The sequence below is a fragment of the Geomicrobium sp. JCM 19039 genome (assembly GCF_000698145.1).
Taxonomy (GTDB): domain Bacteria; phylum Bacillota; class Bacilli; order Bacillales; family Marinococcaceae; genus Geomicrobium_A.
On sequence record NZ_BAXB01000004.1, the window covers coordinates 1 to 57,671 of the forward strand.

Sequence of the window (57,671 nt, forward strand, 5' to 3'; positions counted from 1 at the left end):
TTCAAATTGCTTTTGATGAAGATTCTCTGTCGCTCATTGAAGCCGGACAAGAGCCACCGGCTCCAACCATCCCTGATGATGACAAAGGTGGAGATGACCCAGGTATTGATGAACCAGATACAGATGACCCAGGCACAGAAGAACCAGGTACCGACGAGCCGGGTACAGATGAGTTGGATAACGGTCTTTACAGCATTGATTTCACAGTACTGAAAGACGGTACGGATGAAACGTCGGTAATGGATGATTATACGGAAAAGCCAGCCCACGTGTACGTGAACGATGGCACATTTACCTTCGACCTGACATTAACGAATAATTCCTGGTATCAGGAGATTTTGATTAACGGAGAAGAGCCGGAGATTGTTGACGAAGATGAGGCCGAAGACACTCGTGTCGTGCGGTTCTCAAATGATTCATTGCAGCCAGTTGACGCATGGGTGCACATTATCGTAACCGGTATTCCAGGTTTTACTTATGATAATGAGTATGATGTTCAAATTGCTTTTGATGAAGATTCTCTGACGTTCATTGAAGCCGATCAAGAGCCACCGGCTCCAACCATCTGATGATGAGGACGGGAATAATGATGATCCGAACAATGACGGAGGGAACAACGGCAACGACAATAATGGCAACAACGGAAACAACGGAAACAATAATGGTGGAAACAACAATAACAACAACGGAAACAATGACCTTCCTGGCGATGAACTTGTTAACGGGCAGTATGATATTAATTTTGTCGTTCTTAAAGATGGCACCGACCAAGTCTCTGTAATGGATGACTATACAAAAAAACCTGCAACTCTTTACGTGCAGGACGGTTCATATACGGTCGACCTGACATTAACCAATAGTACTTGGTACCAAGACCTTACCATTGAGGGTAGCGGTCCGACTGTTATTTCTGAAGACAGTGAAGCTGACGAGCGTGTGGTACGCTTTGCCGTCGACTCCTTGGAAGAACGTATAGACGCCTGGGTTCATATTATCGTAACCGGCATTCCGGGCTTTAATTACGATAATGAGTATGATGTGCAGATTTTGTTTGATCCGGATTCTGTCAATCTTGTAAATACCGACGGAGAGATCCCTCAACCGAATCCTTCGAACGGCGGTTCTAACAACGGTGGAAACCAAAACAACAATCAAGGCAATAATACCCAGAACAACCATGGCAACGGCAACGGTGTACAAACGATTCTGACGACGATGGCTTGACATTTACCCGCGGATCCGGCCAGAACAACAGCGAATACGGCGGAGGGCAGCAGGAAGTTAACGCCAAGACTTCAGATTCATCATCCTTGGTCCTCTATACGCTGCTGGCTGCCAGCTCAGCACTTATCCTAGCTTGGCAATTTATGCGAAGGCGTGCTCTGCGACTTTAATGGTTGACGAATGCAAGCAGAACAAGCCCCGGCAGCTTGTCGGGGCTTGTTCCCCAGTTTATGATTAATTCTTTCATTGAGCAAAGGAAGTGAAAGCATGAAAACAGTTCTGTTGATCGGATGCCTGATTCCCCCTCTTATTCTTGCGGCCTGTCAGCCGATCAGCGAAAATGTGGTTTCAAACCTCTCTACTAATGCAGGCGACGAGGATGAAATTGGCGAAGAAGTAAGCCTTACTGCTGAAGAGATACCAGAAGTCGCAACCGAAGAAGAAATTGAACCTGAACGCATTGTTTCTACGACCGTTGCAGCCACAGAAATTGCTGATGCCTTGAACCTTGATCTTCTCGGTATACCAACAAGCTATAAAGAGTTGCCGGAACGTTATGAAGGGGTCACTGAAATTGGCAATCCAATGGGCCCGGATATGGAACAAATCCGCCAGCTGAATCCAGAAGAAGTCTGGTCGGTCACTACGCTTTTCGATGATTTGGAGGAACCGTTTGAACAAGCACAGCTGGATGCACGCTTTCTTGATTTTCAAAGCGTAGATGCAATGATTGAAGAAATTAAAACATTAGGCCGGGATTTTGACCGTGAAACAGAGGCTGCGACCTTGGTCGAAACGTTTGACGAGGCCGTGCGAGAAAATGCGGACCGCACTTCCGGTCTCGCGCCTCCTTCTGTGCTGATTTTAATGGGCGTTCCCGGAAGTTATTTAGTCGCGACAGAAGAGTCGTACATCGGCGATCTCGTTCGTCTGGCCGGTGGTGAAAATGTTATTGAGAGCGAAGAAGGCGTGGAGTACCTGGCTTCCAATACCGAACACCTTCACCAAGCCAATCCTGACGTCATCCTACGGGCTGCACACGGTATGCCGGAGGAAGTCGTAGAAATGTTTGATGAAGAATTCCAGACGAACGATATTTGGCAGCATTTTACCGCTGTACAGGGTGACCGTGTTTATGATCTTGAAGAGCTGCTCTTCGGCACGACTGGAAGCATTGCTGTCCCAGAAGCGCTGGAAGAATTGGAACCGATGCTCTATCCTGAATTGGAGACGGTTCAGTGAAGGGTTCACGCAATCTTACTGTATACGCAGTTACCATCGTCCTTCTATTTCTCTGTATTTACTGGTCTATAATGAGCGGCAGCATTCAAGTTCCCTTTTTCGAACTAGTTCAAGGTATTATCCAACAGAACCATGAAGAGGCTGCGGTCGTTTATGACCTTCGGTTTCCACGAGTTCTCATTGCCGGCTTTGCCGGAGCAGCATTAGCCGTATCTGGCGCGTTGCTGCAGGCCGTCATGCGCAACCCGCTGGCGGATGCGAGCATCATCGGAATTTCTTCCGGTGCCAACTTAATCGCTATGGTAGCGGTCACCATTATGCCTACATGGTTCTATTTTATGCCATTGTTCGCGTTTCTTGGAGGGCTTCTTGCTTGTTTCCTTGTCTACTCATTGAGCTGGCGGGGTGGGCTTAGCCCTCTCCGACTTATTCTGGTCGGTATTGCTCTTCATGCTACGTTTACTGGACTTTCCGAAGCATTTAACTATCGTGGGAGTTATTCTGTTACAAGTATTTCTTCTGCGACGACATCAACCTTGTCTATGAAAACGTGGGGAGATGCCAACATCATGATGATTTATGGCGGGGTGGCTCTAATCATTGCAGTTGCACTCTTCTCCTGGTGTAACCTGCTTGCCTTGGATGACCGCACGACGCAGACGATTGGCCTGCCTGTCAAAAGAACGAGGATTATCGTCTCCATCGTTGCTGTTATTCTCGCGTCCACAGCTACCGCCATTGCCGGGTTGATTGCATTTCTAGGATTACTCATCCCCCACATCGGCAGGCAGTTGCTCGGAACCGATTACAAAACGCTGCTGCCATTCAGTGCCCTAGCCGGTGCGCTGCTGCTCATCAGCGCGGATACATTCGGTCGAACGCTGATCGCGCCGAACGAAATCCCCGCTTCCATTGTTATGATGGTCATCGGCGGACCGTTTCTCATTTTTCTATTAAGAAAGAGTGAACGCATCCATGGACATTCGTAATTTATCTTTTGCTCATCAAAAGGGCGGTCCCCTCTTTTTGGAGGAGATTTCAACAAACATTCCTCAGGGAAAAATAACTACGATTATTGGCCCGAATGGAAGCGGGAAGTCGACTTTGTTGGAATTAATGGCAGGAAACCGGAAGCCGAATGCCGGCACGCTTCAACTCGATGAGAAAGAACTTAACAGTTACTCAGCTAAGGCACTCGGAAAAAAACTTGCGGTCGTCTATCAACAGCAAGTCGCCCCTGCCGATTTAACTGTTGAAAAGCTCGTCCGCTACGGACGTCAGCCCCACCGTAAATGGCTAGAAGGGTGGTCAAAAGAAGATGAAGGCGCTGTGGAGAAGCATTGGATGCTACAGAAATGGCTGCGAAGCGCGACAAGCCGCTCGCAACCTTGTCTGGCGGCGAGCGACAGCGGGCATGGATTGCAATGGCTCTTGCCCAGAAGACCGCACTGCTTTTTCTCGATGAGCCGACAACGTTTCTTGATCTGTACCATCAATATGAAGTGCTCGACCTCCTCGCCCGATTGAACCGGTCACAGGGGCTGACCATCGTCATGGTGCTACATGATCTAAATCAGGCGCTACGCTACAGTCATCACCTTATCGTCATGAACGATGGGGCAATCAAGGCAGAAGGCAGCCGTCTTCAATTTTGACACCCAACCTTGTCCATTCTGTATACGGTCTTCATATGACTGTGCATGAAGATCCAAATGCCGGTTTGTTCATGCTACCTGTCGGAATTTCCAGAGGAGGAGGACTATGAAGAAAACCATTAGCCGAAGCCTTACCGCGCTTTGCACAGGTGTCCTGCTGTACGCTCTCGTTGCTCTTGGCTTCATTGGGTATGATTATCTTAATAACCGTCATGTCTTGGCAGAAGCTCAGAAATTGTACACTGTTGAACGGGAAATACCGGGAGAAGAAGTGTATACAGAGACTTTGTCAGGCGAAGAGGCTTTCGTCGGGCTTCACGAGATCAACGAAGACATTGCTGGTTGGCTGACGATTGATGGCACAGCGATCGATTATCCGATTATGCAGGCGGAAGATAACGATTTCTATTTAGATCGAAACTATAAAAAAGAACAGACACGGGCGGGAAGCTTATTCTTTGATTATCGGAACGAGTTGGACGGCACAGACCGAAATGTCATCGTCTACGGGCATCGCATGAAAGACGGATCTATGTTTGCCCCTCTTACCGATTTTCTGGATGACTCTTTTTTCGAAAGCGACTCCGATATTTTATTTGATACCGTTGATGGAAAATATACCGTTGAAGTTTTCTCTGTGTACAATACGATGACCGATTTTTACTATATTGAAACCGAGTTTAAAGACGATCATGATTTTACTGAGTTTGTCGGGGAATTAAAAAGTCGCTCTCACTTCAAGAGCGATGTAGACGTGACCGCCGCCGACCAGATTATTACACTTTCTACCTGTGATTACGTGCTTGACCCGAGTGAAGGACGACTCGTCGTACATGGTAAAATTGTGGAACGAAGATAAGCCAAGAAGTATGTAAAAATAAACGACCGGTCACAGCATAGGTTATTCCATTGCTAAGACCGGTCGTTTCATTAGGATTGGACAACATCTTTCTTATGGTTGATTTTTGAATTGGCAATGTTGATAATGAGCGATTCAGGCTGATTTAAATCGGAGTTTCCTCGCGTTTTACCGCTCTAGTTGAAATGCTCTGTGTTTTAGTACAATAATTCTGTCTTGCAGCGACGCGATGAAGAGAAAGCCTGGGGCCTTCCACCTCTGCACCTTCCCGTACTTCTGCTGATGCTAGCGTTTCATTGCCAAATACGTTTCGTCCTCGCGCACAGAATTCCACTTCTTTTCAATAATCCGCAAGGCATCTGCTTTTCTGTTCATCAATCTTTCGCTCGCTGAGCTCGATGTCTTTATCGTACTTTTTGCGGTCGGGATCGTTGGCGTAGCGGCGGGCGCGGTGAAATGTGCGCGCAAGTTTTGCAAAATTAGCACCGCTATCGTTAAACTAGCGCGCAAGATGGTCTCCGCACCCGACCCCGCGCTATGCCCTCGGCTGAAGAACGAAAATGCTGTCGGCGCGGGTCGCGCTGAATCGGGACCGGTTTCGTTTAAGCCTTCATCGGGGTTGACACGTCGTTGGGTACTATGATTTGGTTACGCCGAGAAGCTGTTACCTAGTTGGGTCCACATGTGCCCTAGTATGCTTCATTTCCCTGCTCTACGGAAAATGAGCGCCAACTGGAGTACAGATTTCTTACACTCGGTAACAGATTGAGTCCTTGCTCGCACTAAAAACCGCCACATTCCGTCTGCGCAGCTCGCGCTGATTTGCGTTCCTCCCCCGCGTCACAATTAACTCAAGTTTGACTCAATTAACTCAAATGTGAATTGCCAAGCCGAAGAACGGACGGATAGCATTGTTGTTCTTGGCTTGGCATCTTTTTGCACGTTCTTAATGTATGTAGGTGTCGATGTGAAGCGCTGCAGGCTGTGGTTATCAAAGGAAGAGGTTGATCGTGATCGACTGCGAGGGAAGATGGTGATCATTATTGATGCGTTGCTTGCGACGACGACGCTAATTACGATGATGGAGCGCGGGGCTAAACGTGTGTACCCGGTTGATTCAATAGAGGAGGCCGAGCGAGTCCGAACGTCGCTAGCTCCTTCGATTCAGGCAATCCGTGGTGGAGAACAAGGTGGAATTCCTGTGAACGGATTTGAGCTCGGTCATCTTCCAACAGAATATCCCGAAGATGTGGTCGCGGATGCACACATTATTTTTTTATCAACGAATGGTACGAAAGCGATTCGTAGGACGGACGCGGCATCCAAGCGGTTGCTTTGCAGTTTCCGGAATGTGCATAAGGTGGCGGAGTATGTGCAGGCGGTGGACCCGGAAGAGGTGGTGATCGTCTGTTCTGGCGCGAGCGGTCATTTCTCGATGGAGGATTATTTGTGCGCTGCCAGGTTTCTCGAGCTGTTAGACCTTGAACGTGTGAAGCTAGATGATGCGAGTATTCTTGCGACGCACACTCTCTATACCGATCAGGAGATTGCCGCACTCGTTTCGAAGAGTCGCATCGGTCGTTCGATGGTGAGAGAAAATCTTCAGGAATTGCTCGATTTCGTGCTCGGCTTTCGGACGCAGTCGCTACTCGTTGATGTAAACAATGAGGGGATACTGTCTGTTTTAGAAGAGGGAGGAATTGTACATGAGTGCGCAGAATGAGACGATTGCGGTTCGCCCGGGAGAAGGGTTGAACGTGTCGGCGTTATCCAACTTTCTTACAGGTGCATTCGACAAACTTCCGGCGGATGAACCGCTCGTAGTGACACAGTTTCCGGCAGGGGCTTCAAACCTTACGTACTTGCTCGCGTGCGGTTCGTTTGAAGCAGTGCTCAGGCGACCGCCGTTCGGCCCATTGCCAGCAAAAGGGCACGATATGAAACGTGAATACCAGTTTTTGAAAGCGCTATCACCGGTCTTTTCTTATGCGCCTAAACCGTTTGTTCTAGGGGAAGAAACAGAGGTGATGGATGCGACCTTTTATGTGATGGAACGAAAGCGCGGTGTTGTCGTTGACCAGAGAACATCAGGTGTGCAGCCAACGGCGGAACAAGCGCGGAACATATCGGAAATGTTTGTACGGCTGTTAGCGGAGTTGCATCGGGTTGATCCAACTTCAGCTGGTTTGGATGTTTTCGGTCATCCGGAAGGCTTTATGGAACGTCAAGTGAAGAGGTGGATCCAACGGTTTGAGCGAGTGAAACCGAGGATGAACCGGGATATGAGAGGCTGAAGGAATGGATGTTCGCAAACATCACAACGAGCGGTGAAGCGACGGTCATTCACAATGATTTCAAGCTGAACAATTTGCTCTTTTCTACGGATTTGAGTGGCATCGAGGCTGTCGTTGATTGGGAAATGGCGACCGTGGGTGACCCGCTATTTGACCTTGGGGTAGCGCTTAGTTACTGGACAGAGGCGGGGGACTCGCCTCGGTTGCAAAATGGGTTTAAGTCGGTCACGACGAATGAAGGGTTTTTCACTCGAAATGAATTGATTGAGCGATACGAGCAGTTAACAGGCAGAAATTGCGATGATATTTTATTTTATCAAGTGTTTGCGTACTTCAAGCTAGCAGTTATCGTTCAGCAGATCTATTATCGTTGGAAAGTGGGCCAAACCGAGGATGAGCGTTTTAAGATGTACGGTCCGATGGCAGGTGAACTGATCAAGCAAGCGGTCCACATGATGGAAGGGGAGAAGAGGCGTGAATTTTGAGTATAGTGACAACGTCCAAAGGCTACAAAGCGATGTGCGGACATTCATTGAACACTACGTGTTGCCTAATGAAAAGGTGTATGCCAAGCAGCTAAACGAGGCTTCGTCCCGTTGGTCGGTACCGCCGGTCATTGAAGAATTGAAGAAAGAAGCACAATCAACACGGCTTTGGAATTTGTTCCTTCCTGAATCTGAATACGGTGCGGGTCTTACAAATGTTGAATATGCGCCTTTATGCGAAGAGATGGGGAGAACGAGTATCGGGCCAGAAGTGTTTAATTGTTCGGCACCGGACACAGGCAATATGGAGACGCTTGTCCGTTATGGAAATCAAACGCAAAAGGAGCAGTGGCTTCAACCGCTCTTAGCCGGTGAGATTCGTTCAGCATTTGCGATGACTGAACCCGACGTGGCGTCCTCGGATGCGACGAACATTGAGACGCGTATGGAGCGTGTTGGTGATGAGTATGTGATTAACGGGCGGAAGTGGTGGACGTCTGGCATTATGGATCCGCGCTGTGATGTCCTTATCGTGATGGGGAAAACCGATCCGTTCGGTCCGACGTACACGTCACAGTCGATGATTTTAGTCCCTAGGAATACACCGGGCATTACCGTTCAGCGACATCTGCCGGTGTTTGGTTACGACGATGCTCCCCACGGACACGGGGAAGTGACGTTTGACAATGTGCGCGTGCCTAAAGAGAACGTGCTATGGGATGTGGGCAAAGGATTTGCGATTGCCCAAGGTCGTCTCGGACCCGGTCGAATTCATCATTGCATGCGTCTCATCGGTTTGGCGGAACGGTCGTTGGAATACATGTGCGATCGTGTGTATGAGAGGTCTCCGTTTGGAAAGTCACTCGCAGAGCAAGGTGTCGTACAAGAGTGGATTGCTGATTCACGCATAGAGATTGAGCAGGCTCGATTGCTCACACTAAAAGCGGCGCACATGATGGATACGGTTGGAAACAAACAAGGGAAAAAAGAGATTAGCATGATTAAGGTCGTTGCACCGAACATGGCACTGCATGTCATTGATCGGGCGATTCAAACGCACGGAGGTGCAGGTGTGAGCGATGACTTCCCGCTGGCAAAAGCGTGGGCAGGAGCAAGAACGCTTCGTTTAGCTGATGGTCCTGATGAAGTGCATCGACGCGCCATTGCCCGCCAAGAATTAAAACCATATCGCGTTAAGGAGGAGGCAGAAAAATGAGTGTGATGAACTTGTTTGACCTTAAAGGAAAAGTGGCAATCATTACTGGCGGTGGTCGTGGACTCGGTGAAGGAATGGCAGAAGCATTATCTGAAGCTGGTGCGACGGTTGTACTTTGTTCTCGCAAGGTAGAAGCTTGCGAAGAAGTGAAAAAACGAATCGAAGAAAAGGGCGGGAAAGCAAAGGCGCACGCTTTAGACGTCACCGACGCGGAACAAGTGGAGCGTGTCGTCGCGGCTGTTCAGGAAGACTACGGGCACATCGATATTCTCGTCAATAACAGCGGCACATCTTGGGGTGGCTATCCCCCTGAAGAAATGGCGATCGACAAGTTCCAAAAGGTTGTAAACGTCAATTTAGTCGGTGCGTTCATCATGACACAAGCAGTTGGAAAACGAATGATCGCCGCTGGGACGAAAGGGCGAATTGTAAACATTGCCTCAATTGCAGGTTTTCGTGGCTCGAAGCCTGAAGTGATGCAGGCGATTGGGTATAACAGCAGCAAAGGCGGATTAATTACGATGACGAAAGACTTCGCTGTTAACTGGGGCAAATACGGCATTACCGTCAACGGCATCGCCCCTGGGTTTATTCCGACGAAGATGACGAAAGACGTGATCGCGCCAATTGAAGACAAAATGATTGCAAACGTACCGGTCGGCCGTCTCGGCCAAATCCAAGATATGCAAGGGACTGTCTTATATTTGGCATCCGACGCCGCCTCATTCATGACGGGCCAGATGTTGATACTTGACGGTGGTGTCCTCTCACAATAAAGGTTTATCACGCAAAAAAGGCGGCGTTGTTCATGACAATCGCCGCCTAAGCTCCACTGAACAAACCTCTTTCCTCCCCTCTGATTTCTCATATGTGCAGGAATTCCATGTGTAAGGGGAGTAAAATACATAGACGGGGAGGCGATTAATGATGAAGACAAACCATTACATAGTCGTTATTTTGGCGATGCTTTTGACAGGGTGCGGGATGGGCGGTGCGGAGAGTGGGCCAGCGGAGCCTGATGTGGAGATTACCGCTTCGGTTGAAGATCAGACGTATACGCTTGAAGACACGCTCACGATCCACACCCGAGTAGAGAACGTTTCAGATGAGCCAATTGAATATACGAGCGGCAGTTGTGATCATCATCCGACGTTAGAGATGGGGGACTTGGGGTATTTCTTTGAAGTTGATTACGGGGAAGAAGGCATGCCGGTCTGTACGATGGAGCTCCGCTATCTCGAATTGGCGAGTGGGGAAGTACTGGAACATACATACACATTTAACGGGCGACAATTTTTAGATGATCCGCGGATTTATCAAGACGATGAGCTATCGTTTACTGTCGCATTTAACGACGAATCGATTCGTGAACTGATTGACTTGGATATCAACCCGACCGATTTGGGCCGGGTATCACTCACACGTACCTTTCAAATGATTGAAGAGCATAAAACCTTTCAAGCGTACCTTGACGAACACGACCTACCTGCTCCCGTTGAAGAAAACTTGACGGTCGCAAACCAACACTATGACCATACCCACGTTGTTTATGAGCTTCAGTTGGATGAACAGACTTCATTTATCATCCGTGTAAATGCTGATGAACATGAGATTCACCACATCTCATATGAACATTCTGATGGGGAAACCGTTTCATTTGGCGACGTGTACACGACAACCTTGACGAAAGAAATGGAGAACACGTATATGTCGAAAGGAGATGAACGCCTGACTGCGCACGTAGAGCTTTACGAAGACGCACAAGACGAATGGGAAGAATTCATTGATGAATATGATGCAAAAGCGGACCATGGAATGGTGAGCGTAACCGCTGTGAATTACGTTAAGATGTCCCAAGACGAGCGCGTGCAACACATGCAGTCGATGGAGCACTCAGGCTTAGTCGTACCTTATACAGAGGGGGATGAATGAGGTGGAGCGTTGCTTTGCTCATGTTGTGACCGATATGAACGGTAAAATTGTCCAAGCGAACGACGTGTTCTATGAATGGTTCGACGTTGCTGAGCCTTCTGTGCGAGACGAACTCCTGTTGCACTTATATGCTACCCGGTCGCGTGAACAACCTGTACAGTTCGATGGCACACGCTATCGCACTTTGACGTTTCTTGAAGACGAGGACGGTCTGTTTTCTCACCTCATATTTCAAGATGATTTGTTCTTTGATTTGTACAATGTGGTGGAGCGGTCGTATGATGGCATTTCTATGACGGATGTCCACGGGGTGACGAAGCTGGTGAATGGTGCGGTGGAACGATATACCGGCATTCCGCGTGAGTATTTTCTCGGGAAAAGTGCGGATCGCTTGGTGACGCGAGGGTTCTTGCAGGAGTCGGTCACGGCAAAAGTGTTGGCTGAGCGCAAGCCGGTTACGGTTTTTCAAGGTGGGACGAATGATCAACAAATTGTGATGACAGGCTCTCCGCTGTTTAATGACACAGGTGAGATTCAGCAGGTGGTCATTAATTTTCGTGACATTAGTGAGTTGGTGTATTTGTACCAGCAACATTTGCAAGAGAAGCAAGTGAATGATTATAGTGGTGAACGTGCGGAGCATCAAGATGTGGAAATGCAGCAAATTTCTTCGATGGTGAAACGTGTCGCGAATGTGGATGCGACGGTGTTGTTTATGGGAGAGACTGGCGTTGGAAAAGATGTGTTTGCAACGGAACTTTATGAAAGAAGCCGCCGTTCTGCACATGGTGATTTTATTAAGGTGAATTGTGGAGCGATTCCGATGGACCTTTTGGAGTCTGAACTGTTTGGCTATGAAGATGGTGCATTTTCAGGGGCGAAGCGTAAAGGTAAGCCAGGCATGTTTGAGTTGGCGGACAAGGGTGTGTTATTTCTAGATGAAGTAGGGGAGTTGCCGAGCGCGTTACAAGTGAAGTTGTTGCGTGTGTTGCAGGATGGAGAAATTCGTAGAATTGGTGGCACGAAAACGAAGTTTGTGGATGTGCGCATTGTCTCGGCAAGAACCAGAATTTACGAGAGATGGTGAAAGACGGTACGTTTCGAGAAGATTTATATTACCGGTTAAATGTGTTGCCGATTAAGATTCCACCGCTTAGGGAGCGAAAGAATGATATTGATTGGTTCGCTCAACATTTTATGGAGCAATACAGCCGGAAATATCGGGTAGAAAAGACGTATTCAGAAGACTTCAAAATATGGATGCGAGCGTACCATTGGCCGGGCAATATTCGTGAATTGGCGAATCTGATTCAGCGCCTTGTCATTACGGTGCCAGACATGATGATCGATGTTCGTCATTTGCCAGCGGACTACGCTAAGCCTGTTCAAGATGGCGGGGATAACTTATTAAAGAAAGCGGCGGAAAATGCTGAGCGGGAGTTGCTAGAAAGGGCGTTCGCGGAGCATAAGACGACGTATGAGGTCGCCCGCGCTTTAAATTCAAGTCAGGCTACGGTCGCGCGCAAAATGAAAAACTACGGCATTAACGTATAACAAGACGTACCTATACGAAGATGGGTGCGTTTTTGTTTTGCACGCTTCATCATTCCCTGCAACTCATACTTGGATTCGCATAACTCATACTTGAATTGGTACCTTGGCGGGATGTCCGAACCGCGGGAGTTTCAGGTTGGCATAAGTGTTGCAATATAAAAAGTAAGCGCTTACAAAAATGATTGGAGGTTTTTGTATGGGAAATGAGTTTGTGTACGAAGACATCACGATTCCTGAGATGTCGATGCCTGAGCTTTTGCATGAAAGCGTGGCGAAGCATAATGGAAAACCGGCGATGACCTTTGCCGGAGTCGAGACGACGTATTCAGAGCTGCTGGACCGGGTCCAGCGTGTCGCAAAAGGGTTAAAAATTCGAGGTGTATCCCGCGGTGACCACGTCGCACTCATGTTGCCGAACTGCCCACAATATCCAATCAGTTATTATGCGACATTGTATCTCGGTGCTGTCGTTGTGCAAGTAAACCCGATGTATCAGCCCGATGAGTTGCAACACGTGCTTTCAGACGCGGATGTGAAATTGCTCATCGTTCTCGACGATTTGCAGCCAGTGTATGAAGCGATTAAAAGTGAGACTGGAGTAAAAGAAGTGATCTCTGTGTCACTGACAACAGCTTCTTTCTTTGATGAGTTGGCCCAAGAAGAACTGATAGAAGACGGCCCCGTCATTATTAACCCGAAACAGGATGCCGCGGTTATTCAATATACTGGTGGGACGACAGGGCGTTCAAAGGGTGCTGTCCTCACCCACTTCAACATCGTTGCCAATACGTTGCAATCTTCTGCCACCCAAACCGATCAACAAAATGTAGGGAACGAAAAGGTGTTGACTGTGATCCCGCTCTTCCACGTCTACGGCATGACGAGTGCAATGAGTCTGACGTTCTATCGCGGCGCCAACATGCTCTTACTTCCGCGTTTCGATGTAGAGCAAGTCGTGGCCATGATTGAGACCGAGAAACCGACGAGTTTTCCAGGCGTGCCGACGATGTATATGGCATTGCTTCAGTATTTTCAAAGGAAACCGTTTGATCTCTCTTCCTTATCGGTGTTTACGAGTGGCTCGGCGCCGCTGCCGGTTGAGGTGATCAAGAAAGTGAATGGATTAACGACATCGCCGGTGCTAGAAGGGTTTGGTTTATCAGAGGCGTCGCCAGTTACGCATCGAAATCCGCTGGACGGGATGCAAAAGACGGGGAGTATCGGGGTGCCGATTCCGAATACGAAATCGAAAATCGTTGACATCGCTACGGGTGACGTTGACTTGCCGGTGGGTGAGGTCGGAGAGCTTGTTGTTGCGGGTCCACAAATTATGAAAGGATACTATAAACTGCCTGACGAGACGAGGAATGCGATTCGTGATGGCTGGTTGTATACCGGGGACTTAGCGAAGGTGGACGAGGACGGCTATTTCTTCATTGTCGGTCGTAAGAAAGAGATGATTATTGCGAGTGGTTTTAATGTGTATCCGATTGAGGTGGAGGGTGTGATCTACAAGATTCCGGGTGTGCAGGAAGCGGCTGTGATTGGTGTGCCTGATGCATACCGGGGCGAGACGGTGAAGGCTTTTGTTGTTAAGGATAAGGATGCGTTGCTTCGTGAGGAAGATATTGAATCGTACTGCAAAGAGAAGCTTGCGTCGTATAAAGTTCCAAGGGCGATTGAATTTCTAGAGGAGCTCCCGAAAACGGCCGTCGGCAAAATTTTGAAGCGGGAATTGGTCCGCACAGAAAAGACGAAATAGTGAGGTGAGCGAATGGATGTTTTAGCTCAGCAACTGTTTAATGGACTAACGGTTGGAAGCGTATACAGTTTAGTCGCGCTTGGATTGACGCTTGTTTACGGCATTCTGCACATTCCAAACTTCGCTCACGGGGCATTGTATATGGTTGGCGGATACGTAACGCTCATGGCCATGGCGTTGTTAGGCATGCCGTATTTCGTCGCGATGGCGGTCTCGATCGTCGTCGTCGGAGCGATTGCAATGTTGATGGAGCGAATCGTCTTTCACCCACTCAGGCATTCCCCTCCGATTCATGACAAGATTGCAGCCATCGGGATTTTATTATTTTTGGAGGCGCTCGTACAGTTCATATGGGGCGCTGAGTATCGGGCGATGTCGACGCCGTTTGCCGATACGGTTTCATTTTTAGGCATTACCGTGACGTGGCAGCGGGTGATGATTATCGTTGCGGCTGTCATTGCGATGCTATTGCTACAACTCTTCTTAAAGAAAACGATGGTCGGTTCAGCTATTGTTGCGATGTCGCAAAATCGTGAGGGCGCCTTTCTTGTTGGCATCAATGCAAATCGGGTAGCGATGCTTACGTTCTTCATTTCCGGAGCACTAGCCGCAATCGCTGCGTCGATTGCTTCACCGATAAACCTCGTGTACCCGGGGATGGGGCATCTCGTCATTTTGAAAGCTTTTGTCATTATTATCATTGGCGGGATGGGAAGTGTGCCTGGGGCCATTGTTGGTGGTTATATTTTAGGCTTCTCAGAAAGTCTCGGGGCGACGTTCATATCGAGCGCATACAGTGATCTGATTGCCTTCTTGCTGCTCGTCATTATTTTGACGATCAGACCTCAAGGGTTGTTTGTGAAAAAGGGGGCGCATTAAATGAAGACCGCACTGAAGAAACAGCGATTGCCTCTTTTCTTTCTAGGTGTTGCGTTGCTTTTCCCTTTATTTACAGATAATCAGTATTTCATTTATGTGGTAGGACTTTCGTTCATTTATGCAATTGCCGTGTTTGGGCTGAACTTAATTGGAGGTTATACTGGGCAACTGTCGCTTGCCCATGCTGGATTTTTCGCGATTGGGGCCTATTCACTCGGGTTGCTTACTGTTGATGGAGGCGTTCCGTATTGGCTCGCTTTTCTACTCGCTCTAATCATTACGACGGTTGCAGGTACCTTGTCGGGCTCATCGCTCTGCGCACGAAAGAGCATTTTTTCGCGATTTATACGCTCTGTGTTGGTTATATTATTTACCTCGTTATTTATGAATGGGACGCGCTCACTGGTGGGGTGCGTGGCTTAATCGGCATAGAAGGGTTTGCTCCAATTGGCATGCTCACCTTTAACAGCAGTACATCGTCGTACTATCTCGTGCTCGTCTTTCTTGTTTTGACCGTCGTATGTATGAAGTTCTTAACCGAATCGATTGTCGGTAGGACGTATGTGGCGATTCGTAATTCTGAGGAATTGGCGCAAACGATTGGCATTAATACGATGAAGCAAAAGTTAATTTCCTTCGTGTTATCTACATTTCTAGCGGGACTTGCCGGGGCGCTATATGCTTCATTCACACGTTTTATCGGCCCCGACATTTCGTACACGATGATGATGTTTGACATGCTTACATTTGCGCTCGTAGGCGGGCTCGGTACATTATTCGGTCCGGTCGTTGGTACGCTCTTAATCGTAATTTTGACGCAATCACTTCAATTTATGGAAGATTATCGGATGCTCATTTTCGGTCCGTTACTCGTTATGATTGTGATCTTCTATCCGCGTGGTCTTGTCGGTGGCTATCTCGTATGGAAGGCGAAGCGCGCGTATAAAAAGCAGCAACACGAGTTCGAGGATAAAGGTTCCACATATGAGGGGGGAGATTAATGCTCATTGAAACGAATGGACTGACAAAACAGTTTGGAGGGCTCACAGCTGTTAATGATGTGAACGTACGTATTGAAAAAGGGAAAATCACAGCTATTATCGGACCGAATGGCGCAGGGAAGTCAACGTTATTTAACGTCATTAGCGGTTATCATGCAGCGACCGGAGGCACGATCCGATTCAACGGGGAGGACATTACGAAAAAGCGCCCGTACTCAATTGCCAAGCTCGGCGTCGCAAGAACGTTTCAAACGACCCATCTGTTTGAGACGGCATCGGTACTGGACAATGTCATTGTCGGACACCGCCTGCGCACGCGTTCAACGGTATTTGATGCCATATTTCAGACACGAAGGCTCAGGCGTGAAGAAGAGAAGTGTCGCCAAATCGCTGAAGAAGTGTTGGACTTTGTTGAGCTGTCGGGGCAAGCCGACCGCCTCGTCCAAGATATTTCTCAAGAAGCCAAAAAGCGGGTTGCTGTTGCGCTTGCTCTTGTGACGGATCCTGAAATTGTGTTTCTGGATGAGCCAGCGGCTGGCATCAATCCTGATGAGACAGATGGTCTCGCAATGTTAATCCGAAAAATGGTCGATCGTGGGCTGACTGTCTGTCTAATTGAACATAAAATGCAGATGATTATGGGGCTTGCCGATCATATCGTTGTGCTAAACTACGGCAAAAAAAATTGCGGAAGGGACGCCGGTAGAAATTCAGAATAATGAAACGGTCATTGAGGCGTACTTGGGAGGAGGTGCGTCTAATGCTGAAGCTACGTGATGTGTCGGTGCGTTACGGCATGTATGAAGCACTTGCTGACGTTTCGCTTTCCGTAGCTGAAGGAGAGCTCGTTGTGTTGCTTGGCGCAAATGGGGCGGGAAAGAGTACGATTTTCAGAACCATTAGTGGTTTGAATAAGCCGACGCAAGGAGAGGTGACGCTTCACAAAAAATCGATTGGTGGTCGTTCGGCAAGTCGCCTCGTGAAGATGGGTATTGGGCACTGTCCAGAAGGCAGAAAGCTCTTTCCACAAATGAGTGTGTTTGAAAATCTAAAAATGGGTGCATACGCCGTTCGCAGGAACAAAAAAGCAACGAGTGATGTGCTCGCACAAGTGTATGAGCTCTTTCCAATCCTAAAAGATAAGCAAAAAGAGAACGCAGGATCACTTAGCGGTGGGCAGCAGCAAATGCTTGCGATTGGACGGTCACTCATGTCCCGGCCAAAAGTAGTGTTATTTGATGAACCGTCGATCGGACTTGCGCCATTAATTACAAAACAAGTGTTTGACGTGATTGAAGAGATCAACAAACAAGGAACGACGGTGTTGCTTGCTGAGCAGAATGCGAATGCTGCACTTCGGATCGCCGACCGTGGTTATGTCATTGAGAATGGTCGAATTGTGATTGAAGCACTCGGGAACAGTTGCTGGAAAATGATGAAGTTCGAAAAGCCTATATTGGTGCGTAATTAAACGTTAAGGGGGCTGTTCAAAATGAAAAAAATCATGATGAGTGTAGGAGTGACAACGCTTCTAATTGCAAGTGCTTGTGACGCTGACGAGACGATTGTATCTAATGGTGGTGAGGGCGATACGCCAGAAGCGGATGTAAACCCAGACGAGGAAGTGGAGCCTGAGGAAGTTATAGAAGCACAAGGAACCGAAGTGGTCAACATTGGCTACTCTGGCCCTTTGTCAGGTGCGGCTGCTTTTTATGGAGACAACACATTGAGTGGGTTATCGGTCGCTGTGAATGAGGTAAACGAAGCTGGAGGGTTTGAAGTAGGTGGAGAGATGTACTCGTTCAATCTCATTAGCTCGATGATCAATATTTGCCGAACGAAGCGGGTGTGAATGCACGACGGTTATCGCAAGAGTACGACACACCGATTGTTATATTCCACATAGTGGTGGGATCTACGCCTCACAAGTATTTAATGAAGATGAACAGTTCATGATTGGCGCTTACTCGAGTGAACCAGACCTTACTGACCAAGGAAATGATCTGACGTGGCGGATTCCCCCGACCTATGACCTCTACGCTCGACCCTTCTCTGAATATGCGATGGAGCGGTTTGGGACGCAACTGGCAATGCTGCCCCCAAGTACCCAGTATGGAATGGACTGGGCAGAGGAGTTGGGACCGTTATGGGAAGAGATGGGCGGGGAAATCGTTTATGACGGTAGCATTGATTTCAGTCGCGAAACAGACTTCTTTACAACGATCACGAACGCGTTGAGTGATGATCCTGATGTGTTATTTGTTGGAGGATCTTCGGAGCCAACGGCTCAAGTAATGCAGCAAGCGAGAGAGCTCGGTTTTGAAGGTGGATTTATCGTCATGGACCAAGCAAAAATTGATGAAATTGAGCGAATTATTGGAGAGGGAAGTGAAGAAGTCATTGAAGGTGCAGTTGGCGTTCCTCCGCTCATCTATGACGTTCATGACGGCAATCAAATTTTCATCGACGATTATCAAGAGGAAATCGGAAGAGAGCCTGGTTCTGAGGCAGGTTATCATTATCTTTCGATCATGATTCTTAAAGAAGCGATGATTGCTGCAGGAACGGTTGAAGATTCCACCGAAATCATGGCTTCACTTAATGACGGGTTAAATAACGTACCGGCAGAACAGCTCGTTTATCGTGTAACCGACATTGACGAGCTAGGTGGAATGAATACAGAGTTACGTTTCTCATATGTAGAAGATGGTGAGATTCTTATTGTCGATCCTGAATAGTTACTGCAGAGGCTTTTAGATAGAAAAAGGGGAGATGAGTATGGAGAAACACAGTCCATTTTACGAACAGCTCGGTTTTCGTAGTGGGGTTTGTGATCCTGAAGGCGTCTATATGGAATTGACCATCAGTAATGAACATCTAAATAGAAATGGCTCACTACATGGAGCGTACATGCCACGATGCTAGACAACGTTTTTGGCGCGACCATCCATCACTTAACGGGCTGCAAAAACGTAACGGTCACGTTGAACATTCACTATCTATCTCCAGTAAACAGCGGAACAATAACGGCTCGTTGTCAAGTGCTGCACATGGGTTACAAGCTAGCAGCGCTTGATGGCTTTATCTATGACGAAGATGGAAGCCAAATTGCGAAGAGTAGCGGCACATTTAAGTTGCTAAGGGGGAATGCAAATGTCTGAAATTGTGATCGTTTCGGCAGTTCGCACGGCAATTGGTAAAAAAGGTGGTGCGCTTTCCGAACTCGAACCTGCCGTGTACGGAGGCGCAGTCATTCAAGAGGCGCTCAATCGTGCAAAAGTAGAAGGGGAAGATGTTGATGACGTCATCTTTGGGAACTGTTTAAGCGGCGGTGGAAATCAAGCCCGTGTTTCAGCGCTAGAAGCGGGGCTTCCTTACACCGTTCCTGGATTAACGATCGATCGTCAATGCGGTTCGGGCATTAACAGTGTGACACTCGCTGCGGAACGAATTGCTAGTGGGCACGGTGAGATCGTTGTAGCCGGTGGAACGGAAAGCATGTCATTGCGACCGCACTTGCTGAGTGTTCACGGTCGCGAACCGACATTCTTTAAGCCGCGCCTCGCGCCAGAACAAATCGGAAACCCACCGATGGGAATTACTGCAGAAAACTTAGCATTGATGTATCGGATCAGCCGAGCAGAACAAGATGAGTTCGCGATCCGAAGTCAAGAGCGGATGGGCGAAGCACAGAAAAAAGGATGTTTCAACAGTCAGATCATAGCAATCGAGAATTTCAGCGTCGACGAACATCCACGACCGGACGTGTCGCCAGCTAAGTTGTCGACGTTGCCTTCTGTGTTTAAAAAAGAGGGAACCGTGACGGCAGGCAACAGTTCAGGTGTGAATGACGGGGCTTCAGCACTCGTATTGATGAGCGGAAAGGAGGCGCGCCGTCGTGGCCTTAAGCCAATGGCTACCGTCAAGAATTGGGCGGTTGCCGGCGTTGATCCGAATATTATGGGCATCGGCCAGTGCCTGCTGTCCAAAAAGTGTTAAAGCGATCCGGAAAGTCGCTCGCCGACATGGACCTCATTGAATGCAATGAAGCTTTCGCAGCCCAGACCCTTGCCGTTGACCGCGAGCTGGAATTTAATCACTCAAAGCTGAACGTGAACGGCGGAGCCATTGCTCACGGACACCCAATTGCCGCCACTGGAGGAATGCTTATCACGAAGATGATCTATGAGTTGGAACGAAGGGAAGCGCGTCAAGGGCTGATTACGGCATGCATTGGCGGTGGTCAAGGCATTGCTTTGCTCGTCGAAAGACAATAAAAATAAGGAGTGGGTACAGATGGATTTACGCCTGACGGAAGAACAGCGGATGGTGCAGTCAACGATTCGTAGGTTTGTGGAGAAAGAGCTCATGCCGCTAGAGAATGACGTTTTGAGAAACGAATTAGAAGGGAAACCCAGCCTCTCTATTGAAAAGGTTAATGAGCTGCAGAACAAAGCGAAAGATGCAGGATTTTGGGGAATTAATACACCTGCCGAGTACGGTGGAGCTAACCTTGGGCAAATGATGCTTGCGATCGTCTTAATGGAAGTGTCGAAGACGTTTGTGCCATTCAGTTTCGGTGGGTCGGCAGATATCATTTTGTATCGCGCCAATGACGCGCAAAAGGAGAAGTACTTACTCCCAACAATCGCAGGGGACAAAAAATCGTGTTTTGCTATAACCGAACCGGGTGCAGGATCTGATACACAAAACATTAAGATGACGGCGTTCAAAGACGGAGATGAGTGGGTACTAAACGGTGAAAAGACGTTCATTACCGGCGGAAACGAAGCAGACTTCGTCATGGTAATTGCTATCACCGATCGCCAGTTGCACGAGCGTACCGGTCGGGAAGGCGTGACGTGCTTTATTGCAGATCGCACGATGGTTGGACGTCCGAATACATCCACACGATGGGTGAATGGGGACCGGCCTCTCTCTTCTTTGATGATGTGCGCGTACCCGAGGAGAATATTCTTGGTGACATTCATAAAGGGTATGACCTTGGGCTCGAGTGGATTGGTTTTGCCCGCTGGATCGTCGGAGCAAGAGCCGTCGGTTCGGCGGAGCGATTGCTGAACATGGCCATTGATTACGCGAAAGAACGGGAGACATTTGGCCGACCGATTGCTGATCGCCAAGCCATTCAATGGCAAATCGCTGATTCTGCAGTTGAACTAGAAGCAGCGCGCTGGCTCGTTCTGAACGCCGCATTTAGCTTGGATAACGGTGAAGATAACCGACACCTTGCGTCAATGGCGAAGCTATACGGTGCAACGAAAGGCAACGACATTATCGACCGTGTCCTACAAATTCACGGTGGAATGGGGTATACGAAAGAGCTGCCGATTGAACGTTGGTACCGAGAAGCAAGGCTATGGAGGATTTATGACGGAACAGACGAAATTCAGCGTCTCATTATTAGCCGAAACTTGCTCAAAGGTCACGTGAAACTCGGACAATTCATCTAATTCAATCATGTATTAAGCGATTCAAATCTGCATCGAAGACCCGCTCAGCGTACCCAACGACTAGACATACGAACTGGCATTATTCTTGCATTACGTAACGGTGAAACGGAGGAATTGACATGGGAAACTTAACGGGAAGAACCGCACTCATCACGGGTGGCAGCCACGGCATCGGACTCGCCATCGCCAAACGCTTTGCCGATGACGGGGCGAATGTAGCGATTGTGGACATTAACGAAGACCATCTGTCCACTGCGAGCGCCTATTTTGCCGACAGGGACCAAGCAGCGATGACACTGCAAGCCGATGTGACCGATAAACAACAAGTGGAAGCGGCAGTGAAAGAAATCGTTGAGAGCTATGGCCAATTGGACATCCTGGTGAACAATGCTGGGGTCATCCGCGATAATATGTTCTTTAAGATGTCGGATGATGATTGGGATATGGTGATGAACGTTCATTTGAAAGGGGCGTTTCTTGCGACAAAAGCGGCACAGAAATACATGGTCGAACAGAAGTATGGCCGGATCGTCAACATTTCGTCAACATCCGCACTTGGAAACCGCGGCCAAGCAAACTATTCCACCGCGAAGGCTGGTTTACAAGGGTTCACGAAGACGCTGGCGATCGAGCTAGGTAAATTCAACATTACGGCAAATGCAATTGCCCCAGGCTTTATCGAAACGAACATGACGCGGGCGACGGCAGAGCGAATTGGCGTTGATTTTGACGACTTTGTGCAAGCGCGGGCGAAAGAGATCCCGGTTTCCCGTAGCGGCAAGCCTGAAGACATTGCGAACACGGCAGCGTTCTTTGCCGATGAGCGGTCATCGTTTGTGAGCGGGCAAGTAATCTATGTGGCTGGCGGACCGAAGGCGTAAAGGAGGGATCAAATGTTTGAACAGTCGATTGGAAAACGATCTGAAAAGGTGAAGAACACGGTCGAGCGCGGAGCAGTGAAGAAGTTTGCAGAGGCGATTGGTGACTTGCACCCGCTCTACATCGACGAGGCATATGGTCAGCGCTCTCGCTTCGGTGAAAACATCGCACCGCCAACGTTTCCCCGCGTATTCGCGTATGGCGCGATCGAAGGGTTGGTGCTCCCGCCAAAGGGCTTAATTCACGGTGAACAAAGGTATCATTATACACGCCCTCTTCTTGTAGGAGAAGACGTCTACTGTTTTCTCGAAGTGAAGAATTATGAAGAAAAAGCGGGCAAAAGTGGGCAGATGGGCATTCTTACGCTCGGTGGCCATGGGCTTGATGATGCGGGTGAAGCGATTTTTACTTCCGAGCAAGTGATTATTATTTCGGCGGCGGTCAGGAGGATGATGCGTGTATGACGATGCGCACAATGCAGCCGGGCGAGGAGCTGAAATCGGTGACGCTTCCGCCGGTATCGCGACTGGATTTAATTAAGTATGCGGGTGCTTCAGGTGATTTTAATCCGATTCATACGATTGATGAGGAGGCAGAGAATGCGGGGCTTCCAGGCATTATCGCCCACGGGATGTGGACGATGGGCAACTTGACCCAGTTGTTTACCCCGTATCTTGAGGACGGTCTCGTCACTGACTACCACATCCGGTTTCGCGGCATGGTATTTCTAGACGACGTGCTAACGCTCACTGCCACGTTGACTGAGCGAGACGGGAAGCATTTGACGTTTGATATTGGCACAGTAAAAACGAATGGAGACACCGTTCTTGCTGGGCAGGCGGTCTATGAACTTTATGAATGAGGGTAAGGGTCCGGTTCGGTGAACCGGGCTTTTTTTGTGCGGAAAAAAGGAGATCTTCTTTACTTCTCGAATGTTCCAGCAACTGGAGGTGAGGATATGGGAGACATGACGCTTTTGCTCGTTTTTTGCCTAGTGCCTGTCGTGCTTTCTTTTGTGCTTGGCGGCTATTGGCTCAAGCATGAACGTTTTCCGTGGGAGAAAAAGTAGGAGGTGAATGCGTTGATCTATGTAGGAGTAGCGATTGTGTTCGTGATCATGATTGTTACAGGTGTGAACTCGTACTTGCAGTCTAAAGGCCTCACGTCTTTTTATGTGGCCGCACGGAGCGGTCGTTGGTATTTGCTAACGGGATCGTTATTTGCCTCCGGGGTGAGCGGGGCGACGTTTCTTGCATGATGGCCTGGTTTTATGATTTTGGGGCAGGAACGATGTGGATTCCAGCAGGTATTGCGTGGAGTTATTTCATTTTGTGCTTCCTAATCGGTCCGAAATTACGACGTTTCGGTGAGTTAACGATTTCTGATTACCTCGCGGCACGGTTTGATAGCCCGTTGCTCCGTCCGGTATTTTCCATCATTGTCTCGGTCTGGATGGTCATCCTGCTCGGGTCCTTATACGTGCAAGGCGGCCTGTTGTTCGGAGAGATGTTTGGCTTTACGTATGCACAAAGCACGCTTATGACCGCAGCGATTGTCGTCATCTTTACCGTGTTTGGCGGGATGGTCATCATCTTAAAGACCGACTTTATTGGAACGTTTATTATCATCGGTTCCCTCGTCGTGACGATGCCGTTTCTCATCTCCGCCAGTGACGGTTGGACGTCGGTCGTTACGACCATTCAAAGCGAATCCCCCGACTATTTCACCTCGAGCGGTGAACTGTCAGCAATGATGGCTTTTTCATGGTTTTTTATTTGGTTGTTCGGATACTTAGGCAATCCTGGGTATTTGACCCGATTCTACTCAGCTGTGAATGAACGAGAAATCATTAAAGCGGGGATTGCCATTGCTGTCATCTATTTGCCTGCCCTCACCCTATTTTTCATTTCGGCAATGTATGCGCGCACATTATTTCCGAACATTGCGACCCAGAAATGCTCTGGATTGCATACACGTATGAGTATGCGCCACCGATTATCATCGGCATCGCCATGGCCGGTATGTTCATGGCCGTCCTCACCTCCGCCACTTCTTGGCTGCTCGCCGGTGCATCTAGTTTAGGTCGAGACATTTACCAAAAAATGATTCATCGGGACGTTTCTGAAGCTCGGATGCTCGTCGTGACGAAGCTGATCGTTCTCGGCTTAGCGGCGTTATCTGTACCCATTGGAATTGCTCGTCCCGGATATATCATGGAAATGATGAATCTCGCCTATTTGATTGCCGGAAGCGCCGGTGGGCTTGTCATTTTACTTAGCATGTTCTACCGGAACATGACGCGAGCGGGCGCTTGGGCGGGCATTCTCTCTGGTGGAGTCATCGCCATCGGTGCCACGGTTTTGCAATATGTTGGTGTTTGGCCGGAAGAGATCGACGCGATGATTCCGACGGTTGCAACTGCATTTCTCATCATTCTTCTCGTTAGCCGATTTACGCGTCCAAACGATAAAATGCTTGAGGTCTATGACCGGATGAATCAGCGTTCAAGTGAAGGGATTTCAAATGATGTGTCGAATAAGCAAGACGAGGTGATATGAGATGAAGAACTTTCATGATATTGAATATGTCGGGATTGATGTTGAGAACGTGAATGTGCGCACGAAAGAAATTACAGACGCTTTTAATGACGCGGAATCTTTTGAGCGACAAGTAGAGCTATTTGACAAGATGACTGTATTGAAAAGCGATGTGTATACACAAGGAACCTTGGCGATGATTCGTCATTCGATGGATACGACAGATGCTTTCTATAAAAAGGAAAAAGCGATTCTAGATGAGCAGATGCCGCAATTGGGCGAGGCGTTTAATCTGTTTTCGAGAGCGCTCGTAGATGCGAAGTTCCGTCCACAGTTGGAGGAGAAGTACGGCCCGCAATTGTTCCATTTGAAGGATTTGGAGTTGCGTACGTTTTCCCCGGAGATTGTGGGTGATTTACAGGAAGAAAATCGGTTAACGACGGCATATTCGCAGCTAATTGCGTCTGCTAAGATTCGTTTTGACGGAAAGGAATATACTTTGGCGCAGCTGCAACCGTTCGAGCAGGATCCAAACCGAAGTGTGCGCGAACGGGCGGTGAACGCGCGCACGTCTTTTATGCATGAAAATGAAGCGGAACTAGATCGTATTTACGATGAGTTGGTGGCGGTGCGGACAAAGATAGCTAAGAAACTTGGGTTTGATAATTTTATTGGGCTTGCGTATGCACGGATGAGTCGGACAGATTATGGTCCGGATGAAGTAATTCAGTTCAGGAAACAAGTAAGAGATCATATTGTGCCGCTTGCATCAAAGTTGTGGGAAGAGCAGCGCGAGCGCATCGGTGTGGATTCGCTCATGTATTATGACGAAGGGTTTCAGTTTACTGACGGTAATCCGAAGCCAAAGGGCGATGATGATTGGGTGCTCGAGCAAGGGCGCGTCATGTATGATGAATTGTCCGCCGAAACGAAAGATTTCTACCGGTTAATGCTAGACCAAGATCTGATGGACGTGCAGAGCCGCGACGGAAAGGAAAGCGGCGGGTACTGCACATTTTTGCCGAATGAAAACGTGCCATTCGTCTTTGCTAATTTTAACGGAACCGCAGGAGATGTCGGCGTGTTAACCCATGAAATTGGACATGCTCTCCAAAACTATGAAAGCCGCGACCTCGGCGTAATGGAATACTTAGTGCCAACGATGGAAGCTGGTGAAATTCATTCGATGAGCATGGAGTACTTCACGTATCCGTGGATGAAGAACATCTTCAAGGAAGACACAGACAAATATTTATACAGCCATATTGCTGGAGAAGTGCAGGCATTGCCGTACATCGTTGCTGTCGATGAATTCCAGCACATCGTGTACGCCAATCCAGAAATGACCCCAGCTGAGCGGAAACTCACGTGGAAGAGCCTAGAAGAAACGTACTTGCCGCACAAGAATTATGCCGGCAACGATTACTTGGACGGCGGCGCCCTTTGGCAGCGACAGCTCCATATCTACGGCGCACCGTTCTATTATATCGACTACAGCCTTGCGCAAATTTGTGCCATGCAGTTTTGGAAGCGTATGAACGAAGACCGGGAGGCCGCTTGGAACGATTACCTCGCTCTCTGCAAATTAGGCGGTTCAAAATCCTTCACTGAACTCGTCACGAGCGCAGGCCTCACCCTTCCATTCGAAGACGGTTGCGTCAAAGACGTTGTCGAGGAAGTCGAGAGTTGGCTCGAGACGAATCGCATGTAGTGCGGTTTGCGCGCATGGTGGGGTGGGCGAATTTCTCCGAAGTGCGAGCAAGCTGTCGGCGCGGGTCGCGCCGAGAGGAGGGCGGCTTTGGTTCGCCCCCCTGATGGGGGGCGACGTGTCGTAGGTTGTTGGGATGATGAGGAAACTGTTCTCAAGTTGGAGAAAAACGCAGGAAAAGTGGCCAATTCTCATAAACTAGGTAACAGAATGAGTGAACTTGGTAACAGACGGCGCGGTCACGTTTGTAGCCTGGGCTGAAATCCCCAAAATGCTAACGCCCGTACTCCCCACTCGAAAAATACTGGATGCTGCATCCACAAACCGCCAACCCCACCCGCACTTTATGCCAAATGATGTCAAAGAACGGGAATGCGGCATTGTTCTACACAAATCGACAAGAACTGGGCTGATTTCTTTCGGAATCGACAGGTTTTGTCATGACAATAGGCGGGCGGGAGGCTATATCGTTATGCCTAGATCCAGACGTGTGTTCGACGATTTTGTGTAGGATAGCTACAACGTTCGACCTAAGACTGGAAAAATAGGAAAGTGGTTTATTCTCATTTTTTTAAATATTAAATCTAGTAATATGATAGGACACCACAGACTTAAGGCTCTCGAACATACTGCTCACGAGGAGGTGACGTTCGGTTCTGTTCCCTTGTACATAGGGGTTGAAAGACCGATAAAAATTTTAAGGAGGAAACAGATGGGAAAAAAGGTGACGTATCGTCGGAATGTCGCTGTGATGATGATCGGTGCTCTTGTGATGTCTCCGTACGCTGGAGTGTTTGGGTCGGGTACGGCTCAAGCTGCTGAGCGTTCGAATGTGACGGACTTGCAGCGTGAGAATGCGGAAAGAGCGAACGAGAAAATTGATGATGAGGTCGCACAGGCATTCCGGAACAATGACCACGTTTCTGTACTCATCGAGATGTCTGATCAAGTGGATACGTCGGCAGCTGCCCAGCAAGGGTTGCAAAGTGTTGGCAGTGACGCCACGCCGCACCAACAGCGTCGCGCAATGAGTAACAGTGTATACAATGAGCTTCGCAGTACGGCCATCGACACGCAAGCGACACCGCTTGCGATGTTGGAGCGAGCACAAGCAGATGGCAAGGTGCTAGAGTATGAGAGTCTTTATATTATGAACGTCATTGCGGCAGAGGTGGACCGTGATACAGCACGGGCGCTATCCTTCCGCCCAGAAATTAGCCGCATTAAAATGGATGAATTTATTGAACTCGATCTGCCGGAAATGTCGCCAGAGAATATGGAATTGGCTGATAACAGTGTCGAGTGGAACATCGACCGTGTGAACGCTCCCGATGTATGGATGATCTCGGCATTACGGGCGAAGGGGTAACAGTCGGGATTATTGACTCGGGCACAGACTGGACGCACGAAGCGCTACAACAAAATTGGCGTGGTTACAATCCTGATGATCCAGAAAATTCCGACCCATACGGCAACTGGTTTGATGCCGTTGAAGGGCAAGATATGCCTTATGACTTAGCTTCTCAGCCTCATGGTACACACGTAATGGGAACGATTCTAGGACAAGACCCTGACGGCGATAACAAGATTGGGGTTGCACCGGATACCGAATGGATCTCTGCCCGTGCATTCTCGGCACTCGGAGGTACAGAATCTGACCTGCTTGCCTCTGGGCAATACATGTTAGCGCCTGAAGATGATCCTAGCTTAGCGCCGGACATTGTGAACAACTCTTGGGGCGGGCAACCAGGCGTGGATGATTGGTACCGACCGATGGTTCAAGCGTGGCAAGACTCCGGGATTGTTGGCGTCTTCTCTGCGGGGAACTCAGGTCCTGGATCTGAGACGGTAACGCCGCCTGCGAATTATCCGGAAAGTTATGCCGTTGCAGCGGTGGATATTAATGATGCGGTCGCAAGCTTCTCAAGCCGCGGGCCTTCACAATACGAAGACGATCTGAAGCCAAACATCTCCGCGCCAGGCGTGAACATACGTTCATCCGTGCCCGGTGGTTATGAAGCAGGATGGAACGGAACGTCGATGGCCGCACCACATATCGCAGGGGCAGCCGCATTGCTGCTATCTGTAGACAGTGGACTGTCGCCAAACGAAGTGTACGACATCTTAGACGAGACGGCTGAGCCACTAACTGATAGTCAATACACAACCGTTCCAAATGATGCGTACGGACTTGGGATGCTGAACGCATACGAAGCCGTCGCTTCGATTTCAGGAGATCTTGGAACGTTAGAAGGACAAGTTTTACAAGAAGGCAGTGACGATCTTCCGCCGGAAATCGAGCACTCGCCAGTTGATTCCGTTTTTGCTGGGTATGACGTACCAGTAACAGCGACAATTAGTGACGATGTGTCGGTCATTGATGCTGAAGTGTGGATGACAAACGACAACATTAACCACTATTATGTGTTCTCGATGGAGCAAGTTTCAGGGGACCATGAAGAAGGCACATATCGCGCAGTGCTTCCAGCAAACTTAATCGATGAAGATGGATTTGAATACTACGTTCAAGCACGTGACTACGGACGAAATATCGCTCAAACCGACACATACAATGTGGATGTCGACTTTGGTGTCGAGCCAGGCGAGTATAGCGAGGACTTCAGCTCTGAGCCTGTCGGCTGGACATTTGACGGCGACTGGGCGTGGGGTGAACCTGAATCAGGCCCTGAGCCTGTGAGTGGTGACAACCTCGTCGGTACAAACCTTTCTGGCAATTATTCTGACGATACGCACGTACTGTATAGCGTGCCACTAGACCTTCGCGACAGCGATACCGCTTCCCTACGTACGAACCATTGGTATGACGTCGTTGGTGGTGTTGACTATGCGAATGTACTCGTATCCGATGATTATGGTGACAGTTGGGACATCGCACAAGAGTTCACAGGCACAAGTGATGGTTGGGACTCACTCTATGTCGATTTAGACGACTATGCAGGTTCAAGCGAACCGGTACTCGTTTCCTTCGTCCTAGAGTCAAATAGCTCAACGACAGCTGAAGGCTGGTACTTGGACAATGTGAACCTCGTCGGTGAAGATACAACCGCACCAAACGCACCGGAAAGCTTGGACGTGCAATCAAGCACGGCAGGACTTCAACTTAGCTGGGATGCACCGGCGGATGAAGATCTTGATTTGAACAACTACTCGGTATACCGTTCGGTTGGTGACGGGTTTGATGAAATTGGCAACGCGACGTCCACAACATTCCAAGACATGGACGTTGAAGGGGGTACAGAGTATACGTACGCCGTAACAGCGAACGATTATGATGGCAACGAAAGTGAAACATCCAATGAAGCGACAGCCGTCGCACCGAACATTTCGGTGTTCTACCATAGCAACTTCCAAGATGATGATGGTGAATTTGAAAGTGGTGGAACGAACAGTTCATGGGAATGGGGAGAGCCAACCTCAGGCCCGAACGGGGCACTCACTGGCGACAATGTGTGGGCCACAAGCTTGTCAGAGAACTACAACAATGCTGAAGACAGCTATATCGGCAGCCCGGTTTTAGACTTGTCAGACGTTGAGCTAGCGGAGCTGCACTTCAACTACTGGCAAGATATCGAGAACAACTGGGATTACGGCTTGGTTCAAGTGTCTTCAGATGGTGGCGATACGTGGGATGAACTTGCAGAGTTCACGGGTCGTGACCAAGAATGGGCACAAGCTGAAATTTCGCTAAATGATTATTTAGGTGAATCGATTCAACTCCGCTTCGCTTTTGATTCTGACAGCATCATTACGTATGCTGGCTGGTACATCGACGATGTAACCGTCGTTGGAACGAGTGAATCGGTCGATCATGTTGCTGAAAACGAAGGCGTATCCATCGAGCGTCCAGATGTGGAACGCGTGGAACGTGATCTCGATGCGGTCACGAGCATTCCAGCACCAGACGGGACGTCTGATTATGAAGAATCTGACGTTCGGGAAGAAACGAACGCCCAGCGTCCAACCATCGCCGGTCTCCCGGTCGATGCGGACGTAACCATTTTAGAAACGAACCGTTCGACGAGCACGAATCCTGCAACAGGCGCGTACAGCTTAAACCATAGTGAAGGTACATTCACTGCGGTTGCTGAAGCTTACGGATTCTATGCAGAAGAACAAGAAGTCACCATTAGCTCAGGTGAAAGTACGACAGCGAATTTCATGCTCAATGAAATTCCGACCGGAGAAATTAGCGGTACGGTCGTCAATGAACGTAACGATGAGCCAATTGAAGATGCAACCGTACGTGTGCTAGAAGATCCTTCACTCGTTGACGGTGTGACCGATGAAGACGGCACATTCCTCATTGAAGATGTGCTAGAAGGAAGCTACACGTTGGCGGTTTCTGCACCGAGCTATCACAGTACGCAAGTGAGCGGTATTGAAGTCGTTGGTGGCGAAGTGACCGAAGTATCGGTTGAGTTGCGCCCATTCATCGGCTTCGATGATGAAATCGCTTATGACAATGGAAACCCAGAAAATGCACTCGTATTGAATGCCGCAAACAACGGGATGGCCGTTCAATTTACACCGGCGGAAGCTGCCATTGTCAACGGGGTGAACGTGTATGTGTGGGGAGATGACTTCCCAGTACCCGGCGGTACAGAAACGCAGTTTGCCGTCTATGATACCGATGGAAACGGCAACCCGACGGACCGACTCGTTGAACCATTTGTCGTGGACGTCGAGCGGGATGCATGGAACTACATCGACCTATCAGAACATGGCATTGTGACCGATCGTGATTTCTTCATCACTTCCATTCAGACAGAAATTGGTGACTTGTCACCAGCGATTGGTACGGACATGGCAACAGGTGATGCTCAAGCTGAACGTTCGTACTTGTACGTCGGTGGAAGCTTCCAGCAAGAACTTGCTTACGGAAACTTTATGATCCGTGCAGACGTTTCTTATGAACTTGAAGCACCAGTTATTGAAACGCCTGAAGATATGACGCATACGAACGAAGATACGATTTTAGTTGAAGGTACGTTGAATGAAAATGCAGATGCAGAAGTAATCATTTACAACAATGAAGAAGAAGCAGCGGTAACAGAAGCCGATGCTGGATCATTCAGTGTTGAAGTGCCTCTCGATGAAGGTGAGAACGAACTTGTTGCACGGCAGAAGTTGAAGATGGTCTAAGTGACCCATCAGCGCCTGTAACGGTCATTAAAGATACTGTTGCACCGAACGTAACGATTGAATCACCAGAAGATGGTGACATCACAAACCGTGAAACAGTCACCGTAACGGGCTCAGTGGAAGAAGAGAATCTTGATGAGCTCACTGTCAATGGTACTGCGGTTGAAGTAGACGATGACGGTAACTTTAGCCACCGTGTCCTCCTTGACCTTGGTGAAAATGAAATTGTTGTTGAAGCAACAGACCTTGCAGGAAACACGACAACGGAAAGTGTAACAATCCGTGCAGGTTTTGAAGCGCCAACGATTGAAAATGTACAACCTAGTGAAGATCGACATCTTGATGCAGGAGAAACGGTAACGATTTCTTTTGATTCAGTGTCTGGATTGGACGCGTCCTTCTCCATTCGGATGCCACTCATCAATGACCCGAGTAATGTCGTTGAGTTGCCGATGAGAGAGACGTCTGACGGTCATTACGTCGGCTACTGGACGGCGATCTCAAACGCTGTTGCTGAAGGCGCACAAATTGAAATTCGTGCCACAGATGAATTCGGCAATGAAGTTCGTGAAACCGCGGATGGCAAGCTGTACATCAACACGCCTAGTGATGATGAGCCAACACCAAGTGAGCCGAGAGCGGTCATCGACATGCGTCATCGATTGATTCTGGCAAGAGCTTCGTATTAGATGCGAGCTCGTCTGAAGCCGATGGCGAAATTGTTGATTACTCCTGGTCATTCGGCGACGGCACGCGTGCTTCAGGTGAATCGGTCTACCATACGTACCACCGTTCTGGCACGTACACGGTAACGCTCGGCATTACCGATGAGTATGGCCAAACCGATCAAGTGACGCAACGTATCCAAGCAGTTGGAGAAGCGTCCGTCATCCTTCCGGTCCCACGCCCGGGACACGGAGATGTACGCACACCATTCTCTTTCTAAAATAGCCCCCCCTGGCTAAATGAAAACCAACCAAAACCAACATCTATTATGGATGTTGGGTTTTGGCGTGAGTGGAAGGTGAAGCGAACCCAGACCCAACTTGCTGTCGGCGCGGCTCGCGCCAACAGCAAGTTGGTAGTTTGTGCTTTGCGGGAAGCACGAAACCTGATTCTGTTACGTAGCTTAGGTATTCTGTACTCAAATTGGGGAAAAGTTTCCGTTCTGCGGAATAATTGGACCGGCTTGGGCTCAGATGGAACAACTAGATTACAGTTTTTAGCCAAGAAACGCGAGTACCACCCCGCACGCCAAATACTTGTAGAGCGGCACGGTCAATGCCTATAATAACGCGTTAATTGATGGATTGTTGGGTGGTTTTTCTCGTTGGACTGGCGCTATGCTTGCTAGGGAGATTGTCATTTTGTAAGGAATGGATTATCGTAGTCTTATAGCATGACATTCGCTTGGTGGTGAGCCAAGCGTTTTATATGTATAAGGAGCGGATGATCATCGAACATGTAGGAAGAAATGAACCTTGCCCTTGTGGAAGCGGGAAAAAATACAAGAAATGCCACGGAAAAGAACCGGCGATGCCGATTGCACAAACGGTTAATGAAAATTTAAAGACGTTGCAAGAGGAGTTTTTGCAACAAACGATGAAAAAAGATGCGAAGAGAATTGATCGAGTCATTCGGAGTGTATATGACTTGGACAAACTCGATCGGCAAGGTCGAGATTATGCGTACTTTTTTGCGGGGTTGTGGGTCATCACGAAACATCCGTTCGACGGTCATACGATGATGGAGCGTTTTGTCGAACATAAACAAAAAAGTATTTGGAGACCTTCTGTTGAGGAAAGTTTCAAACGCTGGCCAGCCGTCGGTCCTTCGGTCTATCGTGTGTTAGAAGCCGAATCAAAGGACCTCATCTTTGTGGAAGATTTGTTTTCCAATGAGAAAAGTCAGCTTATCTTAAATCCTGAGGAGCGTTCGGAAGATCGTGCACCGGAACGTGGTGAAATTTTGCTTGCGGTATTACTGCCAGCAGGGGACAGTTACCAATCGCTTGCCGCTCCGTTGCACTTACTCGGAACGGTTGCAAAGGATCGAGAACAACTGATCATTGAAGCCTTTGAAGCGAGTGGTCGATCTGAGACGTTTATGGATGACCATTTCATGCATGTGCTCATGCTTAGTTTATACGGAAAAAAAGAAGAGCAAACGAGTGAAACCCGCACTGAGCGTTATGACTCAAAAGAACAACAAGTCGTGGCGAACGAGTATAATAGCTACATTGAAGCCCATGGCAAGCCCGAGTATAAAGAAGTGGGAGAGTTGTTGTGGCAGCGGTATACCGAGCGTGAAAACCCGCGCATTCAAAAGCCTGAAAGCTATGCGGCAGCACTTACGTACTTGATTGAAACAAACATCGCAGGTGAAAAGGTGACAAAGAAATCCATTGCTGAACACTTCTCTATTTCTACGAGCACATTATCCAACAGGCATAAACAGATGGAGACTGTTCTGGAAGAAGATATTCAAGAAGTGAATACGGCTCTGGAACAACTCGAAGCAACTGAATCGATGTGAAAAAACGAGCGTTAGGATCGACAAAGATCCGGACGCTCGTTTTTATTTATCGTCAAGCATAGCTTGGTTTCGGTATTAATGACCCGTGACAAAAGACATATAGAAGCGTCAGTTTCACTTCAAGAAGTGGCGGGATTTAGTTGTAGGTTAGATTAGTAATATAGAATCTTCATATGTTGAATAATTCATAAACTATATGTTTATCGTGTTAGATTGAAGTGAAATTCATAGATGAAAACACAAAAAACAGACCATAGATGTATTTTCATAGAAAAAGCCATGAATTCGAGAAATGGGCAAAACGTAGGTTTAAAATAAGAGAGATGAGTGATATGGTAGGTTACGGAATATACTAGTAATGTTTTCCTGTAAAACTATTTTTTGGACTTGTTAGTCCTAGAAATTATTAGTGTGAAAGGTTTAAAACCCATGAAAGCGCTATATTTCCAGGATTAATATTCAGAATATCCAGTGATGACAGGAAAAATAGTACATGGGAAATATATGAAAATATTATTTGACATACGAATTTCATAGTTTATATAATATTTCATGTTAGTATCTTCCAAAAATGATCTTAGGGTCCTGATCCTAAAAACTCAGTACGATAATTTGCTAGGAGGCAATATGAATGGCTTATAATCCGAAGTCTTATCGCAAAGTAATTGCAGGTACAATGACTGCAGCAATGGCGGCGTCTGCATTCGCAGTAACGACACCACAGCAGGTGGCGGATGCTCAAGAGCAAACATTTGTTGATGTTCCACCAACGGATACACACTTTGAAAATATTGAACGTGCAGCGGAGCGCGGCATTATCACGGGCTATAGCTCAGACAACACATTTCGTCCATCTGATAACATTATTCGTGGACAAGCAGCGACAATGATGGCGCGTGCCCTCGATCTTGATGTTCCTGAAACAGTAGAAGAAGATCTTTACCCAGATGTTTCAGCTACGCATACGTTTGCACCCGTTGTTAAAGCGGTAACAGAGGCAGGCGTTATGACTGGACGTCTTGGCAACACGCAATTTGACACAGGTCTTGATGTATCTAGAGAGCAAGTTGCATCCATGATCGTTCGTGCGTTCGATCTTCAACCAATTGAAGGTTCTGACGCAGTTGTTGAAGATATCGATGATGCATACTCTGCACACCGTGAAAACATTGAAATTCTCGCTCAATACAACATCACATCAACGAGTGACAATCACTTTAATCCACAAGCGTCTGTAACACGTGGACAAATGGCAACATTCTTAGAGCGCACGTTCGACGTTGTGCACACACAAGATTCTGGTCTTGTAAGTGTAACGGCTGTAGACCAAAACACTGTTGAAGTGGCGTTTGATCACGAAGTTAATGCAGAAGACATCACAGCTGATTTCTTTACATTCAACAACGACCTTGATGTCTTAGATGCTGAATCTACAGACGACAATGTAATCACGCTTACGACGAGTGACCAAGTTGAAGATACAGCGTACACGCTTAGCTTCGACGGCGAGCGCACAACGCTTTCATTTATCGGTAGCGGCGAAGCTGGTGACGTTGAAGAAGTGGCGATTGAAAATGCTGCAGCAAACGTTGAAGGCTCAACAGCTACAGTTACAGCCGACGTAACAGGCGCAGCTGAAGATGCAGAAGCACATGTCGCGATCGTTGATGCTGACGGTGAAACGGTTCAAGAAGCAGACGTAGCGGTTGAAGACGAAGCAATTTCAGCAGAATTTGCTGGATTCCTTCCAGGCGAATACACAGCTGAAATCACAGTTGGCGACGCTGAAGCAAGCGTTGACTTCGAAATTACAGAGCTCCTCCTTCCACTTGAAGAAGCAGCGGCTACAACAACAACGATCCGCACCGAAGAAGGCCAAGCGCTTGAATTCACTGTTGACGGATATGCACTTTCGACTGCTGAGCTTGAAGAAGCTGGGTATGAGGTGGAGTACGTATTCAACGACAACAACTTCGAATTGAATGAAGAAGGATTGTTCGATGCAAGTGGATTCAGCCATGAGGACACAATTTCTTACGCTGTTGAAATTACTGATGGTGAAACGACAGTTCGTACAGATCGCCAAGACGTGAATATTTTTGATGCAAACGTAGCGACAGAAGTTACAGAAGCTGCACTATTCATCGGTGACGATCAGCTTGAGAACAACCAAGCGCCAATCAACCATGACGATGAAGTTGAAGTGAAAGCTGTTGGAGCGGTAAATGCATTCGGTGAAGAGTTGGATGAAGAAATTGTTGAAGAACTTACAGTAGAAGACATTCGTTCTAGCGTTTCTTCAGTAGCGAACTACAACAACGATCGTTTAAACCTTGTTAATGAAGGAACGACAACACTTACTGTTTCTTTTGACGGTATTGAAGAAGCGGTAACATTGGATATTGAAGTGATCGGTGCGGAAGAGCTTTCAGCAATTGAAGAAGCTGGTGAAACGAAGCGCTTCGTTCGCAATGCTGATGGAGTTGTAGGAAACCTTACTGTAAATGCATTGAACCAATACGGTGGTGTTTGGACGGGTGACGAGAGCGTTGATGTTGAGATCACTGATGCTGAAGGCGAAACTGTGATAGTTGATCAGTCGATTATTGACGAAGGTCAAATTATCGTTAACCTTAATGAAGTAACTGAAGGTGGTCTTGAAGCAGGTACGTACACTGTAGACTTCACTCATGATGATGTTGAACTTGGTTCCGTCACTGTTGAAATCATCGAGCATGACAGCAACGATGTTGATAGCTATTTCTTTGACATTGAAGAAGATGTTCTTGACCTATTCGTTGAAGATGCAGAGACGCCTGAAGGAGAAGTCATTGCTCCATCAGATGTAGTTGTTACAGAAGATTTAACGGTTAATGGTTCTTATGAGGGTGTACAAGTAGATCAAGATGTTGTTTCTAGTGCACTGGAAGCATTGCCAGGAAATATTGAAGTAACGTCTTCAAACCTTGATGTTGTTGACATCAATGATAGTGACGATAACACTGAATACGAAGTTGTCGCTAAAGGTGCAGGTACAGCGACACTTACGCTTGTACAAGTGGAAGGTGGATTCACAACTCAACTTGCTTCTGTTGAAGTAACAGTAGAGAACAGTGCGCCACAAGTAACAGAGCTTACTGTTAAAGAAGATGAAGAGCTCGTTGTAAACGCTGAAGGTACGATGATTTCAAACCTTGAAGCTCTTGAGTCAAATGTAGAAACAATCACTGCAGATATGATTGAAGAAATTATCTTCTCAAGCAGCGATGAAGAAGTAACGATCGTTATTGCTGACCTCTACGGCGGTGGAACATTCGTTCTTCCTGCAACTCGCTAATAAATTTACTGACGAAAGACCGGGCAGGATGCCCGGTCTTTTTTTATGAAAACGACTAGATTTTAAAATGCTAGTCAAGTGATTTACTAGAAGGAAGCGCTAGATTTTAACATCTGGTAAGCTCGGTAAAGTAGAAACTGTGCTCGAGTTGGGGAAAATCGCAGGAAAAGCGGTAGATTCTCATAAACTAGGGAACAGATGACAAGGTCACGTGTGCATCCCCGCGCCGAACCTAGTCCGATTTGGCTTCGGCCTGCTGGGGCCGACAGGTTGCTTGCTTATGGGTAGTGAATCTGCGCTCCAGTTGGAACAAACTGCGCGCAAGTTTAGCGGAATGAGCGTCGAAATCGTTAAACGAGGCAAACTTGCGCGCAGAAACCGTAAACTAGCGCGCAAAATGGCACCAAGCACCGCGCTATTCCTCCAATCCAACAACCAACAGGGCAGATCAGGAAAATCTTATGTTCATTCTATATAGATCGTTTTGGGTGCGATCTATATAAGTTGAACGAAAGAATTTCACTGAATCAGATGACCGAGATCGGTCTTTACAGGCAAACGCCTACCTATCGTCTGTTGAAGATCATCTCACTTCGATGTCGATCGTTGTTCGTTGCTGCAAGGATTGTGGGCAACACGGAAGACGTTTGCTGAATGATAAAAAGACGTGACCGATGGTCACCATCTGGCGCAAGCGTGTGATGACCTGGCACTTATGTGACAATCCAGTCTTTAAACCATGCACTTTCGACCCTCAACGGTCACATATATCCCGATTTGTGACCGTTGACTCCGTTTATGTGCCCACCCACGTTTAAAATGAAAATTTTTCTTTCCCAAGTGTCACAAAAATGAATATATGGGGTATTTGGGCTTCTTTCCACACTGTGACCAGTAGACCAGAAACGTGAACCGTATTGCTCTTATGCTCTGAAGTGCAAGCATCCGCTTGGCGTGGGAAGCAACAACGAACTGTGCAACTAGGAAAATGTTAAGTTCATTCTATATAGATCATATTTTACTAGTATTTACCAATTAAATCGATTTGATGCTATTACTATAAATCGCTGATTTTTTGCGTAAAAGGTGGGCTTTTACGAAGTTACCTTCAAAATGAAGCTACTTGTCGGCAACCGACGTGTCGAAGTAACACCTCAGTTTACAAGAATTCGAGCAGTACCGAGACAGGGAGGGTGTTGTCGGCAAAATATATAATAAATATGTTCCTTTGAATACTAGCGTTGTCTTTCTAATTAACTGTAATCTATGAAATAAATTTAAATTATTTGAAATGTGTGTGTAAAAACAAGATACATAGGGTAGTAGAACTATAGTCTGAATTTATAATTGATAAAGGAGAGGTTCCATGAGCTACAAACCGAGATCATATCGTAAGTTTTTAGCCGGAACAGTTACGGCCGCAATGGCGGCGACGGCGTTCACGGTGACTACCCCAGCACAGGTAGCCGATGCAGAAGAAGGTGTGGTGTTTAGTGACGTCACACCGAGCACGTTTGGCTACACCGAAATTCTTCGCAATGCGGAGCGCGGCGTCATTAGTGGTTATTCTGATGGCACGTTTCGCCCAGGTGAAACGATTAACCGCGGGCAAACGGCGAACTTGCTCGTTGATGCGCTAGGGTTTGACCGAGGCGATGTAGGCGACGTGCCGTTCGATGATCTTTCGGATGATCATGTGTACGCAGAAGCAGCGACGATCATGCAAGAAGAGGGCATTATGGTCGGACGTTTCGGCGGCACGATGTTTGACGCAGGCAACGGCATTAGCGTGAACAGATGGCGTCTGTGCTCGTGCGTGCGTTTGGGCTTGAGAACACAGGTGAAGATACGAACCTCGTCGACTTGGATGACGCATACGCCGCCCACCGTGAGAACATCGAGATTCTGACGCAACACGGAATTAGTACTGTAGAGAGCGGAGAATTCCGCCCGGGCGAGACGGTGACCCGTTCTGCTTTTGCCGTATTTCTAGACCGTGCACTTATTCATCAATATACAGAAGCGAGCGACATTACCGGCATCGAAGCGGTAAACAATACGACGGTTGATGTTCACTTTGATGTGGCGCAAACGGAAGCGGATACGATGAATTTCACGTTTGACGGGTTGGAGACGCTCGATGTGGACATTATCGACGACGGTTATACGGTTCGTGTAACGACGAGCGAGCAAGAGGAAGGAAAGGAGTATTCGTTCTGGTACGGGGAATCGCCAACGACGCTCACGTTTACCGGTGTCGCCGAAGCGGACGAGCCAGATCCGGAACCAGAACCGGAGCCAGAACCAGAACCGGGCACGATTGAAGCAGCAATTGCCGATCTACAAGCAGCGTACGCTGATGAGGACGAAGCGGATTTCTTATCTGCCTCAATGATTTGTATGACTTTGATCATGATGATCTGTCGTCAGAGGTGTTCTCTGAGTACGTGAGTTCCTACATGGACGGTTATGATGGCGAGTCGACCGTACTGGATATCGACCGTTTCGTCGCAAGCGTGAACCTTGAGACGACACTTGTAACCATTCAAGGCGCGGATGAAGACGACATCTTGCCTGCACTCAATCGCTTGGAATTGGTAAGTGATGATTTTGAGTATGTGGTCGGTGGTATTGTTGAAGGCCAAGTGTATGTGGATGCGGTGAGCGAGCTAGATTTTGATGCTGATGATATTATCGATCAGCTACAAGCAATGGTGGAACGCATTGCCATTGAGAGTGCACTAGAGCAATTGAATGAGATGGATGAAGAAGACGCTGAGCTGATGGTTATCTCCAATCTCCATAACTTACGAGAAGTTACCGGTGCGTTTGATGCCAATATGGTGTTGCCGTACCGAGCAGAAGCTTATGCAGCAGCATTCTCAGATGATGATTATCCGACAGGTACGGTTGAAGAAGTGGTCGCGATGCTAGAAGACGTCAACGACGGCGAAACGATGCCTGAGATCGAAGTGACGATCGATTCAATCGGAGATTATGATTACGTTGAAGAACAGATGGAATTGACGGGCGAAATTGACCCGTATGATTCAGAATGGATGGTCAATGTCACACCGACCGTCGTTGATGAAGATGGCGATATTGTCGGTGTTGGGGTAACGATGGAAACGGATGAAAACGGTGAGTTTGAAGCAATCATCATGATGGACTTGGCTGAAGAGTCTGGAGAGTACTATATTGAGTTCTCAACGCTATACGTGGATGAAGAGATTGTAAGCGTACCGTTTTATTTCCATGTCGAGCCTAGACAAATTAATGAGTTAGAAAGTCCATCAGATGCAACAGCTGAACATTTTGCATGGTTGATCGAACACGCTGAGGAACTTGGTGTGAATGTGGAAGCTTATGAAGCGCTAAGTGAGGAAGAGCGTCAAGCAGCTTATGAAATGGTTGTTGAGCGTAAGCCAGAAGGTGGTTTCGCATCAGTACAGCAAGTCGTTGATCTCTTTAATGCAGCAACAGCTGACCCATCATAAATGATCGAGAAGATCCGGGTTTCGCCCGGGTCTTTTTTTGTGTTTTCAGTTCTCAAACGACTGGTCTCGCGTTTCATGAGTATGGCTCCAGTATTTGCATACGGCTGTGGAGGGAGGCAAACGCTACCGGTGTCGCGAAGGCGTTAAGGTACGATCCGCCCCCCATCCAAGCTCACGAGGCATATATATAGATGCTCGACTCGTCACAGAAACTGATATTTGTGGCGGTTGGTAAAGGGAAATTCATCCTTCATCATACGAATGCTCACATAAACGTCACCAACTGTCACTATAAGAGATCTAAGAGGCAGTTGACCCCTTAAAAGACCCTATGTGAAGAGCGAATTGTCACATGAAAAGTCGATTTGAGTGCTGGTCGTTTTCCTCCATAATATGAACACAGTTGGCGTCTTTTTACAGGGGGACGTTTGCCCGTAACAATATCGGGACTAGCAACAACTGGCACCGAAATCATCAGGAACATCCCATTCCGTGATTTATGCTACACTGGTCTTCAGGTTGGATATTGGAGGTAAAGACGTGAGTCGTTCAGATGAGAATATGCAATTTGTTTGTGAACATTGTGGGGTTCAAGTCGTTCCTTTAAGTAATGGCAGCTATCGTAATCATTGCCCGTTTTGCTTGTACTCAAAGCACGTTGATATCGTGCCAGGGGACAGGGCATCGTCGTGTCATGGCTTGATGGAACCCATTGATGTAAAGTCTCACTCAAAAAAGGGGTATCAACTCCTGCATAAATGTTTAGTTTGCTCACACGAGCAATACAATAAGGTGGCGGATGATACGGAGCAAAGTGACGATCTGATTGGATTTATGAAACGTCTTCACCCGTAGCGTTGCACCGAATCCCTTTTCTCGCATAGGCTGATGTATCAGTTAATAGAAAGGGGTGTTACGTGCAATGAATAGTGAAACTGAATACCCGTATGAAGGGCAAGAATTTAATTACGATGAAGAGGATGTACGGCAGTTCGGACATGGACACGGTGGAGGTGGGCATCACCATCATCACCATCATCATGGACCGCCTCGCCCACCTCGCCCGGGGTATGGTTTTGGTGGAGGATTTATTCCTGGACTCATCGTTGGAGGAATTGCTGGCAATACAATTGGAGGTCCGGGGTATTACCCTCCATATCCACCCCCATATCCACCATACTACCCGCCGTATTATCCGTATTAAATACTCAGCGCATGCTCCGATTGGGGCGTGCGCTTTCTTAAAATAAATTATTTTTAAAAAACATCATTCGACAAATTGCGCTAAAAACCGCGGTAAATGTCGATTTTTGCGACTCAAAGCAAGTGGAAGCGGTATCAATTTAACGAAAAAGTTTGAAAATAACATATACAATAAAAACGCTTAGTGATATGATGAGTGTAGATGTTATAAAGTCAAGGGTACATGTAATGGTTTCTGAATGATCCGTCTCTTTGACCGAATAACAATATATAAAAACAAATACACAAAAAAGGATGAGTGCAAATGAACGTGAAGGAGATGGATTCAAGGTTTCTTCGGCCCGTTACTGAACAAGAAATACTATTTGCTAGTGAAGCAGCATCATATCTCGGTGTGACCCCGCAAAGGCTGAATCAGCTTGTGCATACAGGCAAGGTGAAGCCGGTCCGGACGAGTCCGAGTGGAAATTTATATATGCGTACCGATCTGGAGGAACGCAGAAAGCGAATGGATGGGAATCAGATGATGTTCATCACTGCGCTCTTCCATAAAAACGAGCCGGAAGTCGTGTATGAAGCGATAAATTATTTCACAATTCAAACGATATTTAATGGATCAGATAAGAAAACGGTTCCGATGTATGAGCGCTTGTATGACAAGTGGCCAATGACAGAGAACTCACGCCACACATTCGAGAGATTAGTGAGGATTTAGGCGTTGAGCAAGAGGCGTTAGAGAAAGCGTACTCTACCGTAGTTGGTGGTTTTCAACAGTTAGGCGAAGAGGATCTCATTGTGAAAAAAGGCGGTGTCCATTATCCACCGCAGTTGAATACACTATCAGATGCCCCGTTATTTCTTTTCATGAGAGGCAATCCGGACTTGCTGGAAGAGCATTTGGTTACCGTCGTTGGGAGCCGTAAGCCTTCAAAGGAAGGAGAGGAAACGGCTTATCAGTTATCCAAAGAGATCGGAAAACAAGGGTATGTCATCATTTCAGGTTTATCCAAAGGCATCGATTCGATTGTTCAACAAGCGACCGTTGATGAAGATATTCCAACGATTGCCATTCTTGGCACGCCAATAACACATTTTCATCCTCGTGAACACCAGTCATTGCAAGGCAAGCTGGAGAACAAAGGATTGGTGATTTCCCAATTCCCGCCGTCAGTCAAAGTGCAGCGCTGGCATTTCCCGATGCGCTATGCACTCATGAGCGGAATGGCAGCAGCAAATGTCATTATTGAAGCGAGTGATAAGAGCGAAGTGTTGCAACAAGCGGATTATGCAATGGAGCATAAACGTCAAATATTGCTACCGCAATCTGCACTCAACAACAGAGGTCTGCAATGGCCAAATCGCTACATTGATTACAAGCACATGTACGCATACCGTAAGTTGAGCGACGTGATTAAGCGAATGAACATTATTACAGAAGGCGAGCACGATGCAGAAGCTAAGCGAGTAACGCAGACTGTATAAAAGGAGTACGTATCGTATGGAGAAGCCGATGATCGGCATTACCTCAAGCATTAAGGAAGACGGCACCCACATGATTTCTAAAGATAATATTCGTAGTATTGTCGATCATGGAGGGGTACCGTTCATCTTGCCGAATGTGACGAGCGACGGGGCGGCAGCATTGATGAGTGACAAACTCGACGGTTTGCTCGTTACGGGGGGCGGAGACATTGATCCTACGTTGTTCGGGGAAGAGCCGCACCCGAATTTAGGAACGATTCACCCAGACCGCGATACGTTTGAAATGCGGATTATTGAGGAATTCTTAAAGAGGGACCTTCCGATTTTGTCGATATGCCGTGGCTGTCAAGTGGTGAACATTGCAGCTGGAGGCGATATGTATCAAGATATATATGCGCAGAAGGATGAAGAGCTTCTGCAGCATCAACAAAAAGCACCGAGGTTTCATACGTCCCATTATATTGATGTCGTACAAAACACGAAGCTCGCTGAATTGTCTGGAAGCACCCGTTACCGGGTGAACAGCTATCATCATCAAGCGGTTAGAGAGATGGCTCCAGGCTTTCGTGTGAGTGCAACTTCAACAGACGGAGTCATTGAAGCGTTTGAAAGTGATGCTCACCGTTTTGTTTTGAATGTTCAATGGCATCCGGAAAATTTATCCGAAGATGTATATGCCAATCGTTTATTTGCGGCATTTATTGAGGCGACGAAACATTAATGAGAAAAGCCCGTGAGGTCAGTGACCGTTACGGGTTTTTTACGTACTAAAGAGGTGAACAGATTGAAGATACTCGTGGATGCTGACGCAAGCCCCGTGCAAACAGAGGTTATTGAAATGGCGCAGCGATTTGCCATTCAGGTGGTGCTCGTTAAGAGTTATGCGCATTTTTCGATTGTAGAAGAAGAAGGTGTCGAAACGGTTTATGTTGATCAAGGGCTGATGCGGCTGATTACAAGATCATCCAGCTTAGTACGCCAGGTGATGTGGTTGTGACCGGTGATTATGGGCTTGCGGCTCTTGGACTTGAAAAGCAATGCATTGTCATGCACCATACCGGATTTTTCTTTTCAAAAGAGAGCATTGATCGTTTGCTCATGCAACGTCATGAAGGTGCGATGCGGCGGAAAAGTGGGCAGCGTACAAAGGGGCCAAAGCCCTTTACGAGCGAAGAAAGAGAACATTTTCGCATACAATTAGAAAAGGTGTTGATCGGTCTTGAATGATACGTTGGCAATTGAACATTTAAAAGAAATATTACAAATAGACACGACGAACCCGCCTGGGAATGAACGACTCGTTGCGGACAAGCTCCAAAGTATATTTGCAGCGTATGGAATTCCTACCGAGGAAGTGGTGTATGAGGAAGATAGGGTAAACGTGATTGCGACGTTACGTGGCGACGGCTCTTCAACAGAGGTGATCGGTCTGTCGGGTCATATGGATGTGGTCCCACCAGGGGAACAGCCTTGGGATTACCCACCATTTTCTGCTACAGAGCAGGACGGTAAGATCTATGCCCGGGGTGCGTGTGACATGAAAAGTGGCTTGATGGCGATTGTAGCGACGATGTGCCGATTGAAACAGTCCAGGAAAGAGCTTCCGTTTGATGTGAAATGCTTTGCTTCTGTCGGAGAAGAAGCCGGTGCCGTTGGTGCAAAGCAACTTGCAGAAGGCGGTTATACCGACGATGTGAGTGCGATGATCGTTACGGAGCCGACGAGCGGAAACGTCATCATTACACATAAAGGGGCACTGTGGCTGGAACTTACGACAAGGGGGCGCACCGCTCACGGATCGCGGCCTGATCGCGGTGTGAATGCGTTGATGCACATGGTTGCAATTATGAATGAGTTAAATCGTTCTGAGTTTCAATTGTCCCATGAAACGGATCCACGGCTCGGTGGTCCAACAATGAGTATGAACGTGTTATCGGCGGGTAGCAATACGAACGTCGTCCCTGATCTGTGCCGACTACAGCTCGATATCCGCACGGTCCCGTCGATGCAGCATGAAGATGTGATTCGTGCTGTACAAGATCGGATTGATTCGGTCAATAAAACGATTCCTGAATTGGATGCACATATTTCGGTATTAAACGATTTGCCTCCGATGCAAACCGAAGAAGATCACCCTTTCGCACAGTTTGTACTAGAACATTTCCAGCGCCCGGCGAAAGGGATGACAGGTTATACAGATGGCTCACAATTCATGAGGGCGCAGTCAAAGTACCCGATAATTATTTGGAGTGCAATTCGAGGTGAGACAGCACACCAACCGAATGAGTGGGTCGCTATCGATGATTACGTGCAGACAATCGAGCAGCTCGAGGGGCTGCTTTGGCACTACGGAAGTCGTTAAGTCGTTGTTAGCGCTTCCAAATAAGCCGCACCTCTCGCTCGTTCTGCTGCACTAATTTCAGCAATGACCGCATGCATCTCTGAAATCTCTCCAGACTTCATGACGGTAAGCAATTGCTCGTGCTCTTCTAACATTGTATGTATCGCATTTTGACTTGGTCCAATCGCGTAAATGGATAGTGGTGAATACGTAGATTGGACGAGCTGTGAGAGACGTTGGTTTTTGCACACCGTGAAAAAATGCGCATACATAAAATGCAATGTTTGCATGCTCTCATCTGCTGTGTTGTCAACCGCTTGACGTGCGGACGCCAACCGATTTCTCCATTCATCAATCTCAAGGTCGGTAAGTGACATTCGTACATCCGCAATAAAATCTTTTTCCAAGATCATGCGACAGTCAAATAGCTGCTCAAAATCGGACAAGCTCAAACTCATCACTTTCAATGTGCCGTTGCGGTCGACGGTCACAAGTTGATCCTTCAATAATTGTCTAAATGCCTCGCGCAGCGGGGTACGGCTAATTTGTAGTTGTTCTGCCAACTGTGCGACGACAATCGTTTGGCCCGGTGCAATATCACCGTGCATAATTAACCTTTTCACAAGTTCATAGGCTTGTTCGTACAAAGGCTTTACATGACTGAAAGTTGTGTTCATGCACGGTCTCCCCTTCTTCTGCTGCTTTTTATGATTTCCGAAATGCTGGAATAATTATAATGTTAAGTAGGACGAGCGAATCTGTCAAATTTTGATTAAAAATAGAAGAATTTTATATAGAATTATAAAGGAAGAAATGGCTGGGGTTTTGGCACAGGTTGTAAGTATAGACACGTTGAGACGTCATTTTATACGGCTCATAAAGACAGATGTTAGGGGTGTCAGTTAGAGCTAATGCTGTTCCCGAATTGGCCGTGAGTTTGCGCTCATTGGAAACATGAGACGCGAACTTTGAATGGTTCGGCGTAAGCATGCTCAATACCGATCAACATGTCGGCCCTGCGGGGCCGAAGCGAAACTGGCCTTGCTTCGGCGCGGCTCGCGCCGACAGGATGCTAGGTTATTGGCTAGGAAATGCAAAGGGTGGTTCTCTGAACCCGTTGCGGCAGGGGATGGCGGCACATGCGGGCAAGACGAACGATCGTTCTGCGCGCTAGTTTCCTCCATCTGCGCGCAAGTTTGCTCTTTTCACTGGCTTTAGCGCCAATTTCGCCAAACTTTGCGCGCAGTTTGTTCCAACTTGCGTGCAGATTCAATGCTCATAAGCGAGCCCCCTGTTGGCCCCAGCGAGGCCGAAGCCAAATCGAATTCGGTTCGACGCGGCTCGCGCCGACGTCTTGTGGGTACTTCGGGGCGGGGATTGTACACGTGACCCGGTAATCTGTTCCTTAGTTTATGAGAATAGACCGCTTTTTCTGCGATTTCCCTAAACTTGAGAACCGTTCGGCCGCAACTCGAGCACAGTTTCCACTTTACCAAGCTTACCATTGGTTCTTGATGTAATTCTTTCGTTCAACTTATCTAGATCACGCCATAAACGATTTTGATCGTTTATACACCAATAAGAATTGCCCCAACCTACGCGAGGCTGGGGCGATTGATTTTACGTGTCTCGTTTTACAGGTGCGAGATTTCCTGAGTATCTGATTTCTTCTGCAGTTTTGGGGCGGAAAGTAGCCAACTGAGTACGATGATGAGTGCCATGATTCCCCAGAAGAAAAGTTTCCATACAGTGCTTTCAGGAAAGTGTTCAGGCAAGATGGCAAGGCTTGGGTGAGCGAGAGTAAATACGGCGAGTTTGACACCGACCCAGCCGACGATTAAATACGCGCCGTTCTCAAGTCCGGGGCGGTTTTCCAATACCCGAATGAAAATGCCCGCGGCAAAGCGCATAATGATAACACCTGTAAGACCACCGATAAACACGACAACAAACTGTGCTCCGTCAAGTGGACCTACTGTAAACCACCCCGTTGGGGTGAGCGTCATCGCCAAGGCGACAGCCGCTAGAATGGAGTCGACGGCGAAGGCAATATCGGCAAGTTCTACCTTTAATACGGTCATCCAGAAACCTGACTGTTTGGGTTGTTTTTTGACCTTTTTCACGTTCGTTTTATTGCGCACGTACTTTTTCACAAAATGATTGATGGCGATGAACAACAAGTATAGCGCACCGATGGCTTGCACTTGCCACACTTCAATGAGAATGGCGACGAACGCAAGAGCAGCTAATCGGAAAATAAAGGCACCAGCTAGCCCGTAAAATAACGCTCTTTTTCGTTGCTTTTCTGGAAGGTGTTTTACCATCATCGCTAACACAACTGCATTATCAGCTGCGAGTATTCCTTCCAAAATAATGAGAATGATGAGAACCCAACCGTACTCTAAGAGAAGTGTCCATTCCATTTAAAGTCGCTCCTTTTTTTGTCCATTCAACGAAAAAAGACCTTCACCACGGGATTGGTGAAGGTCTTTTTGAACATATAAATAGACCTCACCTATGATGGCAAAGGTCTTGCTACAATCGGTCTGATTGCACTAAAGCCGGGGCAAAAATAGGCCCGTCATGACGACTTTAATGAGGAGCTACTCCCCTTTGTTAATCTAAATGTACGCTTTTCAGAAAGAAAAGTCAATAGAGAAAGTTCTCTAAAGGAATTTCGACAACTGTGCAGAAATATAGTAAATAGACTAACGATATAAAGGGATGATCCGATGACAACGATCAGAGCGGGTGTTGATATTGGTGGTACGTTCACGGATTTGGTGTTTATTACAAGTGACGGAGAGCGGTTTTTCGGCAAGACGTTAACGACGTATCCAGATCCTTCGGAAGGATTTATTAAAGGGCTCGATGAAAATATGAAAAAACACGGTTGGTCGTATGATCAGCTGGAGAGTATCATTCACGGGACGACACTCGTCGTGAACGCGTTAATTGAGCGAAACGGCGCAAAGACAGCGCTCATTACGACGGAAGGGTTTCGAGATCAATTGGAAATTGCGTCAGAAAGCAGGTATGACTTGTATGACTTGATGGTCGATAACCCGGCGCCACTCGTTCCCCGGCACTTACGGTTTACCGTGCCAGAGCGTTTGACGAGTGATGGCAGCGTTTACAAACCTGTTGATGAAGCAAAAGTAGAAGAAGTGTTTCAGGAAATCGTTGCATCTGGCGTTGAGGCCGTTGCCGTTTGCTTGCTACATAGCTATCGAAATGCTGCCCATGAGCAACAAGTGAGAGAGGTTGCTAAGCGCGTCGCTCCAGAGTTGCATCTATCAATTTCATCAGAGGTGTCACCAGAAATACGCGAGTATCAACGATCGTCAACGACCGTCGCCAACGTGTTCGTCAAACCACTCGTCGAGCGATACTTAACCCAGTTGGAACAGACGTTAATCGAGAGAGGCTTTCGCGGCACGTTTCTCATGATGCTTTCTGGAGGGGGCACATGCACCGTCGAGACAGCTATCCAGTTTCCGATTCGTATATTAGAATCTGGACCTGTCGGTGGGACGATTGCCGGTGCGCATTACAGCAAACAAGCCGATGAAGACCACGTACTCGTCTTTGATATGGGCGGGACGACGGCAAAGGCAAGTCTTGTTGATCAAGGCGTACCCCTTACGACGACAGAATTTGAAGTCGGTCGTGCTGACCGATTTTTGAAGGGGAGCGGCATGCCAGTCAAAGTGCCGGTCGTTGAGATGATTGAAATCGGTGCCGGTGGGGGCAGTATTGCCGGTGTTAACCGACTCGGCTTATTGAAAGTCGGTCCAAAGAGTGCGAGCAGTGTGCCCGGTCCGGCAAGTTACGGGCAAGGGGGAACGGAGCCGACGGTAACGGATGCTGATCTGGTACTCGGGTATTTGAACCCGGATTATTTTCTTGGTGGAGATATGCGATTGGACGTCGAAAAAGCGAAGGAAGTCATTCATGAAAAAGTCGCGAAGCCATTAGGGTTAGACCCAGTTGAAGCGGCGTGGGGCATTCATCAAGTCGTGAACGAAAATATGGCAAGTGCTGCCCGCATTCATGCGGTTGAAAAAGGAAAAGATGTGCGCAATTACTCCTTATATGCTTCGGGTGGTGCAGGCCCAGTTCATGTAGGCAATGTTGCGAATATTCTCGGGGTGAATACGATTGTGTTGCCAGTTGGGGCAGGAGTGAACTCTGCGTTTGGGTTCCTCACGTCGTCGTTGGCGTTTGACTTTGTGCGAAGCTTTTACGGGCGATTGCATGAACTGAATTGGGCACATGTGATGACACTCGTTACCGAAATGGAAGAAGAAGGTAAGCAGTTACTTGCACGAGCTGGTGTGGTTGAAGGCATCACCGTCATTCGGAAAGTGGATATGAAATACCGGGGGCAGACCCATGAGATTACCGTATCGTTACCACTCGGAAACATAGGTGATCAAGAAGAGGAGATTGTGAACCGTTTTAAAGACGCGTACCGAGAATTATATGCGGAAGCAAATGAAGAGATGGAAATTGAAACACTTAACTGGAGGGTAATCGTTCAAGCCCAGAGCCGGTGTTACAACTGAAAAGCACTGAAGAAATCGGCCTCAACCCGACCGAGAAAGCGACGCGGAACGTCTATTTCGGAGAATGGATCGACACCCCTGTGTATGAGCGTGATCAATTATTTGCTGGCGTCCAGCTCAAAGGGCCTGCCATTATCGAGGAAAGAGAGTCGACCGTCGTTGTGCCACCGGCGTTTCTTGTCACACTCGATCGTTCTCATAACATTATCCTAGAGCGCAAAGTTACAGATCAGGAGGTCTCAACAGATGCAAAACAATCCACAACACGCATTTGATCCCATCCAGCTGGAAGTCATTTGGAATCGTCTCGTTACACTTCTTGAAGAACAGGCGAAAACGCTCATCCGCACGTCGTTTACAAGCATCCTTTCGGACGCGAATGATCTGTCTGCTGGTTTGTTCAACAAACGAGGTGACATGATCGCTCAAGCGAACACTGGCACCCCTGGGCATATCAATTCAATGGCAACAGGCGTGCGTCACTTTTTAAAGAACGTGGACACCGAAACGTTGAAACAAGGAGACGTACTCATTGGCAATAATCCGTATGAAATTTCGGGTCATCTGTTAGATGTGACGATCGTTACTCCTATATTTTTTGACGAGAATCTCATCGGTTATTTTGCATCGACGTGTCACGTTTCAGATGTGGGAGGTCGTGGGTTTAGTCCAGAAGGAGAGAGTATTTATGAAGAAGGGCTACATATCCCTTACATGAAGTTCTACTCTCAAGGAAAAGTGAATGAGACGTTACTCACCCTTATCCGCACGAATGTGCGAGCACCGTACCAAGTCGTTGGTGACTTGCGCGCGCAAGTTGTTGCTCAAGAAGTCGCGATCGCTCGCTTAATTGAAACACTCGAGGAGTTTGATTTGCCAGATGTTGAAGAGGTCGGGGCAGAAATTATTCGCTTATCAGAAGAAGCGATGAGAAACGCCATTCGCGAGCTGCCTGATGGCACGTACGAGAATGAGCTATGGAGTGACGGCAGCGAAAAGCCGATCCGTTTAAAGTGTGCACTTACCGTAAAAGGCGACCGAGTGTACGTCGATTTTGCAGGCACGTCAGAAGGAAGTAAAAAAGCGATTAACGTTTGTTTGAACTATACATTAGCGTACGTAAATTATGTGCTAAAAGCCACCGTGGCTCCTGATATACCGAGCAATGAAGGTAGTTTTCGACCGGTTTCCATTTCTGCACCTGAAGGCTGTGTACTCAATGCCGTGCACCCGATGCCGACAGCATCCCGGCACATTATCGGTCATCTCGCGCCAATTTGTGTGCTCGGCGCGCTTCACGAAATTCTCCCAGACCGAGTGCCTGCTGAAGGAGCTGCGGCAATTTTCGCTCTGCAAGTGCACGGTGTTGACTTTGAGGGAGAGCCTTTCTCAAATGTGGTGTTCAACGCCGGTGGAGCCGGTGCGAGACCTGGGAAAGATGGTTTGAATGCGACAACGTTTCCGTCCGGTGTGAAAGGGACGCCAGTAGAAATTATTGAAAGCACTTCGTCAGTGTTTATACATGAAAAAAAATTACGCGAAGGTTCTGGTGGCGACGGTGAGTTTCGAGGCGGATTAGGCCAAACGATTACATTTGGGGTTAGAAGCGACCAAGCTTATCACGTACCGCTCATGTTTGAGCGCACGCAATTTGCCCCGAAAGGTTTTCCGGAGGTGCAGATGGGGCGAAAGCTAGAGTGTTCATTAATGAGCAAGAAGTACAAGAAACGAAAAAGCTCTACACGTTAGCAGCCGATGACGTGATGACACTTCACCTGCCTGGTGGGGGAGGGTTTGGTGATCCGAAACAGCGCTCAGCAGAATCAAAAGCTTATGACGAGCGAAATGGGTATGTGTTAAGATAAGATAAATAGAAAAGGAGATTGCGAGAATGGAAGGATTCCATTTGATTGTAATCTTTTGCGTGGCGCCGATTTTTCTGTCCATTTTACTCGGTGCTACTGGCTTAAATATGAACGATTTCCTTGGCAGAAGCGATAATAAAGGAGGATTCCGATGAGGTTAGAAGGGAAAGTAGCCGTGATCACAGGTGGCGGTCAAGGCATTGGCGCAGGAATTGCTCGAACGTTTGGCAAAGAAGGCGCGCGCATTGTCATTGCGGAAGTGAATGAAGAAGCGGGCCGTGACACCGTTCAAGAACTGCAAAATGATGGGGTAGATGCCATCGTACTGCAAACCGATGTGGGTGACGAAGAGAGCGTCCAAGCGCTTATGAAACGTGCAGTAAGTGAATACGGAAAGGTTGATATTCTCGTAAATAATGCTGCGATTAATATTCGAAAAAGTGTTACCGATACAAGTTTCGAAGAATGGCAAAATGTGATGAATGTCAATTTAAACGGTCCGTTCCTCTGCTCAAAGTACGCGATCCCTGAAATGCAACGCTCAGGCGGGGGGTCCATCATTAACATCGCATCATGGCATGCAGAGAAGACCATTACCCGTCTTGCTGCGTATGCGAGTGCGAAAGGCGGACTCACAGCTCTCACACGTCAGATGGCACTCGACTACGGGAAAGATGAAATCCGTGTAAATGCTGTTGGGCCGAGCACTGTAGATACACCGCTATTACAGAATACATTTGCTTCTTTGGAAGACCCTGAAGGGGCATTTCGGGATACACTGAAATTTCAACCGATGGGCAGAATTGGCACAGTTGAAGATATTGCCAACGCTTGTCTTTTCCTCGCATCTGATGAGTCAACATATGTGAGTGGTCAGACGATTATGGTTGATGGCGGCGCGATAAACAAAATCGCCCGCCCGATTGAATTTGATTAATGATAACCTTTAAAGCGACCCCAAAAGTTAGCGAGAACAATCCGCTTTTGGGGCGTTTTCATTAAGTCAGCCTTGGTGTTTACGTAAGAAAGAAGGTTAATTTATGCAGTTGCTCCTCGTGTTTAGTATCATTCTTCTTGGCCTCACGATCGGTAGGGTGCTCCGCGTGTATGCCGATCGACAGCGACTGCTGGATGGTTTCCCCTTGCCAAGTTCCTCCGGTTTCTTACGTTGTTTGTGCTACTCGGAATGATGCCAATTATCCTCGTTGGTGCATTCTGGAACGCCGATCTTACGAATCAAACGTTTCTCGTCTTACCGGTACTCGGTGTTTTTACGATATTTCTTGGTGGCGTGCTCGCCGTACTTTCGGCTAAATGGATGAAGATGAGTAGAGAGCAAACCGGTTCTATGTTCGTGACCGGGGCTTTCTTGAATCTTGGCAGTTTTGGTGGACTGTTTGTTGTATTTTTTATTGGACTTGAAGCACTTCCGTTCGTGGCGCTATTTCGTTTGTTCGAAGAACTCGTCTATTATACGATCTGTTATCCAATTGCTAGGAAATTCGGCGCTCAACGTACAGAGGATTCCCAGCCGAGATGGAAGCGGATCTTGAAAGATCCGTTCATTATGGTCATCTTCTCTGCAATTTGTGTAGGGGCGCTCCTGAACGTCTCGAGCATTCCTTACGCCACCGTTTATGATCAAGTGAACGAATTGTTCGTGCCGCTGACGGTGATCTTCTTGCTCATCCCGGTTGGATTTTCAATGCGAATTGGAGCTGTTGGAGAAAATAGTAAAGCGGTTACGGTGATAATCACCATTAAACACCTGATTGTTCCTGTGACGGTTACAGGTGTTGCTTACTTGCTTGGTTTAGGTGCTTATGCCGATGGGATGTTACTCAAAGTGATCCTCATCTTATCTGCATGCCGCCAGCTGTCTCAGCGCTTGTTCCACCCCAGCTGTTTGGGTTGGATGAAGACTTGGCAAACGCGAACTGGATTGTGAGTACCGTAGGGTTGGTCGTCACATTACCGATTTTGTATATACTTACAGGAATGATGTAAAAGAGGCCCAGGAGGGCCTCTATTTCTTTCGCCAATACACGCTCATGCTGTCGATTGGAATGAGTGGTTCGGTAATGTTGTGTTCAGCTCGGTAGTCCATAATGGCAGCATTGCACCCAGGAAGTATGAAATCATCAATGATAATATAGCCGCCAGGGCTTACTTTATCGTACAAATTGTTTAAACTGTCCATCGTTGACTCGTACAAATCACCGTCTAGACGTAAAATGGCTAATTGATCGATCGGTGCGCCGGGCAATGTATCCTTAAACCAGCCTTTAAGAAAATGAACATTATCATTGAGTAGGTCATATTTGTTGAAGTTGTGCTTCACGTCCTCAAGAGATACCCGTAAATAGTCAACGGTATGATGCGTATCCCCTTTGTCTTTTGGGTATTTTTCTTCGTTTGGTTTTGGCAAGCCTTCAAAGGAGTCAGCGACCCAGACGTTACGATTTGTCATTCCCATCACATCAAGAAAACCGCTCATGAAGATGCAAGCCCCACCTCGCCAGACGCCGGTTTCGATAAAATCGCCTGGAATGTTGTCATTGACGACAGACGTCATGCAGTCTTGCAAATTGTTCATCCGATAGCGACCGATCATGCTATGAGCAATTTGTGGCCAAATCTCCCCTTTTTGGTGACGTTCCCGATCAAACCCATGATTCCACCAAGCAAGGTCGGTTTCGTATTCTTGCCAAATCTCAAAAAGAATCGCCCTTTTAAGCAACTCCAAATACTTTTCATGTGCATGTTCAATGATCATTGTATACCTCCCCGTATAATCCTTCTACACACTATGTAATGGAACAGATTTTGATACATATGCCTACCCATCTCTCCATAAATTGTGGTGTGGAGGTGTTTTATGGATCCGAAAAAATTCGCGTTTATTTGTTGTGTGAATGATTGGGAAGAGTATGAGGAAAGCTGTCGGCACATTGGAGCGCTAGCCATTCCCGACGGATATACGGTAGAGAGAATACCAATGGAAGGTCAACCAAGCATGACTGCGGGGTATAACCGAGCCATGCAAGAAACAGATGCAAAGTACAAAATTTATCATCATCAAGACACGATGGTCATTGATCAGCTCTTTTTGTTTCATGTGCTGTATGTTTTTAATCATCCGTCAATTGGCATGATTGGTGTTGCAGGATCGGAGCACATACCGGAAAGTGGCATCTGGTGGGAAGCGCCTGCTGCCGCTCTTTATGGTATGACGGTACAGTACCGCGAAACGATGAGCGTGCTTACATTTACGAATCCAACCGACACGTACGTGCCGGTCGCGTCAATTGATGGACTCATTATGGTGACACAACATGATCTCCTATGGGTAGAGCAGTTTGATGGCTGGCATTTTTATGATGTGAGTCAATCTGTTCAATTTGCACGAGCAGGATATCAAGTTGTCGTTCCACACCAAACGATGCCGTGGACGTTTCATAACTGTGGTACAGGTTTTGATGCATTGGCATATGACCATTATTTGCGCTTGTTTTTGAATTGGTATTCACGTCATCCCGATGAAATAAAACGTGTAGAAAATAACCCAAAAACCTAGCCATAAAAAGACTTTGACTGTTTTGGACTGGCGCCTTAAGAGCGTCTGGCTGATGAATGATACGAGCAGACCGGCAAGCAGAAAGCGAATGACACGAGCAGGGACAGAAATGAGTAAAAATAACCATAAGGACACATCAGCATGATAAGCGTTAAGGGCAAAAATTTTATACGGTATGCCTTGTGTCGGTCCGAGGAGCATGGCAATGAGCCACTCTCAATCAGAGATTGCTGGACATCTGCCACAAGCTGGGCATCAATAGCTGGAATATGAGTGAGTAGCTCATTACCTTCTTTTACGAAACCGATGCCCAAAGCATACATTAATGTCCCTCCGACAAGCGCCCCAATCAGCGTATATAAGCATAACCAGACGATGAACGTGCGTGTTTTCGTAAGTGCGGCATACGTAATGAGCACATCAGGGACGATGAAAAAGACGGTCGCTTCAGCAAATCCCCATATCGCGCCCCATCGTTTTACTCCCATTCTGCGTTGGCTCCTACTTGTCTCATTTGATTAAACTGTTCTTCTACATGCTCCATAAAAAGCTTCCGTTCTCCGTTCCAATACAATGGGGTGCCAATGCGAATGGTAGCAACGAAAGGAACGAGTAACGGATCCCCTTTCGGCAATGCTTTGCCGAGTCCATGCGTAAAGACTGGGACGACCGGCACATCGGGATGGCGACTTATAAGATGTGCTAACCCACTTTTTAATTGGGTCATCTGTTCAGGCTCTCCTCGTGAACCTTCTGGAAAGAAAATAAGAATTTCCCCTCGTTCAAGTGCATCAGAAAGAGGTTGGAGAACGTCTTCTCCTTTGGATTTGCCACTGCGTTTGATCGGAATCGTGTTCATAATTCGGGTCGCAAACCAAGCGCGGGTTTTGTTCGTGAAAAAGTAATCAAATGCGGCAACCGGCCGAAGCAAGTGTAGCTTTTTTAGCGGGAAGAGGTTCATCATTAACGGAGTGTCCAGATGGCTGTTATGGTTTGCGATCATGACAGCGGGTCCGTTTTTGGGCAGGCGATCAATGTCGTGAATATTCATGCCGAGAACGATGAGGAGAACGGGTTTTACAACGAGCAAGAAAAATAACTTTTGCATACCGGTAATCTTCCTTCCCGTTAGAAATAAAAGTAACTCGTAAAGTGGAATACGAGAGGAGCTGTATACGTTAAACTGTCAATTCGATCAAGGATGCCGCCGTGACCAGGTAACGCTTGACCGCTATCTTTGACGCCGAGATCTCGTTTTAATGCCGACACGTTCACATCGCCGATAAATCCAAAGATGCTAATGATGAGTCCAGCAAAGAGAGCAAACGGCCATGTGTACGGGGTGAGCAGTGGAAAGAGTAACAAGGCCAAACCGGTTGTCACGAACACACCGCCGAGAAAACCC

At 47.6% G+C, this 57,671-nt stretch carries 50 protein-coding genes and 10 pseudogenes (1 of these 60 running past the window's edge); 54 read left to right on the top strand and 6 right to left on the bottom strand.

Features of this window, described 5'->3' with window-relative positions:
• From JCM19039_RS05460 to JCM19039_RS05670, 48 genes and pseudogenes are all read left to right on the top strand, one after another.
• Nucleotides 1–569, top strand: a 569-nt coding sequence (locus JCM19039_RS05460) for an NEAT domain-containing protein (protein ID WP_042424753.1), incomplete at its 5' end; no start/stop codon positions are given.
• The gene (locus JCM19039_RS05465) at nucleotides 532–1,224 is read left to right on the top strand and encodes an NEAT domain-containing protein (protein ID WP_042424756.1); all 693 of its coding nucleotides are present in this window, start codon (nucleotides 532–534) and stop codon (nucleotides 1,222–1,224) included. The genes JCM19039_RS05460 and JCM19039_RS05465, both read left to right, overlap by 38 nt.
• The gene (locus tag JCM19039_RS27810) at nucleotides 1,221–1,394 is read left to right on the top strand and encodes a sortase B protein-sorting domain-containing protein (protein ID WP_081834343.1); all 174 of its coding nucleotides are present in this window, start codon (nucleotides 1,221–1,223) and stop codon (nucleotides 1,392–1,394) included. Before JCM19039_RS05465 ends, JCM19039_RS27810 begins: the two co-directional genes overlap by 4 nt.
• 286 nt (nucleotides 1,395–1,680) lie before the next feature.
• Nucleotides 1,681–2,466 (top strand): annotated as a pseudogene (gene isdE / locus JCM19039_RS05470) (heme ABC transporter substrate-binding protein IsdE); the annotation flags it as partial.
• Nucleotides 2,463–3,455 (top strand): iron ABC transporter permease, encoded by a 993-nt coding sequence (locus tag JCM19039_RS05475; protein WP_042424761.1) that lies wholly within the window; start codon nucleotides 2,463–2,465, stop codon nucleotides 3,453–3,455. The pseudogene isdE and the gene JCM19039_RS05475, both read left to right, overlap by 4 nt.
• A pseudogene (locus tag JCM19039_RS05480) lies at nucleotides 3,442–4,231 on the top strand (ABC transporter ATP-binding protein). Before JCM19039_RS05475 ends, JCM19039_RS05480 begins: the two are co-directional and overlap by 14 nt.
• Complete coding sequence (gene srtB / locus JCM19039_RS05485) at nucleotides 4,228–4,980, top strand: class B sortase (protein ID WP_042424764.1); 753 nt, start codon at nucleotides 4,228–4,230, stop codon at nucleotides 4,978–4,980. Before JCM19039_RS05480 ends, srtB begins: the two are co-directional and overlap by 4 nt.
• A gap of 949 nt (nucleotides 4,981–5,929) precedes the next feature.
• Nucleotides 5,930–6,703, top strand: coding sequence for a 2-phosphosulfolactate phosphatase (locus JCM19039_RS05495; protein ID WP_152550092.1), 774 nt, complete (start codon nucleotides 5,930–5,932; stop codon nucleotides 6,701–6,703).
• On the top strand, nucleotides 6,687–7,274 hold the full coding sequence (locus JCM19039_RS26345; protein WP_255343629.1) for a phosphotransferase family protein: 588 nt from the start codon (nucleotides 6,687–6,689) through the stop codon (nucleotides 7,272–7,274). The genes JCM19039_RS05495 and JCM19039_RS26345 overlap by 17 nt, the downstream gene beginning before the upstream one ends.
• 8 nt (nucleotides 7,275–7,282) lie before the next feature.
• Nucleotides 7,283–7,759, top strand: coding sequence for a phosphotransferase (locus tag JCM19039_RS26350; RefSeq protein WP_255343630.1), 477 nt, complete (start codon nucleotides 7,283–7,285; stop codon nucleotides 7,757–7,759).
• Nucleotides 7,749–8,975 carry an acyl-CoA dehydrogenase family protein gene (locus tag JCM19039_RS05505; protein ID WP_042424774.1) on the top strand — a complete coding sequence of 409 codons (1,227 nt, stop codon included), beginning with the start codon at nucleotides 7,749–7,751 and terminating at the stop codon, nucleotides 8,973–8,975. Before JCM19039_RS26350 ends, JCM19039_RS05505 begins: the two co-directional genes overlap by 11 nt.
• Entirely contained in the window at nucleotides 8,972–9,751 is a 780-nt protein-coding gene (locus JCM19039_RS05510; RefSeq protein WP_042424777.1) for a glucose 1-dehydrogenase, read from the top strand. The genes JCM19039_RS05505 and JCM19039_RS05510 overlap by 4 nt, the downstream gene beginning before the upstream one ends.
• A gap of 148 nt (nucleotides 9,752–9,899) precedes the next feature.
• Nucleotides 9,900–10,907: a hypothetical protein gene (locus JCM19039_RS05515; protein ID WP_042424780.1), complete on the top strand. Its 1,008-nt coding sequence runs from the start codon at nucleotides 9,900–9,902 to the stop codon at nucleotides 10,905–10,907.
• 34 nt (nucleotides 10,908–10,941) lie between these two features.
• Nucleotides 10,942–11,987: pseudogene (locus JCM19039_RS21625) on the top strand (sigma 54-interacting transcriptional regulator); the annotation flags it as partial.
• Entirely contained in the window at nucleotides 11,988–12,461 is a 474-nt protein-coding gene (locus tag JCM19039_RS27815; RefSeq protein ID WP_052398540.1) for a hypothetical protein, read from the top strand.
• 196 nt (nucleotides 12,462–12,657) lie between these two features.
• Nucleotides 12,658–14,223, top strand: coding sequence for a long-chain fatty acid--CoA ligase (locus JCM19039_RS05525; protein WP_238544934.1), 1,566 nt, complete (start codon nucleotides 12,658–12,660; stop codon nucleotides 14,221–14,223).
• Nucleotides 14,224–14,235: 12 nt separating this feature from the next.
• On the top strand, nucleotides 14,236–15,102 hold the full coding sequence (locus JCM19039_RS05530) for a branched-chain amino acid ABC transporter permease (protein ID WP_042424785.1): 867 nt from the start codon (nucleotides 14,236–14,238) through the stop codon (nucleotides 15,100–15,102).
• A pseudogene (locus JCM19039_RS05535) lies at nucleotides 15,103–16,103 on the top strand (branched-chain amino acid ABC transporter permease).
• A pseudogene (locus JCM19039_RS05540) lies at nucleotides 16,103–16,880 on the top strand (ABC transporter ATP-binding protein). Before JCM19039_RS05535 ends, JCM19039_RS05540 begins: the two co-directional pseudogenes overlap by 1 nt.
• Nucleotides 16,864–17,574, top strand: a complete 711-nt coding sequence (locus JCM19039_RS05545) for an ABC transporter ATP-binding protein (RefSeq protein WP_307190168.1) — start codon at nucleotides 16,864–16,866, stop codon at nucleotides 17,572–17,574. The pseudogene JCM19039_RS05540 and the gene JCM19039_RS05545 overlap by 17 nt, the downstream one beginning before the upstream one ends.
• Nucleotides 17,575–17,595: 21 nt before the next feature.
• Nucleotides 17,596–17,955, top strand: a complete 360-nt coding sequence (locus tag JCM19039_RS23610) for a hypothetical protein (RefSeq protein ID WP_152550093.1) — start codon at nucleotides 17,596–17,598, stop codon at nucleotides 17,953–17,955.
• A gap of 100 nt (nucleotides 17,956–18,055) precedes the next feature.
• Nucleotides 18,056–18,841, top strand: a complete 786-nt coding sequence (locus JCM19039_RS23615) for an ABC transporter substrate-binding protein (RefSeq protein ID WP_152550094.1) — start codon at nucleotides 18,056–18,058, stop codon at nucleotides 18,839–18,841.
• A 40-nt stretch (nucleotides 18,842–18,881) separates the two neighbouring features.
• A complete protein-coding gene (locus JCM19039_RS24250) occupies nucleotides 18,882–19,028 on the top strand; it encodes a hypothetical protein (protein ID WP_193744152.1) in 147 nt (48 codons plus the stop codon).
• Nucleotides 19,022–19,264: a PaaI family thioesterase gene (locus JCM19039_RS21635; RefSeq protein WP_052398541.1), complete on the top strand. Its 243-nt coding sequence runs from the start codon at nucleotides 19,022–19,024 to the stop codon at nucleotides 19,262–19,264. Before JCM19039_RS24250 ends, JCM19039_RS21635 begins: the two co-directional genes overlap by 7 nt.
• A pseudogene (locus JCM19039_RS05560) lies at nucleotides 19,251–20,380 on the top strand (acetyl-CoA C-acyltransferase). The gene JCM19039_RS21635 and the pseudogene JCM19039_RS05560 overlap by 14 nt, the downstream one beginning before the upstream one ends.
• Nucleotides 20,381–20,399: 19 nt before the next feature.
• Nucleotides 20,400–21,574: pseudogene (locus tag JCM19039_RS05565) on the top strand (acyl-CoA dehydrogenase family protein).
• A gap of 119 nt (nucleotides 21,575–21,693) precedes the next feature.
• The gene (locus JCM19039_RS05570) at nucleotides 21,694–22,455 is read left to right on the top strand and encodes an SDR family NAD(P)-dependent oxidoreductase (protein ID WP_042424788.1); all 762 of its coding nucleotides are present in this window, start codon (nucleotides 21,694–21,696) and stop codon (nucleotides 22,453–22,455) included.
• Nucleotides 22,456–22,467: 12 nt separating this feature from the next.
• Nucleotides 22,468–22,917: a MaoC family dehydratase N-terminal domain-containing protein gene (locus JCM19039_RS05575; protein ID WP_042424789.1), complete on the top strand. Its 450-nt coding sequence runs from the start codon at nucleotides 22,468–22,470 to the stop codon at nucleotides 22,915–22,917.
• Nucleotides 22,914–23,315: a MaoC/PaaZ C-terminal domain-containing protein gene (locus JCM19039_RS05580; RefSeq protein WP_042424791.1), complete on the top strand. Its 402-nt coding sequence runs from the start codon at nucleotides 22,914–22,916 to the stop codon at nucleotides 23,313–23,315. The genes JCM19039_RS05575 and JCM19039_RS05580 overlap by 4 nt, the downstream gene beginning before the upstream one ends.
• A gap of 219 nt (nucleotides 23,316–23,534) precedes the next feature.
• A complete protein-coding gene (locus tag JCM19039_RS24255) occupies nucleotides 23,535–23,711 on the top strand; it encodes a hypothetical protein (protein ID WP_193744153.1) in 177 nt (58 codons plus the stop codon).
• Nucleotides 23,712–23,743: 32 nt separating this feature from the next.
• Nucleotides 23,744–25,011: pseudogene (locus JCM19039_RS25185) on the top strand (sodium:solute symporter).
• A 1-nt stretch (nucleotide 25,012) separates the two neighbouring features.
• Nucleotides 25,013–26,701: a M3 family oligoendopeptidase gene (locus JCM19039_RS05595; protein ID WP_042424798.1), complete on the top strand. Its 1,689-nt coding sequence runs from the start codon at nucleotides 25,013–25,015 to the stop codon at nucleotides 26,699–26,701.
• A gap of 709 nt (nucleotides 26,702–27,410) precedes the next feature.
• On the top strand, nucleotides 27,411–28,067 hold the full coding sequence (locus JCM19039_RS21640) for a hypothetical protein (RefSeq protein ID WP_052398542.1): 657 nt from the start codon (nucleotides 27,411–27,413) through the stop codon (nucleotides 28,065–28,067).
• Nucleotides 28,034–31,861 (top strand): S8 family serine peptidase, encoded by a 3,828-nt coding sequence (locus JCM19039_RS21645; protein WP_052398543.1) that lies wholly within the window; start codon nucleotides 28,034–28,036, stop codon nucleotides 31,859–31,861. The genes JCM19039_RS21640 and JCM19039_RS21645 overlap by 34 nt, the downstream gene beginning before the upstream one ends.
• Before the next feature lie 56 nt (nucleotides 31,862–31,917).
• Nucleotides 31,918–32,550 carry an Ig-like domain-containing protein gene (locus JCM19039_RS21650; RefSeq protein ID WP_255343635.1) on the top strand — a complete coding sequence of 211 codons (633 nt, stop codon included), beginning with the start codon at nucleotides 31,918–31,920 and terminating at the stop codon, nucleotides 32,548–32,550.
• The gene (locus JCM19039_RS27820; RefSeq protein WP_081834369.1) at nucleotides 32,523–32,807 is read left to right on the top strand and encodes a PKD domain-containing protein; all 285 of its coding nucleotides are present in this window, start codon (nucleotides 32,523–32,525) and stop codon (nucleotides 32,805–32,807) included. Before JCM19039_RS21650 ends, JCM19039_RS27820 begins: the two co-directional genes overlap by 28 nt.
• A gap of 503 nt (nucleotides 32,808–33,310) precedes the next feature.
• A complete protein-coding gene (locus JCM19039_RS05610) occupies nucleotides 33,311–34,396 on the top strand; it encodes a YecA family protein (protein WP_042424801.1) in 1,086 nt (361 codons plus the stop codon).
• Nucleotides 34,397–35,027: 631 nt separating this feature from the next.
• A complete protein-coding gene (locus JCM19039_RS05615) occupies nucleotides 35,028–37,733 on the top strand; it encodes an S-layer homology domain-containing protein (RefSeq protein ID WP_042424802.1) in 2,706 nt (901 codons plus the stop codon).
• A 1,366-nt stretch (nucleotides 37,734–39,099) separates the two neighbouring features.
• Entirely contained in the window at nucleotides 39,100–39,642 is a 543-nt protein-coding gene (locus tag JCM19039_RS05625; protein WP_042424807.1) for an S-layer homology domain-containing protein, read from the top strand.
• On the top strand, nucleotides 39,540–40,184 hold the full coding sequence (locus tag JCM19039_RS05630; protein ID WP_193744154.1) for an S-layer homology domain-containing protein: 645 nt from the start codon (nucleotides 39,540–39,542) through the stop codon (nucleotides 40,182–40,184). Before JCM19039_RS05625 ends, JCM19039_RS05630 begins: the two co-directional genes overlap by 103 nt.
• On the top strand, nucleotides 40,181–41,230 hold the full coding sequence (locus tag JCM19039_RS05635; RefSeq protein WP_042424814.1) for a hypothetical protein: 1,050 nt from the start codon (nucleotides 40,181–40,183) through the stop codon (nucleotides 41,228–41,230). Before JCM19039_RS05630 ends, JCM19039_RS05635 begins: the two co-directional genes overlap by 4 nt.
• A 540-nt stretch (nucleotides 41,231–41,770) precedes the next feature.
• Nucleotides 41,771–42,085 (top strand): RNHCP domain-containing protein, encoded by a 315-nt coding sequence (locus tag JCM19039_RS05640; protein WP_238544935.1) that lies wholly within the window; start codon nucleotides 41,771–41,773, stop codon nucleotides 42,083–42,085.
• 67 nt (nucleotides 42,086–42,152) lie between these two features.
• Nucleotides 42,153–42,434, top strand: a complete 282-nt coding sequence (locus JCM19039_RS05645) for a hypothetical protein (RefSeq protein ID WP_052398545.1) — start codon at nucleotides 42,153–42,155, stop codon at nucleotides 42,432–42,434.
• Between the two features lie 303 nt (nucleotides 42,435–42,737).
• Nucleotides 42,738–43,148, top strand: a complete 411-nt coding sequence (locus JCM19039_RS21655) for a hypothetical protein (RefSeq protein WP_052398546.1) — start codon at nucleotides 42,738–42,740, stop codon at nucleotides 43,146–43,148.
• Nucleotides 43,094–43,915 carry a DNA-processing protein DprA gene (locus JCM19039_RS05655; protein WP_042424817.1) on the top strand — a complete coding sequence of 274 codons (822 nt, stop codon included), beginning with the start codon at nucleotides 43,094–43,096 and terminating at the stop codon, nucleotides 43,913–43,915. The genes JCM19039_RS21655 and JCM19039_RS05655 overlap by 55 nt, the downstream gene beginning before the upstream one ends.
• Before the next feature lie 16 nt (nucleotides 43,916–43,931).
• On the top strand, nucleotides 43,932–44,636 hold the full coding sequence (locus JCM19039_RS05660; protein WP_042424819.1) for a gamma-glutamyl-gamma-aminobutyrate hydrolase family protein: 705 nt from the start codon (nucleotides 43,932–43,934) through the stop codon (nucleotides 44,634–44,636).
• A 63-nt stretch (nucleotides 44,637–44,699) separates the two neighbouring features.
• A pseudogene (locus JCM19039_RS05665) lies at nucleotides 44,700–45,142 on the top strand (YaiI/YqxD family protein).
• On the top strand, nucleotides 45,135–46,277 hold the full coding sequence (locus JCM19039_RS05670; protein WP_042424821.1) for a M20 family metallopeptidase: 1,143 nt from the start codon (nucleotides 45,135–45,137) through the stop codon (nucleotides 46,275–46,277). The pseudogene JCM19039_RS05665 and the gene JCM19039_RS05670 overlap by 8 nt, the downstream one beginning before the upstream one ends.
• On the opposite strand, the gene JCM19039_RS21660 is transcribed toward JCM19039_RS05670, so the two are convergent.
• Both JCM19039_RS21660 and JCM19039_RS05680 read right to left on the bottom strand, forming a co-directional pair.
• The gene (locus tag JCM19039_RS21660; RefSeq protein WP_052398547.1) at nucleotides 46,274–46,933 is read right to left on the bottom strand and encodes a GntR family transcriptional regulator; all 660 of its coding nucleotides are present in this window, start codon (nucleotides 46,931–46,933) and stop codon (nucleotides 46,274–46,276) included. The two genes, JCM19039_RS05670 and JCM19039_RS21660, sit on opposite strands and share 4 nt — an antisense overlap.
• A 957-nt stretch (nucleotides 46,934–47,890) precedes the next feature.
• The gene (locus JCM19039_RS05680; protein WP_042424824.1) at nucleotides 47,891–48,679 is read right to left on the bottom strand and encodes a TerC family protein; all 789 of its coding nucleotides are present in this window, start codon (nucleotides 48,677–48,679) and stop codon (nucleotides 47,891–47,893) included.
• A gap of 309 nt (nucleotides 48,680–48,988) precedes the next feature.
• Between JCM19039_RS05680 and JCM19039_RS05685 the strand changes: the two genes are divergently transcribed.
• The 5 genes and pseudogenes from JCM19039_RS05685 (at nucleotide 48,989) to JCM19039_RS05700 (ending at nucleotide 54,637) form a co-directional block, all read left to right on the top strand.
• Nucleotides 48,989–50,824 carry a hydantoinase/oxoprolinase family protein gene (locus JCM19039_RS05685; RefSeq protein ID WP_202963186.1) on the top strand — a complete coding sequence of 612 codons (1,836 nt, stop codon included), beginning with the start codon at nucleotides 48,989–48,991 and terminating at the stop codon, nucleotides 50,822–50,824.
• Complete coding sequence (locus JCM19039_RS24780) at nucleotides 50,812–51,099, top strand: hypothetical protein (protein ID WP_202963187.1); 288 nt, start codon at nucleotides 50,812–50,814, stop codon at nucleotides 51,097–51,099. The genes JCM19039_RS05685 and JCM19039_RS24780 overlap by 13 nt, the downstream gene beginning before the upstream one ends.
• Nucleotides 51,071–52,689: pseudogene (locus JCM19039_RS05690) on the top strand (hydantoinase B/oxoprolinase family protein). The gene JCM19039_RS24780 and the pseudogene JCM19039_RS05690 overlap by 29 nt, the downstream one beginning before the upstream one ends.
• 151 nt (nucleotides 52,690–52,840) lie before the next feature.
• Nucleotides 52,841–53,626 carry an SDR family NAD(P)-dependent oxidoreductase gene (locus tag JCM19039_RS05695; RefSeq protein ID WP_042424827.1) on the top strand — a complete coding sequence of 262 codons (786 nt, stop codon included), beginning with the start codon at nucleotides 52,841–52,843 and terminating at the stop codon, nucleotides 53,624–53,626.
• 231 nt (nucleotides 53,627–53,857) lie between these two features.
• Nucleotides 53,858–54,637: a hypothetical protein gene (locus JCM19039_RS05700; protein ID WP_042424831.1), complete on the top strand. Its 780-nt coding sequence runs from the start codon at nucleotides 53,858–53,860 to the stop codon at nucleotides 54,635–54,637.
• Nucleotides 54,638–54,715: 78 nt separating this feature from the next.
• On the opposite strand, the gene JCM19039_RS05705 is transcribed toward JCM19039_RS05700, so the two are convergent.
• Nucleotides 54,716–55,465: a TylF/MycF family methyltransferase gene (locus JCM19039_RS05705; protein ID WP_042424834.1), complete on the bottom strand. Its 750-nt coding sequence runs from the start codon at nucleotides 55,463–55,465 to the stop codon at nucleotides 54,716–54,718.
• Between the two features lie 102 nt (nucleotides 55,466–55,567).
• Between JCM19039_RS05705 and JCM19039_RS05710 the strand changes: the two genes are divergently transcribed.
• The gene (locus tag JCM19039_RS05710; protein WP_042424836.1) at nucleotides 55,568–56,266 is read left to right on the top strand and encodes a glycosyltransferase family protein; all 699 of its coding nucleotides are present in this window, start codon (nucleotides 55,568–55,570) and stop codon (nucleotides 56,264–56,266) included.
• Between the two features lie 35 nt (nucleotides 56,267–56,301).
• Here JCM19039_RS05710 and JCM19039_RS05715 read toward each other — a convergent pair whose 3' ends face one another.
• The 3 genes in view from JCM19039_RS05715 to JCM19039_RS05725 are tightly spaced (at most 20 nt apart) and all read right to left on the bottom strand, a layout consistent with a single transcriptional unit that may run on beyond the window.
• Nucleotides 56,302–56,754 (bottom strand): hypothetical protein, encoded by a 453-nt coding sequence (locus tag JCM19039_RS05715; RefSeq protein ID WP_042424840.1) that lies wholly within the window; start codon nucleotides 56,752–56,754, stop codon nucleotides 56,302–56,304.
• Nucleotides 56,745–57,374 (bottom strand): 1-acyl-sn-glycerol-3-phosphate acyltransferase, encoded by a 630-nt coding sequence (locus JCM19039_RS05720; protein WP_042424843.1) that lies wholly within the window; start codon nucleotides 57,372–57,374, stop codon nucleotides 56,745–56,747. Before JCM19039_RS05720 ends, JCM19039_RS05715 begins: the two co-directional genes overlap by 10 nt.
• A gap of 20 nt (nucleotides 57,375–57,394) precedes the next feature.
• Nucleotides 57,395–57,671, bottom strand: partial view of a phosphatidate cytidylyltransferase gene (locus JCM19039_RS05725; protein ID WP_307190177.1) — the 3' end only. The gene runs 440 nt beyond the window's last position; 277 of the gene's 717 nt are visible here — the last part of the coding sequence; its start codon lies beyond the right edge, outside the window; it ends in the stop codon at nucleotides 57,395–57,397.

Coding starts and splice junctions, on each gene's coding strand:
- JCM19039_RS05645 (WP_052398545.1), top strand. CDS start 42,153: ATGAATAGTGAAACTGAATACCCGTATGAAGGGCAAGAATTTAATTAC.
- JCM19039_RS05575 (WP_042424789.1), top strand. CDS start 22,468: ATGTTTGAACAGTCGATTGGAAAACGATCTGAAAAGGTGAAGAACACG.
- JCM19039_RS05625 (WP_042424807.1), top strand. CDS start 39,100: ATGAGCTACAAACCGAGATCATATCGTAAGTTTTTAGCCGGAACAGTT.
- JCM19039_RS05580 (WP_042424791.1), top strand. CDS start 22,914: ATGACGATGCGCACAATGCAGCCGGGCGAGGAGCTGAAATCGGTGACG.
- JCM19039_RS05685 (WP_202963186.1), top strand. CDS start 48,989: ATGACAACGATCAGAGCGGGTGTTGATATTGGTGGTACGTTCACGGAT.
- JCM19039_RS05705 (WP_042424834.1), bottom strand. CDS start 55,465: ATGATCATTGAACATGCACATGAAAAGTATTTGGAGTTGCTTAAAAGG.
- JCM19039_RS05495 (WP_152550092.1), top strand. CDS start 5,930: ATGTATGTAGGTGTCGATGTGAAGCGCTGCAGGCTGTGGTTATCAAAG.
- JCM19039_RS05720 (WP_042424843.1), bottom strand. CDS start 57,374: ATGCAAAAGTTATTTTTCTTGCTCGTTGTAAAACCCGTTCTCCTCATC.
- JCM19039_RS05660 (WP_042424819.1), top strand. CDS start 43,932: ATGGAGAAGCCGATGATCGGCATTACCTCAAGCATTAAGGAAGACGGC.
- JCM19039_RS21640 (WP_052398542.1), top strand. CDS start 27,411: ATGGGAAAAAAGGTGACGTATCGTCGGAATGTCGCTGTGATGATGATC.
- JCM19039_RS05525 (WP_238544934.1), top strand. CDS start 12,658: ATGGGAAATGAGTTTGTGTACGAAGACATCACGATTCCTGAGATGTCG.
- JCM19039_RS23610 (WP_152550093.1), top strand. CDS start 17,596: ATGAAAAAAATCATGATGAGTGTAGGAGTGACAACGCTTCTAATTGCA.
- JCM19039_RS05510 (WP_042424777.1), top strand. CDS start 8,972: ATGAGTGTGATGAACTTGTTTGACCTTAAAGGAAAAGTGGCAATCATT.
- JCM19039_RS21635 (WP_052398541.1), top strand. CDS start 19,022: ATGCTAGACAACGTTTTTGGCGCGACCATCCATCACTTAACGGGCTGC.
- JCM19039_RS05545 (WP_307190168.1), top strand. CDS start 16,864: ATGCTGAAGCTACGTGATGTGTCGGTGCGTTACGGCATGTATGAAGCA.
- JCM19039_RS05530 (WP_042424785.1), top strand. CDS start 14,236: ATGGATGTTTTAGCTCAGCAACTGTTTAATGGACTAACGGTTGGAAGC.
- JCM19039_RS21655 (WP_052398546.1), top strand. CDS start 42,738: ATGAACGTGAAGGAGATGGATTCAAGGTTTCTTCGGCCCGTTACTGAA.
- JCM19039_RS05715 (WP_042424840.1), bottom strand. CDS start 56,754: ATGGGAGTAAAACGATGGGGCGCGATATGGGGATTTGCTGAAGCGACC.
- JCM19039_RS05610 (WP_042424801.1), top strand. CDS start 33,311: ATGATCATCGAACATGTAGGAAGAAATGAACCTTGCCCTTGTGGAAGC.
- JCM19039_RS21645 (WP_052398543.1), top strand. CDS start 28,034: ATGGATGATCTCGGCATTACGGGCGAAGGGGTAACAGTCGGGATTATT.
- JCM19039_RS26350 (WP_255343630.1), top strand. CDS start 7,283: ATGTTCGCAAACATCACAACGAGCGGTGAAGCGACGGTCATTCACAAT.
- JCM19039_RS05615 (WP_042424802.1), top strand. CDS start 35,028: ATGGCTTATAATCCGAAGTCTTATCGCAAAGTAATTGCAGGTACAATG.
- JCM19039_RS05515 (WP_042424780.1), top strand. CDS start 9,900: ATGATGAAGACAAACCATTACATAGTCGTTATTTTGGCGATGCTTTTG.
- JCM19039_RS05570 (WP_042424788.1), top strand. CDS start 21,694: ATGGGAAACTTAACGGGAAGAACCGCACTCATCACGGGTGGCAGCCAC.
- JCM19039_RS27815 (WP_052398540.1), top strand. CDS start 11,988: ATGGTGAAAGACGGTACGTTTCGAGAAGATTTATATTACCGGTTAAAT.
- JCM19039_RS21660 (WP_052398547.1), bottom strand. CDS start 46,933: ATGAACACAACTTTCAGTCATGTAAAGCCTTTGTACGAACAAGCCTAT.
- srtB (WP_042424764.1), top strand. CDS start 4,228: ATGAAGAAAACCATTAGCCGAAGCCTTACCGCGCTTTGCACAGGTGTC.
- JCM19039_RS24250 (WP_193744152.1), top strand. CDS start 18,882: ATGGAGAAACACAGTCCATTTTACGAACAGCTCGGTTTTCGTAGTGGG.
- JCM19039_RS26345 (WP_255343629.1), top strand. CDS start 6,687: ATGAGTGCGCAGAATGAGACGATTGCGGTTCGCCCGGGAGAAGGGTTG.
- JCM19039_RS05595 (WP_042424798.1), top strand. CDS start 25,013: ATGAAGAACTTTCATGATATTGAATATGTCGGGATTGATGTTGAGAAC.
- JCM19039_RS23615 (WP_152550094.1), top strand. CDS start 18,056: ATGATTGGCGCTTACTCGAGTGAACCAGACCTTACTGACCAAGGAAAT.
- JCM19039_RS05695 (WP_042424827.1), top strand. CDS start 52,841: ATGAGGTTAGAAGGGAAAGTAGCCGTGATCACAGGTGGCGGTCAAGGC.
- JCM19039_RS05680 (WP_042424824.1), bottom strand. CDS start 48,679: ATGGAATGGACACTTCTCTTAGAGTACGGTTGGGTTCTCATCATTCTC.
- JCM19039_RS05710 (WP_042424836.1), top strand. CDS start 55,568: ATGGATCCGAAAAAATTCGCGTTTATTTGTTGTGTGAATGATTGGGAA.